58 protein-coding genes (1 of these 58 only partly in view) are annotated in these 55,029 nt (G+C 63.8%); 26 read left to right on the top strand and 32 right to left on the bottom strand.

Annotated elements, in window-relative coordinates; translation table 11 throughout:
* The 3 genes from FJ930_RS25820 to FJ930_RS25810 all read left to right on the top strand — a co-directional run.
* On the top strand, positions 1 to 85 hold the 3' portion of the coding sequence (locus FJ930_RS25820) for an RES family NAD+ phosphorylase (protein ID WP_141840637.1). The gene continues 614 nt to the left of window position 1, outside the view; only the last 85 of its 699 coding nucleotides appear in the window; the start codon falls outside the window, past its left edge; its stop codon occupies positions 83 to 85.
* A gap of 201 nt (positions 86 to 286) precedes the next feature.
* Entirely contained in the window at positions 287 to 2,245 is a 1,959-nt protein-coding gene (locus tag FJ930_RS25815) for a tetratricopeptide repeat protein (protein ID WP_181763467.1), read from the top strand.
* 163 nt (positions 2,246 to 2,408) lie between these two features.
* Positions 2,409 to 2,801 carry a DUF6314 family protein gene (locus FJ930_RS25810; RefSeq protein ID WP_141840635.1) on the top strand — a complete coding sequence of 131 codons (393 nt, stop codon included), beginning with the start codon at positions 2,409 to 2,411 and terminating at the stop codon, positions 2,799 to 2,801.
* A gap of 13 nt (positions 2,802 to 2,814) precedes the next feature.
* On the opposite strand, the gene FJ930_RS25805 is transcribed toward FJ930_RS25810, so the two are convergent.
* Both FJ930_RS25805 and FJ930_RS25800 read right to left on the bottom strand, forming a co-directional pair.
* Complete coding sequence (locus FJ930_RS25805) at positions 2,815 to 3,372, bottom strand: sugar O-acetyltransferase (protein WP_141840634.1); 558 nt, start codon at positions 3,370 to 3,372, stop codon at positions 2,815 to 2,817.
* Between the two features lie 12 nt (positions 3,373 to 3,384).
* Positions 3,385 to 3,834 (bottom strand): universal stress protein, encoded by a 450-nt coding sequence (locus tag FJ930_RS25800; RefSeq protein WP_141840633.1) that lies wholly within the window; start codon positions 3,832 to 3,834, stop codon positions 3,385 to 3,387.
* 274 nt (positions 3,835 to 4,108) lie between these two features.
* Between FJ930_RS25800 and FJ930_RS25795 the strand changes: the two genes are divergently transcribed.
* Positions 4,109 to 4,690 carry a histidine phosphatase family protein gene (locus tag FJ930_RS25795; protein ID WP_141840632.1) on the top strand — a complete coding sequence of 194 codons (582 nt, stop codon included), beginning with the start codon at positions 4,109 to 4,111 and terminating at the stop codon, positions 4,688 to 4,690.
* Between the two features lie 115 nt (positions 4,691 to 4,805).
* Here FJ930_RS25795 and FJ930_RS25790 read toward each other — a convergent pair whose 3' ends face one another.
* Positions 4,806 to 5,207 carry a VOC family protein gene (locus FJ930_RS25790; protein ID WP_141840631.1) on the bottom strand — a complete coding sequence of 134 codons (402 nt, stop codon included), beginning with the start codon at positions 5,205 to 5,207 and terminating at the stop codon, positions 4,806 to 4,808.
* Between the two features lie 203 nt (positions 5,208 to 5,410).
* Here FJ930_RS25790 and FJ930_RS25785 point away from each other — a divergent pair, with 203 nt between their 5' ends.
* A complete protein-coding gene (locus tag FJ930_RS25785; RefSeq protein WP_141840649.1) occupies positions 5,411 to 5,680 on the top strand; it encodes a cyclase in 270 nt (89 codons plus the stop codon).
* Between the two features lie 91 nt (positions 5,681 to 5,771).
* Here the strand turns inward: FJ930_RS25785 and FJ930_RS25780 are convergent, their stop codons facing one another.
* Together FJ930_RS25780 and FJ930_RS25775 are read right to left on the bottom strand one after the other, a co-directional pair.
* On the bottom strand, positions 5,772 to 6,527 hold the full coding sequence (locus FJ930_RS25780) for a pseudouridine synthase (RefSeq protein ID WP_141840630.1): 756 nt from the start codon (positions 6,525 to 6,527) through the stop codon (positions 5,772 to 5,774).
* Between the two features lie 105 nt (positions 6,528 to 6,632).
* On the bottom strand, positions 6,633 to 7,514 hold the full coding sequence (locus tag FJ930_RS25775; RefSeq protein ID WP_141840629.1) for an aldo/keto reductase family oxidoreductase: 882 nt from the start codon (positions 7,512 to 7,514) through the stop codon (positions 6,633 to 6,635).
* A 94-nt stretch (positions 7,515 to 7,608) separates the two neighbouring features.
* Between FJ930_RS25775 and FJ930_RS25770 the strand changes: the two genes are divergently transcribed.
* The 6 genes from FJ930_RS25770 (at position 7,609) to FJ930_RS25745 (ending at position 12,787) form a co-directional block, all read left to right on the top strand.
* A complete protein-coding gene (locus FJ930_RS25770; RefSeq protein WP_141840628.1) occupies positions 7,609 to 8,514 on the top strand; it encodes a LysR family transcriptional regulator in 906 nt (301 codons plus the stop codon).
* A gap of 132 nt (positions 8,515 to 8,646) precedes the next feature.
* Positions 8,647 to 10,560, top strand: coding sequence for a diguanylate cyclase (locus FJ930_RS25765; RefSeq protein WP_141840627.1), 1,914 nt, complete (start codon positions 8,647 to 8,649; stop codon positions 10,558 to 10,560).
* Positions 10,561 to 10,621: 61 nt separating this feature from the next.
* Positions 10,622 to 10,954 (top strand): helix-turn-helix transcriptional regulator, encoded by a 333-nt coding sequence (locus tag FJ930_RS25760; RefSeq protein WP_140748739.1) that lies wholly within the window; start codon positions 10,622 to 10,624, stop codon positions 10,952 to 10,954.
* A 10-nt stretch (positions 10,955 to 10,964) separates the two neighbouring features.
* Entirely contained in the window at positions 10,965 to 11,651 is a 687-nt protein-coding gene (locus tag FJ930_RS25755; RefSeq protein WP_141840626.1) for an MIP/aquaporin family protein, read from the top strand.
* A complete protein-coding gene (arsC, locus tag FJ930_RS25750) occupies positions 11,648 to 12,070 on the top strand; it encodes an arsenate reductase (glutaredoxin) (protein WP_141840625.1) in 423 nt (140 codons plus the stop codon). Before FJ930_RS25755 ends, arsC begins: the two co-directional genes overlap by 4 nt.
* A gap of 120 nt (positions 12,071 to 12,190) precedes the next feature.
* Positions 12,191 to 12,787: a class I SAM-dependent methyltransferase gene (locus FJ930_RS25745; RefSeq protein ID WP_141840624.1), complete on the top strand. Its 597-nt coding sequence runs from the start codon at positions 12,191 to 12,193 to the stop codon at positions 12,785 to 12,787.
* Between the two features lie 70 nt (positions 12,788 to 12,857).
* Here the strand turns inward: FJ930_RS25745 and FJ930_RS25740 are convergent, their stop codons facing one another.
* The 3 genes from FJ930_RS25740 to FJ930_RS25730 all read right to left on the bottom strand — a co-directional run bounded on the left by FJ930_RS25740 (position 12,858) and on the right by FJ930_RS25730 (position 15,321).
* On the bottom strand, positions 12,858 to 13,184 hold the full coding sequence (locus tag FJ930_RS25740) for a hypothetical protein (protein ID WP_141840623.1): 327 nt from the start codon (positions 13,182 to 13,184) through the stop codon (positions 12,858 to 12,860).
* 231 nt (positions 13,185 to 13,415) lie between these two features.
* A complete protein-coding gene (locus FJ930_RS25735) occupies positions 13,416 to 13,859 on the bottom strand; it encodes a cytidine deaminase (RefSeq protein ID WP_140748754.1) in 444 nt (147 codons plus the stop codon).
* 82 nt (positions 13,860 to 13,941) lie between these two features.
* On the bottom strand, positions 13,942 to 15,321 hold the full coding sequence (locus tag FJ930_RS25730) for a sodium:solute symporter family protein (RefSeq protein WP_181763466.1): 1,380 nt from the start codon (positions 15,319 to 15,321) through the stop codon (positions 13,942 to 13,944).
* 166 nt (positions 15,322 to 15,487) lie between these two features.
* Here FJ930_RS25730 and FJ930_RS25725 point away from each other — a divergent pair, with 166 nt between their 5' ends.
* Positions 15,488 to 16,690 carry an adenosylhomocysteinase gene (locus FJ930_RS25725; protein ID WP_141840621.1) on the top strand — a complete coding sequence of 401 codons (1,203 nt, stop codon included), beginning with the start codon at positions 15,488 to 15,490 and terminating at the stop codon, positions 16,688 to 16,690.
* 99 nt (positions 16,691 to 16,789) lie between these two features.
* The gene (locus FJ930_RS25720; RefSeq protein ID WP_141840620.1) at positions 16,790 to 17,560 is read left to right on the top strand and encodes an IclR family transcriptional regulator; all 771 of its coding nucleotides are present in this window, start codon (positions 16,790 to 16,792) and stop codon (positions 17,558 to 17,560) included.
* A gap of 25 nt (positions 17,561 to 17,585) precedes the next feature.
* Here the strand turns inward: FJ930_RS25720 and FJ930_RS25715 are convergent, their stop codons facing one another.
* From FJ930_RS25715 to FJ930_RS25705, 3 genes are all read right to left on the bottom strand, one after another.
* Entirely contained in the window at positions 17,586 to 17,969 is a 384-nt protein-coding gene (locus FJ930_RS25715) for a YkvA family protein (protein WP_141840648.1), read from the bottom strand.
* Between the two features lie 153 nt (positions 17,970 to 18,122).
* Positions 18,123 to 18,602, bottom strand: a complete 480-nt coding sequence (locus FJ930_RS25710) for a DUF2127 domain-containing protein (RefSeq protein ID WP_140748766.1) — start codon at positions 18,600 to 18,602, stop codon at positions 18,123 to 18,125.
* Between the two features lie 50 nt (positions 18,603 to 18,652).
* Entirely contained in the window at positions 18,653 to 19,507 is an 855-nt protein-coding gene (locus FJ930_RS25705) for a helix-turn-helix transcriptional regulator (protein ID WP_141840619.1), read from the bottom strand.
* Positions 19,508 to 19,604: 97 nt separating this feature from the next.
* Between FJ930_RS25705 and FJ930_RS25700 the strand changes: the two genes are divergently transcribed.
* On the top strand, positions 19,605 to 20,489 hold the full coding sequence (locus FJ930_RS25700; protein ID WP_141840618.1) for an SDR family oxidoreductase: 885 nt from the start codon (positions 19,605 to 19,607) through the stop codon (positions 20,487 to 20,489).
* Between the two features lie 19 nt (positions 20,490 to 20,508).
* On the opposite strand, the gene FJ930_RS25695 is transcribed toward FJ930_RS25700, so the two are convergent.
* The 3 genes from FJ930_RS25695 to FJ930_RS25685 all read right to left on the bottom strand — a co-directional run bounded on the left by FJ930_RS25695 (position 20,509) and on the right by FJ930_RS25685 (position 22,082).
* The gene (locus tag FJ930_RS25695; RefSeq protein WP_140748775.1) at positions 20,509 to 21,207 is read right to left on the bottom strand and encodes a RibD family protein; all 699 of its coding nucleotides are present in this window, start codon (positions 21,205 to 21,207) and stop codon (positions 20,509 to 20,511) included.
* A 295-nt stretch (positions 21,208 to 21,502) separates the two neighbouring features.
* Positions 21,503 to 21,904 carry a type II toxin-antitoxin system HicB family antitoxin gene (locus tag FJ930_RS25690; protein ID WP_140749855.1) on the bottom strand — a complete coding sequence of 134 codons (402 nt, stop codon included), beginning with the start codon at positions 21,902 to 21,904 and terminating at the stop codon, positions 21,503 to 21,505.
* Positions 21,905 to 21,908: 4 nt separating this feature from the next.
* Positions 21,909 to 22,082: a type II toxin-antitoxin system HicA family toxin gene (locus FJ930_RS25685; RefSeq protein ID WP_141840647.1), complete on the bottom strand. Its 174-nt coding sequence runs from the start codon at positions 22,080 to 22,082 to the stop codon at positions 21,909 to 21,911.
* Positions 22,083 to 22,461: 379 nt separating this feature from the next.
* On the opposite strand from FJ930_RS25685, the gene FJ930_RS25680 reads away from it, so the two are divergent.
* The 3 genes from FJ930_RS25680 (at position 22,462) to FJ930_RS25665 (ending at position 26,276) form a co-directional block, all read left to right on the top strand.
* The gene (locus FJ930_RS25680) at positions 22,462 to 23,409 is read left to right on the top strand and encodes a substrate-binding domain-containing protein (RefSeq protein ID WP_141840617.1); all 948 of its coding nucleotides are present in this window, start codon (positions 22,462 to 22,464) and stop codon (positions 23,407 to 23,409) included.
* Positions 23,410 to 23,646: 237 nt separating this feature from the next.
* Positions 23,647 to 25,263 carry a sugar ABC transporter ATP-binding protein gene (locus FJ930_RS25670; RefSeq protein ID WP_141840646.1) on the top strand — a complete coding sequence of 539 codons (1,617 nt, stop codon included), beginning with the start codon at positions 23,647 to 23,649 and terminating at the stop codon, positions 25,261 to 25,263.
* Positions 25,260 to 26,276, top strand: coding sequence for an ABC transporter permease (locus tag FJ930_RS25665; RefSeq protein WP_141840616.1), 1,017 nt, complete (start codon positions 25,260 to 25,262; stop codon positions 26,274 to 26,276). Before FJ930_RS25670 ends, FJ930_RS25665 begins: the two co-directional genes overlap by 4 nt.
* A gap of 36 nt (positions 26,277 to 26,312) precedes the next feature.
* Here the strand turns inward: FJ930_RS25665 and FJ930_RS25660 are convergent, their stop codons facing one another.
* A complete protein-coding gene (locus FJ930_RS25660) occupies positions 26,313 to 26,891 on the bottom strand; it encodes a flagellar basal body-associated protein FliL (RefSeq protein WP_246677028.1) in 579 nt (192 codons plus the stop codon).
* 215 nt (positions 26,892 to 27,106) lie between these two features.
* Positions 27,107 to 27,472 (bottom strand): hypothetical protein, encoded by a 366-nt coding sequence (locus tag FJ930_RS25655; RefSeq protein WP_246677027.1) that lies wholly within the window; start codon positions 27,470 to 27,472, stop codon positions 27,107 to 27,109.
* A 181-nt stretch (positions 27,473 to 27,653) separates the two neighbouring features.
* Between FJ930_RS25655 and FJ930_RS25650 the strand changes: the two genes are divergently transcribed.
* On the top strand, positions 27,654 to 27,956 hold the full coding sequence (locus tag FJ930_RS25650; protein WP_141840615.1) for a hypothetical protein: 303 nt from the start codon (positions 27,654 to 27,656) through the stop codon (positions 27,954 to 27,956).
* Positions 27,957 to 28,156: 200 nt separating this feature from the next.
* Here FJ930_RS25650 and FJ930_RS25645 read toward each other — a convergent pair whose 3' ends face one another.
* Positions 28,157 to 28,861: a helix-turn-helix transcriptional regulator gene (locus tag FJ930_RS25645; protein WP_140698842.1), complete on the bottom strand. Its 705-nt coding sequence runs from the start codon at positions 28,859 to 28,861 to the stop codon at positions 28,157 to 28,159.
* A 74-nt stretch (positions 28,862 to 28,935) separates the two neighbouring features.
* On the opposite strand from FJ930_RS25645, the gene FJ930_RS25640 reads away from it, so the two are divergent.
* Both FJ930_RS25640 and FJ930_RS25635 read left to right on the top strand, forming a co-directional pair.
* Positions 28,936 to 29,385, top strand: a complete 450-nt coding sequence (locus tag FJ930_RS25640) for a hypothetical protein (RefSeq protein ID WP_246677026.1) — start codon at positions 28,936 to 28,938, stop codon at positions 29,383 to 29,385.
* A gap of 63 nt (positions 29,386 to 29,448) precedes the next feature.
* Positions 29,449 to 30,156, top strand: coding sequence for a GcrA family cell cycle regulator (locus FJ930_RS25635; protein ID WP_141840614.1), 708 nt, complete (start codon positions 29,449 to 29,451; stop codon positions 30,154 to 30,156).
* 244 nt (positions 30,157 to 30,400) lie between these two features.
* Here FJ930_RS25635 and FJ930_RS25630 read toward each other — a convergent pair whose 3' ends face one another.
* A complete protein-coding gene (locus FJ930_RS25630) occupies positions 30,401 to 30,763 on the bottom strand; it encodes a DUF982 domain-containing protein (protein ID WP_141840613.1) in 363 nt (120 codons plus the stop codon).
* 45 nt (positions 30,764 to 30,808) lie between these two features.
* Positions 30,809 to 31,090: a DUF982 domain-containing protein gene (locus FJ930_RS25625; protein ID WP_140749825.1), complete on the bottom strand. Its 282-nt coding sequence runs from the start codon at positions 31,088 to 31,090 to the stop codon at positions 30,809 to 30,811.
* Positions 31,091 to 31,182: 92 nt separating this feature from the next.
* On the opposite strand from FJ930_RS25625, the gene FJ930_RS25620 reads away from it, so the two are divergent.
* The 3 genes from FJ930_RS25620 to FJ930_RS25610 all read left to right on the top strand — a co-directional run bounded on the left by FJ930_RS25620 (position 31,183) and on the right by FJ930_RS25610 (position 32,854).
* Positions 31,183 to 31,800 (top strand): DUF1376 domain-containing protein, encoded by a 618-nt coding sequence (locus tag FJ930_RS25620; protein ID WP_141840612.1) that lies wholly within the window; start codon positions 31,183 to 31,185, stop codon positions 31,798 to 31,800.
* A complete protein-coding gene (locus FJ930_RS25615) occupies positions 31,721 to 32,098 on the top strand; it encodes a hypothetical protein (RefSeq protein WP_141840611.1) in 378 nt (125 codons plus the stop codon). Before FJ930_RS25620 ends, FJ930_RS25615 begins: the two co-directional genes overlap by 80 nt.
* A 156-nt stretch (positions 32,099 to 32,254) precedes the next feature.
* Positions 32,255 to 32,854: a DUF6456 domain-containing protein gene (locus tag FJ930_RS25610; protein WP_141840610.1), complete on the top strand. Its 600-nt coding sequence runs from the start codon at positions 32,255 to 32,257 to the stop codon at positions 32,852 to 32,854.
* A 66-nt stretch (positions 32,855 to 32,920) separates the two neighbouring features.
* Here the strand turns inward: FJ930_RS25610 and FJ930_RS25605 are convergent, their stop codons facing one another.
* The 6 genes from FJ930_RS25605 to vsr form a co-directional block, all read right to left on the bottom strand.
* Entirely contained in the window at positions 32,921 to 33,229 is a 309-nt protein-coding gene (locus FJ930_RS25605) for a hypothetical protein (RefSeq protein ID WP_141840609.1), read from the bottom strand.
* Positions 33,230 to 33,551: 322 nt separating this feature from the next.
* Entirely contained in the window at positions 33,552 to 34,553 is a 1,002-nt protein-coding gene (locus tag FJ930_RS25600; protein ID WP_281408917.1) for a DUF262 domain-containing protein, read from the bottom strand.
* 71 nt (positions 34,554 to 34,624) lie between these two features.
* A complete protein-coding gene (locus FJ930_RS25595; protein ID WP_141840607.1) occupies positions 34,625 to 35,374 on the bottom strand; it encodes an FRG domain-containing protein in 750 nt (249 codons plus the stop codon).
* 2 nt (positions 35,375 to 35,376) lie between these two features.
* Positions 35,377 to 36,105 carry an Eco29kI family restriction endonuclease gene (locus FJ930_RS25590; RefSeq protein WP_181763464.1) on the bottom strand — a complete coding sequence of 243 codons (729 nt, stop codon included), beginning with the start codon at positions 36,103 to 36,105 and terminating at the stop codon, positions 35,377 to 35,379.
* Positions 36,102 to 37,283 (bottom strand): DNA cytosine methyltransferase, encoded by a 1,182-nt coding sequence (locus FJ930_RS25585; protein WP_141840605.1) that lies wholly within the window; start codon positions 37,281 to 37,283, stop codon positions 36,102 to 36,104. Before FJ930_RS25585 ends, FJ930_RS25590 begins: the two co-directional genes overlap by 4 nt.
* Before the next feature lies 1 nt (position 37,284).
* Positions 37,285 to 37,698 (bottom strand): DNA mismatch endonuclease Vsr, encoded by a 414-nt coding sequence (gene vsr / locus FJ930_RS25580; protein WP_141840604.1) that lies wholly within the window; start codon positions 37,696 to 37,698, stop codon positions 37,285 to 37,287.
* A gap of 140 nt (positions 37,699 to 37,838) precedes the next feature.
* On the opposite strand from vsr, the gene FJ930_RS25575 reads away from it, so the two are divergent.
* Positions 37,839 to 38,765 (top strand): HNH endonuclease, encoded by a 927-nt coding sequence (locus tag FJ930_RS25575; protein ID WP_141840603.1) that lies wholly within the window; start codon positions 37,839 to 37,841, stop codon positions 38,763 to 38,765.
* 80 nt (positions 38,766 to 38,845) lie between these two features.
* Here the strand turns inward: FJ930_RS25575 and FJ930_RS25570 are convergent, their stop codons facing one another.
* The 7 genes from FJ930_RS25570 to FJ930_RS25540 form a co-directional block, all read right to left on the bottom strand.
* Complete coding sequence (locus FJ930_RS25570; RefSeq protein ID WP_141840602.1) at positions 38,846 to 40,981, bottom strand: acyltransferase family protein; 2,136 nt, start codon at positions 40,979 to 40,981, stop codon at positions 38,846 to 38,848.
* Between the two features lie 189 nt (positions 40,982 to 41,170).
* Positions 41,171 to 41,842, bottom strand: coding sequence for a GntR family transcriptional regulator (locus FJ930_RS25565; RefSeq protein ID WP_141840601.1), 672 nt, complete (start codon positions 41,840 to 41,842; stop codon positions 41,171 to 41,173).
* Positions 41,843 to 41,912: 70 nt separating this feature from the next.
* Positions 41,913 to 42,656, bottom strand: coding sequence for a helix-turn-helix transcriptional regulator (locus tag FJ930_RS25560; RefSeq protein WP_141840600.1), 744 nt, complete (start codon positions 42,654 to 42,656; stop codon positions 41,913 to 41,915).
* Between the two features lie 641 nt (positions 42,657 to 43,297).
* Positions 43,298 to 45,826 (bottom strand): patatin-like phospholipase family protein, encoded by a 2,529-nt coding sequence (locus FJ930_RS25555; protein WP_181763463.1) that lies wholly within the window; start codon positions 45,824 to 45,826, stop codon positions 43,298 to 43,300.
* A 676-nt stretch (positions 45,827 to 46,502) separates the two neighbouring features.
* Positions 46,503 to 47,534 (bottom strand): hydroxyacid dehydrogenase, encoded by a 1,032-nt coding sequence (locus tag FJ930_RS25550; RefSeq protein ID WP_140741312.1) that lies wholly within the window; start codon positions 47,532 to 47,534, stop codon positions 46,503 to 46,505.
* A gap of 866 nt (positions 47,535 to 48,400) precedes the next feature.
* Positions 48,401 to 49,606 (bottom strand): NAD(P)/FAD-dependent oxidoreductase, encoded by a 1,206-nt coding sequence (locus FJ930_RS25545; RefSeq protein WP_141840598.1) that lies wholly within the window; start codon positions 49,604 to 49,606, stop codon positions 48,401 to 48,403.
* Positions 49,607 to 49,696: 90 nt separating this feature from the next.
* Entirely contained in the window at positions 49,697 to 51,208 is a 1,512-nt protein-coding gene (locus FJ930_RS25540) for a formyl transferase (RefSeq protein WP_141840597.1), read from the bottom strand.
* Between the two features lie 330 nt (positions 51,209 to 51,538).
* Between FJ930_RS25540 and FJ930_RS25535 the strand changes: the two genes are divergently transcribed.
* Both FJ930_RS25535 and FJ930_RS25530 read left to right on the top strand, forming a co-directional pair.
* Positions 51,539 to 53,605, top strand: coding sequence for a Wzz/FepE/Etk N-terminal domain-containing protein (locus tag FJ930_RS25535; protein WP_246677023.1), 2,067 nt, complete (start codon positions 51,539 to 51,541; stop codon positions 53,603 to 53,605).
* A gap of 1 nt (position 53,606) precedes the next feature.
* Positions 53,607 to 54,983, top strand: a complete 1,377-nt coding sequence (locus FJ930_RS25530) for a VpsF family polysaccharide biosynthesis protein (protein WP_210245380.1) — start codon at positions 53,607 to 53,609, stop codon at positions 54,981 to 54,983.
* The last annotated feature ends 46 nt before the right edge of the window (positions 54,984 to 55,029 follow it).

The raw sequence follows: 55,029 nt of genomic DNA, 5'->3' as shown, positions 1-55,029 counted from the left end.
CCGGCACTACAGCTACCATTGGGACGGCGGGCGCGTGGATTTCGTGCGCCAGCACGATACGGGCAAGGTGCTGGCGGTGATCTGAGGGCAGCTCCCCAGCGGGCGCGATCAACGCCGGTCGCGAAAGGCTGCCAGGCATCGCGCAACCGAAGCCCGACTTGTCCTGATTTCTTTGCGGTGCCGACTTGCGCAGATCAAGAATTTGCTTGATCAAGTTGCGGAACGGCCAGCAACCCGCAAATGTGATCCAAGTTCTGCCCACATGGTTATTCATCGAAGTCGACGGTTGGTTGAAAAGATGCGGCGGCCGGGCGTTTGTGCCGGCATCGTGCTGGTGCTCGCTGCTCCCGCCATGGCCGCGAACAGCCACATGGCGGATTGCGGCAGCGACAAGGTCACAGCTCCGAACCGGATCGTGGCATGCACAAATGTGCTGGAAGACCAGGCCGCGTCGGCAGGCGACAGGGCGCTTGCCTACTTCAATCGAGCCTATTTGCTGGACAGCACCGGCCACTATGACCGCGCCATTGCGGACTATGACAAAGCGATCGCGTTGGACCCGAAGGACGCTGCCGTCTACAACAACCGTGGCCTCAGCCGGAGCCACAAGCAGGACTACGACCGCGCCCTGGACGATTACGGCAAGGCGATCGACATCGAGCCGAAATTCGCCCTCGCCTATGGCAACCGGGGCCTTATCTGGAACGACATCAAGCACGACTATGCCAAGGCCATCGCCGATTTCGACAAGGCGATCAGCCTCGAGCCCAACAATGGCGGCCTCTACAATGTGCGAGGCAACGCGTATCTGCGCGCGGGCGATTACGACAGCGCCATCACCAGCTACAGCCAGGCGATCTTTCTCGCCCCGGAGGATCCGGACCAGTATTTCAACCTTGGGCTGGCCTGGACCTCCAAGGGAAATCTGGAACGCGCCATCGCCGACTTCAGCCAGGCGATCAGCCTCGATCCGAAACATGTCCAGGCCTATCGCGGGCGCGCCGACGCCTGGGTCAAGCGCGGCGACAGTGACCGCGCCCTGTCGGACTACGACCAGGCAATCAGGCTCGATCCCGGCGACGCCGAGACCTTCCGCAACCGCGCCGGGATTTGGGAGCGTAAACGGGACTACGACCGCGCCATCGCGGATTACGATAAGGCGATCGCCATCGCTCCGCACGATGCGGCGGCTTACAATGGCCGCGGCTGGATGTGGGCGCTGAAACATGAGACCGACCGAGCCATCGTCGACTACGTCAAGGCAACCGCCTTCGATCCGAACTATGCGCTGGCTTACGACAATCTGGGCCTGGCGTGGTGGGACAAGGGCGACCTCGATCTCGCCATATCGGCCTTCGACCACGCGCTGACCATCGACCCCAAATATGCGGGGGCCTATAATGGCAGGGGGCTGGTGCGGATGGAGAAGAACCAGTACGAGCTTGCCATCGCCGACTACAATGTGGCGATCCTGACCGACGCCGGATTTGTCAGCGCCTACCGGAACCGGGGCAATGCGTGGAACCGGAAAGGCCAGTTCGACTACGCCATAGCCGACTTCGACCAGGCGATCAGCCGCGATCCAAAGGATGCCCGCGCCCATATCGGCCGGGGCTACAGCTGGATCTACAAGGCGGACTTTGCCAAGGCCGTCGCCGACCTTGACGAGGCGATCCGCATCGAACCCGACCGCGCCAGCGCCCATGACGCGCGCGGCTTGGCCAAGGTCTACAAGAGCGACTATGCCGACGCCTTGGCCGACTATGATGAAGCAATCCGCCTCAGCCCGAAATATGCCGGTGCCTACCAGAGCCGGGCCATCGTCAGCTTCTATTTCGGCCCGCCCGCCAAGGCACAGGCCGATTTCGAGCAGGCGGCCGCGATGAAGGCCGGGGATTCCTACTACGCGATCTGGCTCGACCTTGCGCGGCGGCGCAACGGGCAGCCCAGCATTCTTGCCGACGCCAGGCTCGACATGACGAAATGGCCGGCGCCGGTGGTTCGGCTGCTGCTCGGCCAGCAGACCCCGGAGGCGGCGCTCGCCGCCGCCGACGATCCGGACGCGACGAAGAAAAGCGAAGAGGTCTGCGAGGCGAATTTCTACATCGCGGAGTTCCAGCGGCTGCAGCACCACGATGAAGAGGCCCTGCGGCTCTACCGGCTCGCTCTGGCTGGTTGTCCCCGGGACTTCATCGAAGTCACCGCCGCGACCGCCGCGTTGCGCGCCATGGGCAAGGCGCCGTGAGGTGCGTTGGCTCGACCGGCCAAGCGAACCAGGCGCTGATGCAAGGCAAAACGGGCCTCTAGTCTTATGCCAGTCTTACGCGCACGTTGTATTGTTGCAGATATAATGAGGACCACATCTGTTTAACCAAAGGAAGTGCGGGGCTCCCGACGTCGGGGCAGCAATGGAAAACAGCCTTGCCGGCGACTGGAAAGTTCGCCGCACCATGATCGATTTCCTGACCGGCGCGACCTACCGCTTCGCCGGCGACGCAGTGGTCACGGCCGATGCTTTTACCGAGCATGGCCTGATGCGGATCGGCTCGCGCGAAATGCCGGCGAGCAGAAGCTACCGGCTCAAGCCCTGCGGGAGCTCGATGCGGGTGCTGCACGCCGATGGCCGTGACTTCATCGAACTCGAGCCGAAGGCGGCGCAGTTCGTCCACCATCAGTGCGGCGCCGATCTCTATGCCGGGCGCTTCTTCTTTCGCGGGCCGGGCGAATGGGCCGAGGCGTGGCGCGTCAAAGGTCCGCGCAAGAACTATGCGAGCCTTGGGCGGTTTTGGCGCGTCCCGTGAAAGAGTCATGGACTCATTCGGCGATCGAACGGATGACCCGCGCCGGGTTTCCGCCGACAAGCATGTTGGGGGGTACATCCCTTGTCACCACCGAGCCCGCCGCGACGACGGAGTTTTCGCCAATGGTCACGCCGCCGACGACCGTTGCGCCGGCTGCGATCCAGACGTTTCGTTCAATGACGATCGGCCTGGCCGTGGTGAAGCCGCGTCGCCGGGATGGTTCGAGCGGATGACCCGATGTGATGAGGCTCACATTCGGGCCGATCATCACATCGTCGGCGATGTCGAGCCCGCCGAGATCATAGAAGGTGCAGTTCTGATTGATGAAGACATTGCGTCCGATGCGCATGCCGGCTCCGCCGGTCGCATAGAAGGGCGGCACCAACAGAACGCTGTCGTCCACCTTCTTGCCGATCAGTTCGCTGAACAGCGCACGGACCTCGCCGGCGTCGTTGAACGTCAAACGGTTGAGACGGGCGGTGATCGCCATCGCCCGTTTGACGTCCGCCAGCATGGCTGCCGATTCCGGCGTCCTCCCGGGGATGATCCTGGTGCGCCCGTCATCGGCCATTCCCGGCTATTCCTAGCGAACGACCAGCACCGGGATCTCGGTGTAGGACAGCACTTCCGCCGTCTGGCTGCCGAGGAGCAGCCTGCCCAGTCCGCGGCGGCCATGCGAGGCCATGACGATCAGGTCGCAGCCCAGGGCCTGCGACAGTTCCAGGATCGCCTCGGCGGGCCTTTTATCCTCGACATGGACCACCTCGGCGGAGACGCCGGCCGCATCGGCTGAAGCCTTGCACTTGTCGAGAACCTCCTTGCCGTATTTGCGCGATTCTTCCTGGAACACGGCCAATTCATCGCCCGCCGCATAGCCGGCCATGGCGCCGCCCCAGGCGAAGATCGGGAATTGTTCCGAGACGGTGACGAAGGTGACGGTGGCGCCGACGCCTTTGGCCAGCGTAAGACCGTGGGCGACGCCCTTGCCGGCCAGTTCCGATCCGTCGGTGGCGATGAGCAGATGTTTGTACATGATGATCTGACCTGTTGTGCAAGGGCCGATGCCCTTGGGGTGGCGGGAGCCCGAAAAAGGCTGATCCTGATATAGTCGCGGCGTCGAGACCCTTACAGGCCGACTTTGGTGTGGATCAACACCAATGGCTGCCTGGCTGCACCGGAGCGGCGGCGTGATTTTTCGCTTGGCGGCTTGTGCCAACGCATCGAAAAGAGCCACGGCGCGGACTCGCCGGCCGGATTTGCCTTTGCCGGATCGTCCTCTAGAGTGCCGGCAACCTTGAGGGCATCCCATGAGCAGCGCGCTACCGCAAATCCATCTGGTCCGGCATGGCGAGACGGCGTGGAGCCTTTCGGGGCAGCACACCGGCCGCACCGACATGCCGCTGACGCCGGCCGGCGAGGCCGCCGCGCGCGCTCTGGCGGATCGCCTGAACGGCCTGTCGTTCTCGGCCGTATGGTCGAGCCCCTCGCAGCGCGCCTTCAACACCAGCGGGCTTGCAGGATTTGGGGCGCGGAGCGTCAAGATGGACGATCTGCAGGAGTGGGATTACGGCGCCTATGAGGGGCGCACCACGAAGGAGATACTGGCTGAACGGCCGGGCTGGAACGTCTTTCGCGACGGTTGCCCGCAGGGTGAGACGGCGGCCGATGTCGGCGTCCGCGCCGACAGGATCGTCGATCGCCTGCGCCAGGCCAGCGCCGACATACTGATCTTTTCCAGCGCGCATTTCCTGCGCGTGCTTGCCGCCCGCTGGCTCGGCCTGCAGCCTGAAGGCGGCGCTCTGTTCGTGCTCGACACGGCCAGCATCAGCGTGCTCGGCTACGAGCACGACCTCGGCGAACCGGTCGTGCGCAAGTGGAACCTGAAGTAGGGCACCGGATCGACACGGACACATGCTTTGTCATCGGCGGGCGGAGCAAGGAGCGTAGCTCCTGCTTCGCCCTGGGCTGACGACGCTGGAAGGCTACGGCCAATTCCAAATGCCTCTATCTGTCGAACTTCCGGATCGCCTCGGCGGTCACGGGCGTGAAGAAATTCACCAGATTGCCGTCGGGATCGCGAAACAGCAGCGAGCGGTTGCCCCAGGGCATGGTGGTCGGCTCCTGCACGGTCGTGGCCTTGATGACGTCCGACAGGCGGGCGAACTCGGCATCGACGTCGCCGACGCGGAATTCGATGATGGCGGTGTGGTTGTCGGCGGGGCGGGCGATGTCGCCGCCGAACAGCATCAAGGTGCGCGTGCTGCCGATCGCCAGCGTGCAGGCCGGCGTCGCCAGTTCGGCGAAGTCTTCGGTATACACCGTCACGGGCATGCCGGTGATCTCGCCGTAAAAGCGCACGAGGCGCTGAACATCCGAGGTGATGATGCGGACAGAGACGAAATTCATCGCATTGGCTCCTTGATCGCTGAAGCCGCGACGGGCTTCCCGGCCGATCTATAGGCCAGTCCTCCTGACACCTTTCCGTCAGGAGCCGGTGCGGCTGTCATTCATTCGCCTGTTTGCCAAAGCCAGGATTGAGGCAATAGACTGGAGGGCCCATCACCGATCGCTTGGGCGCAACTTCAACAACAGCCTGGAAGGAATGGATGATGACGACACTGTTCGTGAGACATGCCGTGTCCGATTACAAGGCATGGCGCAAGGTCTATGACGCGTTCGCCCCGGTTCAGAAGGCCAGCGGCGTGAAGGCGGAGAGCGTCTACCAGGCGGCGGACGATCCCAACGACGTCACCGTGACCCATGATTTCGCCAATGCCGCCGACGCGCGCGCCTTCATCGAAAATCCAAAATTGAAAGAAGCGATGGCGAGCGCCGGCGTGGTTGGCGCGCCCACCATGTGGATCACCAACAAGGCCTGATTTGACCAGGAGCGGTTCATCGTTTCATGGAACGCCGAATCGCTCCATCCCCTTGTTTTAACGCAATTCCGGCCTGGCGGAGGAGGCTTGTTCACCCACTTACCAGCGCCAGTTCCTCCGGCGTCAGATGCCGCGCCGTGCCCTTGGCGAGGTCGCCCAACTGCAGCCGGCCGATGGCGATGCGGATGAGGCGCTTGACCTCGATGGCGTGCGCTGACAGCAGGCGGCGGATGTGTCGGTTTTTGCCTTCGTCGAGCACGATCTCCAGCCAGGCGGTGCGGCCGCCGCTGCGCAAAAACGCGATCGAGCTTGCCGTCAGGGTCTCGCCGTCGACGGTCACCCCCGCGCGCAGCGCCTCCAGCATCGCTTTATCCGGCACCATGCCGACCTGCACGTGATAGGTCTTTGGCAGATGCGAGGCCGGGTCCATGAGCCGGTTGGCGAAGCGGGTGTCGTTGGTCATCAGGAGCAGGCCTTCGCTCGCCTTGTCGAGACGGCCGACGGGAGAGACGAAGGGCAGGTCGAGCCCTTCCAGGCAGGCATAGACGGTCTCGCGCTGCTGCGGGTCGTCACGGGTAGTGACCAGCCCGCGCGGCTTGTTCAGCATCAGATAGACCTTGCGCTCGGCGACGACCTCTTCGCCATCGACGCTGATCTTGTCGCGGTTCATGTCCACGCGCTGCTCGGCATCGCGCACCACCTTGCCGCCGATGCGCACACGGCCTTCGGCGATCAGCACCTGCGCCTGCGTGCGTGAGCACAGACCAAGCTTTGAGAGCGCGCGGTTCAGGCTGACGCCCGGCGGGGCGGGTCGCCCGCCGCTGTTTGGTGTTCCTCGTCGTGCCATGCCGATCGCCGGTGTTGGTTGGCCGACTGATGGCATGAGCGGCGAGGCGTGTGCAAGACATGGCCTCGCCTTCTCCCGGCAAGGGAGAAGGCGGGTCGCATTGCTTCAGGCGGCTGCCTTCTCGTTCGCGATGCCGTTCAGCACGGCGAGCGCGTCGGCCGGCAGGTCGAGGTCCGCGGCCGCCAGGTTTTCGCGGAGATGGCCGACCGAGGAGGTGCCGGGGATGAGCAGGATGTTGGGCGCGCGGCGTAGCAGCCAGGCGAGCGCCACCTGCATCGGCGTCGCGCCGAGTTTGCGGGCGACATTGGCCAGCGTGTCCGACTGCAGCGGCGTGAAGCCGCCGAGCGGGAAGAACGGAACGTAGGCGATGCCGTCGGCAGCAAGAGCATCGATCAGCGCGTCGTCATTGCGGTGCGCGATGTTGTAAAGGTTCTGCACGCACACGATCGGGACTATGCGGCGCGCCTCCTCGACCTGGGCAAGGGTGACGTTGCTCAGACCTATGTGCTTGACCAGGCCCTGCCGCTGCAACTCGGCAAGAACCGTCACTTCCTTCGCGATCGAGCCTTCGGATGGTTCATGGAGGCCGTCATGACGGCGGAAGTTGACGATATCGAGCGCATCGAGGCCGAGATTGCGCATGTTATCGTGCACCGCCTGCCTGAGCTCTTCCGGCGCGAAGGCCGGAACCCACGCGCCCTTGTCGTCGCGCCGGGCGCCGACCTTGGTGACGATGGTGAGGTTGGCGGGGTAGGGGTGCAGCGCCTCGCGGATGATCTGGTTGGTGACGTGCGGGCCGTAGAAATCCGATGTGTCGATATGATCGACGCCGCTTTCGATCGCCTCGCGCAGCACGGCGAGTGCCGCATCGCGGTCCTTCGGCGGGCCGAACACGCCGGGTCCAGCCAGTTGCATGGCGCCGTAGCCCAGGCGCTTCACGATGCGGTCGCCGAGTTGGAAGGTTCCGGCCTTGCTGATGTCGGTCATGGTCTCATCTCCTTCTGGATCGGCCCAATATAGACTTCGAGCATCTGCACGATAATATGGTGCAATCGGTACACCCTGTGCGGAAGAGCGAACAATGGCGGCGAATCTCGGTGACCTCCAGGCGTTCATGGCGGTGGCCCGCGCCGGCGGCTTTCGCGAAGCGGCCCGGGTGAGCGGCGTCAGCGCTTCCAGCCTCAGCGAGACGGTGCGGCGGCTGGAGAGCGGGCTCGGCGTGCGGCTCCTCAACCGCACCACGCGCAGCGTCGCGCCCACCGAGGCCGGCGCGCGGCTGCTCGAGCGGCTCGGCCCGGCACTCGGCGAGGTCGAGGCGGCGCTCGACGTGGTCAACGGCTTTCGCGGCCGAGCGGCCGGCACGCTGCGGCTCAACGTGCCGATCGTTGCCGCGAAACTGGTATTGCCGCGCCTGTTGCCGCCCTTCCTCGCCGTCTATCCCGACATTCGGCTGGAAGTGACCGCCGAGGACAGTTTCGTCGACATACTGGCGAGTGGCTGCGATGCCGGCATCCGCTATGACGAGCGGCTGGAGCAGGACATGATCGCCGTGCCGATCGGCCCGCGCCGGCAGCGGTTCGCCACCGCCGCCGCGCCAGCCTATCTCGACCGGCACGGCCGGCCCGGCCATCCGCGCGACCTGCTCGATCACGCCTGCCTGCGCGGCCGCTTCGCCAGCGGCGTCATGCCGCCCTGGGAGTTCGAGCGCGACGGCGAGGTGGTGAGCGTCGATCCGACCGGCCCGCTGCTGGTCAGCACCGGCACCGCGATGACGCTCGCGCTCGAGGTGGCGGTCGCCGGCGGCGGCATCGTCTCGCTGTTCGAGGACTGGCTGCGCCCCTATTTCGACGACGGCAGGCTGGAACCGGTGCTGGAGCCCTGGTGGCAGGAGTTTTCAGGCCCGTTCCTCTACTATCCCGGCCGCCGCCTGATCCCGGCGCCGCTGCGCGCCTTCATCGATTTCGTCGGCACGATGCGATGGGGGTGAAGCCCACGGGCATGCCGCCGCATGCTTGTCTCTTCCGCCGGAGGTCAAATACCCCGATGTAACACTTTGTTGTCATTGAGGGTCTATCGAGGAGGCGATACGGCGAAAGCCCGGTGAGAGGAAAGGCGCGCGATGGGTTCGCCCTGGTCCGAATTGCTGGCCAATCTCGCGGTCGTCGCGATGTTCGTTTCGGTCTGGATCCACACGCATGTGTGGCTGGACCGCAGGCCGGCCATGGCGAAGGCGGTGGCCTTCGGCCTGCTGATGGGCGCCGGCGCCATCATCCTGATGCTGACCCCCATGCAGTTGCAGCCGGGCGTCCTGGTCGATCTCAGGGCGACGATGATCGGCCTTGCCGGCTTCTTCGGCGGCCCTGTCGCGGGCATCGTCGCCGGGATCATGGCCGGAGCGTTCCGGACTTTCGAAGGCGGCATCGGCGCCTTTGCCGGCGCGGTCGGAATCGCGGCCACCATGCTGATCGGCATTGCCGGCAACCTTGCCCTCAGAGGCCGCCCGCCCGCCATGGCCGATATCATAATCCTTGGCGCGGCGGCCGCGGCCGGATCGCTGCTTGGCCTTTCCGTCCTGCCGCGAGCCGTCCTGCAGACCGTTCTGCCGGAGGTGGCGCTGCCTTCCACCCTGCTCATCTTCGTCTCCGTGGCGATGTCGGGGCTTGCGCTCCACCAGGAGCGGCGTCGTCTCGAAGCGTTGCAGTCCAGGCGCATCTTCAAGGCCGTGGTGGAGACCTTGCCCGACTGCCTCAACGTCAAGGACCTCGACGGGCGGTTCATCATCGCCAACCCGGCAACGGCCGAGCTGATGCATGCGCCTGACGCCAAGGCGCTGATCGGCAAGACGGATTTCGATTTCTATCCGCGCGAAACGGCGCAGGAATTCCGCGAGGACGAGCTTGCCGTGCTGGCGTCCGGCGTCTCCTCCACCATCGAACAGCGCCTGCACCACGCGGACGGCACCGAGGGCTGGCTGGCGACCCTGAAGGCGCCGTTTCGCGACAAGACCGGGGCGGTCGTCGGGCTGATCACGCACAACCGCGACATCACCATGCGCAAGCAACTGGAGAGCGAACTGGCGGAAAGCCAGGCGAGGCTCGGAGACGCGTTGACGCACATGGCCGATGGCCTGGTGATGTTCGACCCCGACGGCAGGCTGGTGCTGTGCAACGCCCGGTACCGCGCCATGTTTCCGAAGACGGCCGACATCAGGGTGCCCGGTGCCGACTACCGCGATATTCTGCGTGCCTCGGCGGCGCGCGGCGAAGGGATCACGCCGCCGGAGGCGGTCGAGGACTGGATCGCCGACGTGATGGCCTCGCAGCCGCTTGCCAGCCACCGCCAGGTGCGGCTCGCCGACGGGCGCTGGCTGGATGTGCGGACCCGGCCGACCGGGGATGGCGGAAGCCTCAGCGTGTTTTCCGACATCACCGAGGCCAAGCAGGTCGAGGCTGAATTGCTGATGGCCAACGAGAAGCTGAACCTTTTGGCGCATCGCGACGGGCTGACCGAGCTCATGACGCGGCGGGCCTTCGACGAAGCGCTGGCGCGCGAATTCGCCCGCGGCCGACGCAAAGCGACGCCGCTCAGCCTGCTCCTTATCGACGTCGACTGGTTCAAGCCGTTCAACGACCATTACGGCCATCCGGCGGGTGACGAATGCCTGCGCGCCGTCAGCCGCTGCATCGAGGCGACGGCCCGCCGTCCGGCCGACGCGGCAGCCCGCTATGGCGGCGAGGAGTTCGCGCTCATCCTGCCTGAAACCGGCGCGAGAGGCGCCTTCGTCATTGCCGAAACCCTGAGGAGCAAGGTGCGCGACCTCGGGCTCGCCCATGCCGGCAGCGAAAAGGGCATCGTCACCGTCAGCATCGGGGTCGGCACCCTCGACGGCGGCGCGGCGATCGAGATCGCCGATCTCGTCAGGCGCGCCGACGAGGCGCTGTACGGCGCCAAGGCCGCTGGGCGGGACCGCGTGCATGGCTGGCGCCCGCATCTCAGCGAGCCGCGCTCGACCGGTTCCACGCGCAAGCCGTGAGGCTGTCACAGGCTTGTCATGATCCGCTGCGATTAATCCATAAATCTGGATAAATGGATTGATGGACAAGACAGCGGCATTGCTGGCGCTCGCCGCGCTCGGCCAGGAAACAAGGCTGGAGGCATTCCGGCTGTTGGTCCGCGCCGGGCCCGAGGGTGCGCCGGCAGGGGAGATCGCCACGCGGCTGGGCGCGGTGCAGAACACCATGTCGGCGCATTTGAAGGTCCTGGGTCAGGCCGGGCTGGTGCATGCCGAGCGCGAGGGGCGCAGCATCCGCTATACGGCTGACATGACCGGGTTTCGCGACCTTCTGGCCTATCTGATGGAGGATTGCTGCAACGGCAAGCCGGAGCTTTGCCAGCCGATCATCCAGGCCGTGACCTGCGAATGTTGAGGTGGGAGCCATGACCGACCTTCGACGCCGTCTCGCGGCCGAGGCGCTGGGCACCGCCATGCTGGTTGCCACGGTGGTCGGCTCGGGCATCATGGCCAGTAGGCTGACTGGTGACGCCGCACTTTCGCTGCTTGGCAACACGATGCCGACCGGCGCCATGCTGGTGGTGCTTATCGCAATGCTGGGACCGGTCTCCGGCGCCCATTTCAACCCGGCGGTCACGCTGGTTTTTGCGCTGCGGCGCGAAATCGACTGGGTCGCGGCGCTGGCTTACGTCGCCGTGCAGGTCCTCGGCGGCCTCGTCGGTACACTGGTGGCGCATGCCATGTTCGAACTGCCATTGCTGGAGATTTCGACAACGGTGCGAAGCGGGCAGGGGCAGTGGCTGGCCGAACTGGTCGCGACCTTCGGCCTGGTCTTCACCGTCCTTGCCGGCCTGCGCTTCCGCAACGACGCCATCCCCTGGCTGGTCGGGCTCTACATCACCGCCGCCTACTGGTTCACGGCCTCGACCTCGTTCGCCAATCCGGCGGTGGCCATCGCCCGCGCCTTCTCGAATACGTTTGCCGGAATCCGACCATCCGATGTCCCGGCCTTCATAGCCGCGGAATTGGCAGGTGCGCTGCTTGCGCTGCCGCTGGCAGGCTGGCTGCTGGCCGACCCCAGGACCCTTACCCGAATGAAAGCCGCGCCATGACCATCACCATCTATCACAACCCTGCTTGCGGCACGTCGCGCAACACGCTGGCGATCATCCGCCAGTCCGGCGAGGAGCCGCAGGTGATCGAGTATCTGAAGACGCCGCCGTCGCGCGGCAGGCTCGTTGAACTGATCGAGGCGATGGCGATGACGCCACGCGAGCTGTTGCGCGAGAAGGGCACGCCTTATGCCGAACTCGGCCTTGGCGATCCCAAGTGGAGCGACGACGAGATCCTCGATTTCATGCTGGCGCACCCGATCCTGATCAACCGGCCGATCGTGGTCAGCCCGCTCGGCGTCGTCCTGGCCCGGCCGTCCGAGGCGGTGCTCGATTTCCTGCCCAACCCCGACATCGGCCCGTTCACCAAGGAGGACGGCGAGATCGTCGTCGACGCCGGCGGCAAGCGGGTTGTCTGAGTCCCTATTTCGGCCGGTCTCGGAACTTGCGCCAGTCGATGCCATCGCCAACGGCGGCATTGCCTTTGGCGGCTCGCCGGTCGACACTGCCCCACAGCACAATTCAAAAGCTTCCGCCCGATGACTGGAATGTTTCCCGCCACCTCCATGCCTGACCGAGATTGGTGGGAGGTGCTTTGGCCAGAGCCGTCGGGTCTTTTGCTGTCGTTGGGTATCGAGCCCGGCATGACGGCACTCGATCTGTGCTGCGGCGACGGCTATTTCACCGCTCCGCTTGCGAAAATCGTCGGTGGCCGCGTTTACGCGCTCGACCTCGACCCGGACATGATCGTGGCGGCCAAGGCCGAAGTGAAGCGGCGCGGCGTTTCGGTCCTGGAATGGATTGTTGCGGATGCCAGCGATGTTGCGGAACTTGTGCCTGAAAAAATCGATTTTGTGCTGATGGCCAACACCTTCCACGGCGTGCCCGATCAGCCGGCCCTTATCAAAGTCGTGGCCCGTGTGCTCAAGCCGCGCGGTCTGTTTGCGCTCGTCAATTGGCATCAGCGGCCGCGAGAGCAGACGACCGTGCTCGGCAAGCCGCGCGGCCCCAGGACAGAGATGCGCATGTCACCCGAAGCGGTGGTGGCGGTTTTGGAGGCTGATGGTTTCCGGCTTTTGCGAATGGTTGATCTACCGCCGTATCACTACGGGGCAGTGTTCGAACACAAGGGATGATACTAAATCTCCCGCCCGGTGCGGAGGCGGGTGCCTGTTCCAGGACTCCGGATCGCGTGCTCGATCACGCCTATAGTATGCCTATCCACCAAAGAAACAGGGCGAACGTCGCGGCGAATACAGCGAGGGTATAAATAGCAAGGAGGAGCAGGATGGGGAAAAAATCACTGTCGAAGATTGCCACGATTGGGTGGATCTTTTTGTGATCCCCCTTAGAGTCCCCGATGTCGTTGCGCGTTAAGTCGTTTTCGACTGGCGGGACCGTGGTGTTTGGAGTTGTAACTTTCTCCGCCGCGCTCGAAATTCCTTTGGCGATGTCTTCGCTCTTCGCGGGACCATCGGATAGGTGATCCCGCGTGGTCGCTTTGGTGAACAATTGAACGCCACGCATGCTCATGGCTACTAAGCTTCTTGCCTGATTTATGTTCCTTCAAATGTCAGCTTCGCATGCATTTTGTGCGGTGGCGCCTGACCCGTCGGTGATCCTGCCTGATGCCGCATTTCGGGCATTGGCATCCACGGATGCGAATTGGGTTGGAGGTGCTTTTCCTTCCAATCCCGACATCGGCCCGTTCACCAAAGAGGATGGTGACGCCGGCAAGCGGATCGTCCGGGATCTATTTTCGCCTCAGAACTTGCGCGGGTCGATGCCCTTTGTGCCCGGACCGTAGGGGCTCGGATAGATTTCGCCGATGGTCATCAGTTCGATCTCGCCATCGAGCGTCGAGCCGATGATCTTGACGTCGGGGTCGTCGCAGCAGAACTCCCAGATCACCTGCCGGCATTCGGCGCATGGCACGCCCGAATAGGGGCCGTGGCAGACGATGGCCTCGATCTGCCGCTCGCCGGCCGCCGCCATCTGCATCACCGCGTTGCGCTCGGCATGCACCGATTGCTGCAAGGTGACGATTTCGACATTGCAGGCGGAGAACAGCCGGCCCGACGCGGTGCGCACGGCCGAGCCGACCTTGTGGTTGGAGTAGGGCGTGTAGGCCTTGTCGCGCGCCTCGGCGGCGGCGGTGACGAGGGCCTGGTCGGCGCTTGAAAGTTTGTCGAAGCTGGTCTTCTGCATGGGTCTCTCCGCATCCGGGCTCCATCCCGCATTGATTCAGGATGGAGCCTTATCTCGTTGCTTTTTCGGCGTCTTCCGTGGCTCAGGCCGGCTGGCGTTGCGATCGCGTCGCAAGTCCGGCGACGAAGGGGACGACCGAGAGGATAAAACCGACCAGCGAGGCCGGAATGCCGCCGGGTTCGCCCATCAGCACCAGGATCGCGGTAGACCCGGCGCCGATGACGATGGTCGCCAGCATCGACCAGGACGGAATGCGCCAGCCGAAGGTGGCCGACAGCACCGGCAAAAGCAGGCCCGGCACATAGACCGAGAAGCCGAGCATCAGGATGGTGACGATGCCGGGCACGCTGAGCGCCACGACCAGCGCCACAAGACCGAGCACGAGCAGCAGGATGCGGCTGGTCCACAGCCTTTCCTTGTCGCTGGCGTCGGGGCGCAGCCGCGAGATCACGTCGCGCTGCAGCGTGGTGGCGGTGATGAGCAGCGTGGTGCTGGCCGTCGACATCGCCACCGCCAGGAAGGCGGCAACCAGCACGCCGATGATGCCGTGCGGCAGAAGCTGCACCATCAGGTCGGGCATGGCGTTGACCGGGTTGGCGCCGGCCGGCAGCAGCGCCCTGGCGGCGACGCCGAGGAAGGTGAGGATGATGCCGAACACCGCCATGATGACGAAGCCGTAGACCAGGCCCTTGCGCGCCGTCTCCGGCGAATTGGCCGAAAAGACGCGCTGGAAGCCGATCGTGTCGATGAAGCCGGCGGGCAGCAGCAGGAACCAGACGAACAGCGTGGCCGGCGGCACGTTGGCGAACAGATGATAGAAGCCCGGAATGTCCTTCGTCGCTTCATAGATGTGTGGCACACCCGGCCCGAAGATGACGAACAAGGGCGCCACCACGCCGATGACGATGAGGAAGATGACGGCCTGCAGCACGTCGGTCGCCACCACCGCCAGGAAGCCGCCCAGCATGGTGTAGACGATGACGACCAGGAAGGCGACGATGGCGCCGGTCTTCGGGTCCATGCCCGAGAACAGGGTGAACACCATGGAGATGCCGAACACCTGCGCCGCCGCCCAGGCGAGATAGTTCCAGCTGGTCACCAGCGAGGCGGCGACGCGGACGGAACCGGGATAATCCTGTGCGACGATGTCGGGCGTCGTCACATGCATGCGCTGGCGCACGATCCTGGCCAGGAAGATGCCCATCAGCAACAGGCCGATCGGGAAGGTGAACCACCACCAGGTGCCCGCTATGCCGTAGCGCACGACCATTTCGGGCGTGCCGAAAAGGCCGGCAAGGCCGGTCCATGAGGCGAAGGCCGAGATGGTCAGCCACAGCGGGCCCATGCGGCGCCCGGCGACGATGTAATCTTCCTCGGTCCTGATCGAGCGGGCGAAGAACAGCCCGATGCCGGTGACCGCCACGAGATAGATGGCGACGACCGCTATATCCAGATTTCCCATTTCGTACCCCTTCACATGAAAAGCGATGGCGTGCCGCGCCCGGTGGCGCCGCGCAGTCCTGTTCGTTGCCCTCTTCGCGGGGGCTTGACGACCCTCTGCAATATTTGTCACATGCAAAAATCTTTTTTGCAAGTGCTGAATTTGGACCCATGATTGGAGACTTCGAATGACCCAAGCCCAGGCTAATCCGGCGACCACCACCGAGTTGGTCGAGCGCGGCCGCGCCCGCATCGCCTGGATCCGTTCGCGCATGGCGTTGCTGGCCGGGCTGCGCGAGGAGTTCCGCCGCACGCAACCCTTCGCCGGCCGGCGCATCGGGGTGTCCCTGCATGTCGAACCGAAGACGGCCGTGTTGCTCGAAGTGCTGGCCGAGGGCGGCGCCGAGATCGTCGGCACCGGCAATCACGGCTCGACGCAGGACGATGTCGTCGCCTTCCTGCAAAGCCAGGGCATCGGGATTTTCGGCCGCCGGGCCGATACGCTGGCCGATCATCACGCCAATCTGGCGCGGGTGCTGGATGCAAAGCCCGACATGCTGCTCGACAACGGCGCCGACCTTGCCGCGGGCGTTGTCGAACGCGGCATCGCGGCGTCCATCCTCGGCGGCACCGAGGAGACGACCTCGGGCGGCGACCGGCTGCGCGGCGATCTGGCCGGCAAGGTGCCGTTCCCTTCGATAGTCATCAATGACAGTCCGCTGAAGGCGATCGGCGAGAACAAGCACGCGGTCGGCCAGTCTGTGGTCGAGAGCTTCATGCGCATCACCAATCTGATGATTCCCGGCCGGCGCTTCTGCGTCATCGGCCATGGCTGGTGCGGACGCGGCATCGCGCAGTATCTGCGGGCGCTCGGCGGACGCGTGGCTGTCGTCGAGGTCGACGAGATCAAGGCCCTGGAGGCGGCACTCGACGGCTATCGCGTGGCTCCGCTCGCCGACCTCGCGCCGTGGGCGGAAGTGTTCATCACCGCCACCGGCCGCGCCGGCGTGCTGCCGGCCAGCGCGATCGCCGCCATGCGGGATGGCGCGGTGCTGGCCAATTCCGGGCACTTCCCGTGGGAGATCGACACGGACGGCCTTGGCACCATGACCACCGCGGCCACCGATCTGGACGGCACGTTGCGGCGGCTCGACCTCGCCACTGGGCGGCATATCATCCTCGTTGCCGAGGGGCGCATGTTCAACCTTGCCGGCAGCGAGCCGAAGGGCAATTCGATCGAATCCATGGACATCGGCTTCATGTTGCAGGCGCTGTCGCTGGAGAGGGTGGTGAAGGGCAACGGGCTTACGGCGGGCGCGCAGCCGGTGCCAGACGACATCAACCGGCGCATCGCCCGGCTGATGACGGCTTCGATGGGCGCCGCCTTGTAGCTATGGTAAGCCCCTGATTCTCTTATTTGACGCAATTCCTGTGGGAAAACCGTTCACGCTTTTCCTGGAATTGCCTTGGTCCGGGAAGGATTGTGGGGCATGGCTGGCAAGACCGCGGAAGCGCCGGATTACTCGGTGCCGGCCCTGGAAAAGGCGTTCGACATCATCGAACTCCTGGCCGACCAGAAGGACGGCCTGAACCAGGGCCAGATTTCCGAGGCGGTCGGCCGCTCGATCCACCAGATATACCGCGTGCTGCAGGCGCTGGAGCGGCGCGGCTACATCTTCCGCGACCGCCCGGCCGGGCCCTATTTCCTGTCGCCGCGCATGTTCGAGCTGGCGCACCGGCACGAGCCGCTGCGCGGCCTCGTCCAGGCGGCGCTGCCTTCGATGCGGCGGCTGTCCGACGCCATCCAGCAATCCTGCAATCTCGGCGTCCACAATGCCGGAAGGGTGCTGATCCTGGCGCAGGTGGAAAGCCCGGCGGCGTTCGGTTTTCGCGTCCGCGTCGGCGCCGAGTTTCCGCTGTTCACCACCGCGACCGGACGCACGCTGATGGCGTTCCAGGCGCGGGACAGAGTCAATCAATGGCTGCAAGCCACTGGTATCGCTGACGAAAAGGCCGATGTGGTGGAGGCGCTCGCCCGCATCCGCGCCGACGGCCATGAAGAGGTGGCGGACGGGCTGCAGCCGGGCGTCATCGACCTCGCCTTTCCGGTCATCGGACCGTTCGGCCATTCGGTCGCGGCACTCACCGTACCTTATGTGGCGACCACCTACAGCGTGCTCGACCTTGCCACCGTGCGCCGCCACGCCGCGCAGGCGGCCGAGGAGATCAGGCTGGTCCTGGCGCCGGAGCCATCGCAATGACCGGAGGCAACGGATCAGTTTGAATCTAGGCCGGGTGAGTCGGCCAGAATAGCCAGAGCAACGCCGCTGCCGCGACTATCCAGACCGCGATCATGAATATCAGGCCGGCCTTGCTTACCGGCTTGGCGCGTCCGGTCGCTTCGTCCCGGAATTCCCGCATCAGATCGACCGGCACCAGCTTGACCGCCAGCATGATTCCCAGCGGCACGATGATGAGGTCGTCCAGATAGCCGATGACCGGAATGAAGTCGGGGATCAGGTCAATGGGGCTCAGCGCGTAGGCGGCGACCGCACCGGCAACCGCCTTGGCATACCAGGGTACGCGCGGGTCGCGGGCGGCAAGCCAGAGGGCGACGACATCACGCCTGATGGCTCGGGCCCATTGTCTGGTCGCATTCAAAATCCTCAAACCAGCGCTCGCTTCTTGCAAGGGCCGCGCACGGCCGGTGGTGTAGTGGCTATCGCCGGGTAATACGCAGGGAAGCACGAATTCGCACAGGATTGTATTGCTCCACTGTCGATGCGGACGGCCGATCATAGTCGGATGATCCGGCGGGCGCCTCTAACGGCTTGCCACCTTGTGGCGCCGAACGAGGCGGTATTCATGCCAGATCAGCCAGATGACGATGAGATCGAACAGGGTGAGCACGATCAGCCCCGCCGAATGGGTATAGCTGAAGCGGTAGAGCTGATAGACGATGAACAGCAGCAAGGCGACCAGCGAGGCCGGATAAGCCCATAGCTTGCCCCTCAGCAGGCCCACCACCAGGGCAATCTTGATGAGGCCGTGGCTGAGCAGGTAGAACGCGTAGAAATGCTGCGTGCCGACGGAGAAATGGCTCGCCGCGTGCATCAGATGGCTGGCGATGAAATCGTTCGGGTCCTCGGTCAGCTCTTCCTGTGTCAGCCTGTTCACCAGCGCCACGATCGTGCTGGTGCTGACAAGGGCAAGCAGCAGGCCGCCGATGCATTCGACCAGCGCATGTGCGCCCTTAAGCAGCAGGCTGACCTCGAAAATCTGATGGACACGCTGCTCGTTCATGCGGTCTCCTGTACCCTGGCGTGGCGCTTCGACGTTCAACCGGCCGGGCGTCATGGCGCCGGGTGATCGTCCGGCTTCTGCGGCTTCGGCCGCCGGGCGAGATCGCGGATGCGGCCGGCGACCTTATCGTCCAGCGGGTTGTAGACGATCATGCTCAGGTCCGGTCGGCCGTCGACCGCGAAGGCCGAGTATTCCAGCTCGATGTCGCCGAGTTCCGGGTGCTTCAGGCGCTTGGTCCCGTCGCCGTGGCTGAGCACGTCGTTTTCCCCCCACAGGGCGGCGAATTCGGGGCTGACGCTGCAGAGTTCGTCGACCAGCTGGGTGACTTCCGACACCGCGCCGGCGCGCGCCGCATCGGCCCGGAACGCGCCCACCACGAAACGGGCGAGGTTTTCCCAATCGTGTTGCTTGGCGCGGGTAGTGGGACTGCGGAACATGAAGCGCAGGATGTTGCGCTGGCCGGCGGGCAGGGCGCCGTAGTCGGTCAGCACCACTTCGGCGGCGCGGTTCCAGGCAACGACATCCCAGGTGGCCGTCTTGATCAGAGCGGGGCTGGCATCGAGCGTATCGAGCAGGCGCTGGAGGCGAGGGCTGACGCCGTCGGCCCCGATGTAGCGGACTTCGGGCGGGCGCCCCAGCCCGAGCATGAAAAGATGTTCGCGTTCCGCCTCGGTCAGAAGCAGTCCCTTGGCGATCCGGTTCAGCACATCGGCCGAGGGCGCGCCGCCACGGCCCTGCTCCAGCCATGTGTACCAGGTCGGGCTTATGTTGGCGCGCTGGGCGACCTCTTCGCGGCGCAGCCCCGGCGTGCGCCTGCGCCCGGAGAAGCCGAACGATGCCGGATCGAGCCGGGTGCGGCGGTCTTTCAGGAAGGCTGCGAGCGAACCTGCGGAATGGATGGTCATGGCCGATCCTGTTAGCAATTATACCATGATAAGGTCACTACTTTAATGGAATAATAGATCGGGGATACTGCGCCTGCAACTGTGCAGGAGATTTTGCATGCGTATCTTTCTCACCGGCGCGACCGGCTTCATCGGTTCGGCGCTTGTTCCCGAACTTATCAAGGCGGGCCATCAGGTGATTGGCGTGACCCGCTCCGACGCTGGCGCGGAGGCGCTCGCCGCGGCAGGGGCCGAGGTCCATCGCGGAACGCTCGAGGATCCCGACGGCTTGCGCGACGGCGCGGCGAAGGCGGAAGCCGTCATCCACACCGCGTTCGACCATGATTTTTCGCGGTTTGTCGAGAATTGCGAAAAGGACAGGCGCGTCATCGCCGCGCTCGGCTCGGCCCTTGCTGGATCCGATCGCCCGCTGGTGATCACATCCGGCGTCGGCATGGGCAGTCCCGGACATGGCGAACTGGCGGTCGAGGACGTCTTCAATCCCAGCCACGGAAATCCTCGCATCGCCTCCGAACAGGCAGGCAATGCCTTGCTCGAGGCCGGCGTCAACGTATCCGTGGTGCGCCTGCCGCAGGTCCACGATACGGTCAAGCAGGGGCTGATCACGCCGCTGATCGAGATCGCACGCCAGAAAGGCGTCGCGGCCTATGTCGGCGAAGGCCGCAACCGCTTCTCCGCTGGCCATGTTCTCGACGCGGCGCGCCTTTTCCGGCTCGCCGTGGAAAAGCGGCAGCCCGGCGCGCGCTATCACGCCGTCGGCGAGGAAGGGGTGGAAGTACGCGCGATCGCCGAGGCGATCGGGCGGGGCCTGAACGTGCCGGTCGTTTCGATCGCGCCTGAACAGGCGGGGGAGCATTTCGGCTGGATGGCGATGTTCGCCCCCATGGATCTGCCGGCTTCCAGCGCGCTGACCCAGGCGAGGCTTGGCTGGCATCCGACCGGGCCGACGCTGATCGCCGATCTCGACGCGATGCGATACTGATGCGCTTCGCAAAACGGCTTCAGCCGGGGGTGACGGCGTAGCGCAAGTGGATGAGCCCATGTGCAAGGGCTTCGCAGCTTGTCAGTGACAACAGCACCTTGCCGGCGAGGCCGCTTTCGCCGAACTCGACAAAGCCCTGGTTTGCCGCCCGCGCATCGAGCGCCGGGGCAACCAGAAGGCTGAGTTCATCGACGAGGCCTGCCGCGAAGAAGGAGCCGTTGATGCCGGCGCCGCCCTCGAGCAGCAGCCGGCGGATGCCGAGCTCGCGCCCGAGCACGTCGAGTAACCGGCCGAGATCCATCTCCGCCGTCTCCGACACGATGTAGGAGACGCCGTCGGCGGCGAGCTCGGCCAGATGGCTGTCGGCAACGCGGTGGCCGAGCAGCACCACGACATGGTCGCCGCCGATGTCTGACTTGGAAAAATGGAGCTTGCCCGAGGCATCGAGCGCGACGGCGAAGCTGCCCGCGTCGCGTTGGGCGAAATGATGCGGCCGCTCGACCTTGCCGGCATGCGCCGGCGGGTGCGCGCCGACCTTGCTCATCTCGGCCATGGTGACACGGCCAACGATCCAGGCGTCACCTTCGAGATCCCCATGGACCTGTTCATAGATGCCTGACCATTCGGCCCGGGTTCCGTCCGGGCTTGTGGTGTAGCGGCTCGGATGAAGACTGCCGTCAAGCGATGCGAGCATATGGCAGACGACGTGCGGTTTCATGCAGTTCTCCAACCCTTGGGCTTTGAAAATTCAGGTCCTGTTGTCGTGCGTCCCATCCGCCGGCGCCGCAGGGCTATCGCATAAGGAGTCTTGCGAAGAGAGACCCCCACCCTAACCCTCCCCACAAGGGGGAGGGAATGCTGCCGCGCGCACCGTCGCTTTCGCCCCACATCGGAAAACATGCTAAAGTCTCCCTCCCCCTTGTGGGGAGGGGATAGGGGTGGGGGTACTCGTAGGGCGAAAGCCTCGGCCTCGATAGCGCTGGCGAAGCCGAGGTTGCTTTGAGCGACCCGCCTCAAGCCGCTTCAAGCTTCATCACTTTCTCAGCCGCCTTCGCGAGAAAACCGGACCGGGTATAGCCATGGGCTTCGGCGAAGGCATCGATCCGTTGGAGAACGTCGTCCGGCAGCGTCACATTGATCCGTACGGTCTTCCTGGCCTCGGTCTTGGCCGCGACCAGGATTGCAACACCGTCACGGTTATCGGCGTCCGCCATCACAGCCTCCAGACTGGACGGCTCCGGAACAGCATCGCCGTCCTCGACCAACCCTTCGATATGGAGGGCGAGGGCCTCTTCGGCCATGATCCGGGCCTCATCCAGATCCTTACCAGCGGTAATCACGCCCGGGAAATCAGGGAAGGACACACCGAAGTCGCTGCCGGCATCCTTATGGATAAGTCCGATATACTGCTTCATGTCGTCACCTCAGTTTCAGTCCAGATTGCTTTTCAATGCTGCGTAAAGTGCCTATCGGGATATCGCGCTTGGGATGAGGAACGGTGACCCGCCCTTGCTTGTCGCGGTGTTTGAATTGCGCATGGCTACCCTTTCGGGCAACCTCGTGCCAACCATCAGCTTCCAGCAGGCGGATAATTTCGCCATTTCAACAAAAATGGGAGAGTGGGTCAAAACCGATAAGCCCGCCAGGTGAGATAGCCGCGACTTATGAACCAGTCGCGGACGATGTCTTCGATAGCCATCAGGCAAAGGCCGAATGCTCGCAATCCAAAAATTCCGATAATTCTGATAATTCGCTGACCAGCGCTGTTATATCGATGTTGCACAGATGGTTGACCCTGGGTTAGCATCCTCTTGTTGACGCCGATCGGAGGAATTTTAGGCGGCCGTCAGCTGGAGCGGCATGCGCCATCAGGCGCAAGGAGGATGCTCCAACACTTTGAACCGACGCATGATCCTTCCTGAAACCGGTCCCGGTTTCCGGGGCCGTGCGTTCTTGTGGAGGAGGATCACCCATGAACAGACGTGAATTCCTGATGACGTCCGTGGCCGCGGGCGCCTTGGTGCTGGCCGCACGTTCGGCGTTCGCCGAGGACAAGCTGACCATACTGGGCTCGGTGCCCAATCTCGGCTTTCCGTTCTTCGTGCACATGCTGAACGAGATCAAGGCCGAGGCGCAGGCGCAAGGGGTCAACCTGACCGAGAGCGACGGCCAGAATTCGGCCACCAAGCAGACCGCCGACATCGAGGCGGCGCTGGTGCAGAAGGTCAACGCGGTCGTGATTTCGCCGCTCGACGTCAACGCGCTGGCGCCGGCCATCGAGGAAGCGGTCAAGGCCGGCGTTCCCGTGGTGACGATCGACCGCCGCGTCGACGGTGTCCAGGGCATCCTCGCCCATGTCGGCGCCGACAACGTCAAGGGCGGCGAGGCGGAAGCCAAGGCCGTGGTGGCGGCATTCCCCAACGGCGCCAAGCTGTTCCACCTGCAGGGCCAGCCGGGCGCGGGTCCGGCGATCGACCGCAACAAGGGCGTGCACAATGTGCTCGATCCACTGAAGGACAAGTACCAGATCATCTTCGAGCAGACCGCCAACTTCGCCCGTGCCGAGGCGCTGTCGGTGACGGAAGCCGGCCTTGCCGCCAATGGCAAGCCGGACGCCATCATCTGCGCCAATGACGACATGGCGCTCGGCGCCCTCGAAGCCTGTGCCGCGCGCAATTTCACCGACGTCAAGATCTATGGTTTCGACGCGCTGCCGGAAGCGCTGGTCGCCGTGCGCGACGGCAAGCTTGCCGGCACGGTCGAACAGTTCCCCGGCCAGCAGTCCCGCACCGCCGTGCAGATCGCGGTCGCCTACGCCAAGAGCAAGACCGAGCCGAAGGAGAAGCTGGTGCTGCTGACGCCGATCGTCATCGGCAAGGACAATCTCGACAAGGCCGAGAGGCTGAACGAGACGAAGTAGGGCGGGTGGACATCGGCCGATTGGTGGCGAGGCGGGCGGGACAGCACCCCCCTCTGTCCTGCCGGACATCTCCCCCGCAAGGGGGGAGATTGACCGTTCGTCTCCTTTCGCCAACCTCAAACGTTGCAGGAAAAGCGCCGTCAGAGACACTGGTGATCTCCCCCCTTGCGGGGGAGATGGCCGGCAGGCCAGAGGGGGGTGTTCAAGCGCAGCCTGAACCGCATCAAGGAGCACTCCTTGCAGCCAGCTGAATCCGCATCGCCCGTCCTGCTTGCCGTCGAGGGCGTCACCAAGCATTTCGCCGGCGTCACCGCGCTGAGCGACGTTTCGCTCGAGGTCAGGGCGGGCGAAATCCTCGGCCTGCTCGGCGAAAACGGCGCGGGGAAATCGACGCTGCTCAAGATCCTGTCGGGCGTCATGCCGCCATCGAGCGGGCGCATCATTTTCGACGGCGCCGACTACCAGCCGGCGCGTCCGCAGGATGCCAAGCAGCACGGCATCGTCACCATTTACCAGGAGCTCAGCCTGATCCCGACGCTGACGGTAGCGGAGAACATTTTTATCGGCCGCGCGCCGACCGGTCCGCTCGGGCTGGTGAGCTGGCGCAAGATGGAGCAGGACTCCCGCGCCATCATCGCCCGCGTCGGCCTTTCCATCGACCCGATGACGCCGGTGTCGGCGCTGTCGGTGGCCGAGCAGCAGCTGGTCGAGATCGCCCGCGCGCTGTCGCTGAAAAGCCGGCTGATCATCATGGACGAGCCGACTTCGGCGCTGACCGAGACCGAGGTGCAGCGGCTGCTGTCGATCATGGACCGGCTGCGCAAGGACAAGGTCGCCATCATGTTCGTCACCCACCGGCTCGAGGAGGCATCGGCCATCTGCGATCGCATGACGGTGCTGCGCGACGGCAGGCTGGCCGGGCATCTCGACCGCGAGCGGGGGCCGATCCAGTTGCCACGGATCATCGAAAAAATGGTCGGGCGTGCCGCGTCAGAACTCTATGCGCGGCCTGTGCAGCGCGCGGTGGCCGGCAATGTCGTGCTGTCGGTGCGCGGCTTACGCACCGTGCGCGATCCCGAGGCGCCGCACGCCATCGTGCTCGACGGCGTCGACATCGACCTCAAGGCCGGCGAGATCCTCGGCGTCGCCGGCCTTGTCGGCTCGGGCCGCACGGAACTGGCGCGCGCCATCTTCGGCGCCGACCGCATCGCGGCGGGCACGATCACGCTTCTAGGCAAACCGATCGCGCCGGCTTCGCCCGCCGACGCCATCGCGCTCGGCATCGGCCTTGTGCCGGAGGACCGCAAGCACCAGGCGATCTTTGCGGCACTCGGCATATTGCCGAATTTCTCCGTCGCTTCGCTCGGGCGGTTCAGCAACGGTTTCGGCTTCATGGCCGAGCGGCGCGAGCGCGACGCGCTGTCGGGTTTCCGCAAAATGCTGTCGATCCGCATGGCGTCGGCCGAGCAGGCGATCGAGGGCCTGTCGGGCGGCAACCAGCAGAAAGTGATCCTGGCGCGCTGGCTGGCGCGCGATCCCAAGGTGCTGATCGTCGACGAGCCGACGCGCGGCGTCGATGTCGGCGCCAAGGCGGAAGTCCACCAGATCCTGGTGCAGCTCGCGGCGCGCGGCATCGCGGTGATGATGATCTCGTCCGAACTGCCCGAGGTGCTGGCGGTGTCGGACCGCATCGTCACCATGCGCCGGGGCCGCATCACCGGTGAGATGCCGGGCGTCGAGGCAAACGAGGAAAAACTGATGGAGCTGATGGCGCTCGACAAGCAGGATGCGAGGGGACAGGACGCGCGCGGGCAGGAAGCACTCGGGCGGGATGGGGAGGGGCTGGCACGATGAGCATCGCCGAGGAACAGGGCCAGCGCGGCGGCGCCACACTCGCAAGGCTTTTGATGAGCTTCGGGCCGCTGCTGTTCCTGGCAGCCCTCGTCGTCGTCTTCACCGTGCTGAAGCCGAGCTTCATCGACCCCATCAACCTGTTCAATATCACGCGGCAGATCTCGATCACCGGGCTGATCGCGCTCGGCATGACCTTCGTCATCCTCACCGCCGGCATCGATCTTTCGGTCGGCTCGCTGCTCGCCTTCTGCGGCATGGTCGCGGCCGTGGTCGCCAAGGGCGGCGCGGCCAACACGCTTTCGCTGTCGACATCTGGAACGCAGGGCTATGGCTGGTTCGCGGCACTTCTCGCCGCCGTGGTGGTGGGAGCCGCCGCCGGCGGCGTGCAGGGGCTTGCCATCACAAGGCTGAAAGTGCCGCCCTTTGTCGTGACATTGGGCGGGCTGACGGTGTTTCGCGGGCTGACGCTGACCATCTCCAATGGCGGCCCGATCTCGGGCTTCGATGCCTCGATGCGCTGGTTCGGCACGGGGCTGATCGGCCCGGTGCCGGTGCCGGCGATCATCTTCGCCATTGCCGCCATATTGTGCCACATCGTGCTGCGCTACACGCGCTATGGCCGGGCCGTCTATGCCGTCGGCGGCAATGCCGAGGCGGCACGGCTGTCGGGCCTGCGCGTCGACCGCATCCTGGTCTCGGTCTATGTCACCGTCGGATTCTTCGCCGGGCTCGCCGCTTTCGTGCTGTCGGCCAGGCTGAATTCCTCGGAAGCGGTCGCCGGCATCGGTTATGAGCTGACGGTGATCTCCGCCGTCGTCATCGGCGGCACCTCACTGTTCGGCGGCATCGGCTCGGTCGGCGGCACGGTGGTTGGGGCGGCCTTGATCGGCGTGCTGCAGAACGGGCTGCAGTTCAACAATGTCTCGTCCTACACGCAAAGCATCGTCATCGGCCTGATCCTGATCCTGGCGGTGGCCTTTGATCGCTGGCTGAAGTCACGGGTGCGGAGGTGAGCAGAGGTTTGCGCCTGGGCGTCAGCGCTGGCCATTTCAACCCGGCAGCTTCTCCTCGATCACGCGCGCCGAATCCGGCACCACATGCCCCGCATGGTCGAAGCGCAGCACCACCACCCAGTTGAACTCGTCGTCTGGCCATTTGCCGTTCGGCAGCAGTGCCTTGGGGTCGGCGCCGAACGCCTTGATGAGCTTGGTCAGCTGGCCGTGGTGCCAGGCGATCAGGATCGACTTGCCATGGGTTTCGCTGGCGAGCGCGGCGACGAGGCCTTGAGCTTCCCTATCGGCGAAGCGCTGGTCGATCGGCAGTTTCAGCGCTTCGGAAAGTGGCATCAGCGTTAGCCGTTCGCGCGCGCTGTTTTTTGAATCGGCGCTGGCCACCAGCACATTGGGCCGGAACGGCACGCCATCGAGCATGAAGGTCTGGAAATAGGCGACATAGGCTTGCGCGCGGGCCTCGCCCTGCGGCGACAGGCCAGGACCGCTGTCAGGCTTTTCGCCATGCCGCACGATCAGCACCGTGGTGTCGGCAAGCCCGGTCGTGGTGTCGCCGGCGGCATGAGCGGACAAAGCGAGCGTCATTATCCACAGGACGGCAAGAACGAGGCGTTTCATGGCGGGTCCTTCCGGCGGTTTGGTGGTCACCAGTCACGCATCAATTCGACGGAATCAGGGCCGGGGGCGCTTTGCCTTCCTCCTTGGGGGAGAAAGTGGATCGGCGCGAATGGACGAGGGGTGCTGGAAGAAACGAGGCGCTGGTGATTCCTGATATCGTGAGGGACCCTGATGTTTTTCGACATCATCAGACCCATCTCGCTGGCTGCCGCATTTCAGGCCGCTGCGAGCGTCCATGGACGATGGCCGTAGCGGCGGAAGAAGCGCGCCACCAGACGCTGCTGCCTGGCCCTGGCGAGATCGGGCAGGCGCCGCTCCTGGCGCCAGCGCGGCATGTTGCGCCAGCAGGCGATGAAACGGGCGGCGTCCTCGATGGCTTCGTCCGCCGACAGGGCCGGGCCGATCGCGGCCAGGAACAGCGGCTCGGACCGTTTCAGTTCGTCGATGACGGCCTTGCGCCTGAAATGGTCCTGGCGGGCATGGGCAATGCCGTTGCAGCGGATCGCCTCGAAGGCTTTGAGCAAAGCAGGGCTGTCGCCGGTGTAACCGCAGGCGCGGGCGAAATCGGCTGCATCCATCATTGCTCCCGGATCCGATGCCGGGACTTGGTTCACGCCCCGACTCACATTTGCAAGCGTATATAAGCATAACTCAAGAACTGCAGAAGGAAAACTTTTGGGAATGTCTTGAGGCTATGACTCGACTCCGGGTTCAAAACACACGAATATAAGAACAAATCAGGAACAAAAGGCAGGAGGGGCGATGGCATTGCCAGGCAGGGAACCAGTGATCGCGCAGGTTGCCTCGATCTCTGTGGAGTGCGCCGATTGCGGCCGCAACAGGTGGTGGCGGCCCGATCAGCTGAAGCGGTTCGGGGTGACGGGAAACACGCCGCTGGCCGTATTGTCCCGGCGCATCGTCTGCTCCGCCTGCCGCGCCGAAGGGCTGCCCGGCACGGCGGTGTCAATCCAGGCCGCGTTCATCGACGAGCGCCAGCGCGTGCGCAGCGAAGCGCTGATGCTGAGCGATCGCGAAGTGCCGCTGGAGCGGTCCAGGCGGGCTTGAGTGGGTGTGCGGGCGAATATCGCCCGCTGGCCGGATCTGTTCTTCGTCGCGGTGGCCCTTCCTCTCGGCCGCGGCATGGATCCTAGGGTCTACGCAACGCCGCTGCGCGACTGCTTCGCCCTAGGATCCATGCCGTGACTCCCGAGAGAATCCAACGGCGCAAAAGCATGCGCGGTTCGCCGTGCCGAAAAGCGGGGGCGCTAATACCCCAGCAATTCCTTCAGTGGGATGACGCGCCAGACGTGCTTGATGGCGTAGCGGTTGAAGGTCAGCGTTTTCGGCGGGTTGTACTGCTCGACCACCAGCTCGCCTGCCGTGCGCTTGACCAGTTTCTTGATGAAGGCCTTGCCGTTGCGCTCGTTTTCTTCCGGGAAGGTCTCGATCACGACGTGGTCGCCGGGCACGGCGTCGCGGCCGCCGCAATAGAGCATTTCGCCAGGCTCGTAACGCGGCACCATGGAATCGGAGAGCACGTGCAGCGCAAACACCTTGCGCAGATGCGCGATGCCTGGCGGACGCTGGACATAGCCGGCGACCTCGCCGTTGAAGGTGAAGTCGCCATCGTCGCCGCCGACCGCGGCGCCAAGCAGTTCGATGTCCATCGGTCCGGCCGGCAATGGCCCGGCATCGGTGACGATTTCGGCGTCCGCCACCGGGCCGGCTTCGTCGAGGAAAACGACCTCGCCCTTGCCGAGCGCGACCGGGTCGACGCGCAGGAAGGCGGCGGTCTTCAAGAGGTTCTCGGTCTTGGGCAGGTTGCGGCCGGTTTCCCAATTGCCGACGGCGGCGACATCGGTGTCGTTGTGCTCGGCAATGTGACGCATGACCAGCCCGCGCTGCTTGCGCGCCTGGCGGATCGCCGCCCCGACCTTGATCGACAGTTCCGTTTTCGCCATGGCGCCCATGTGAGCGATGAAAGCTGCTCTCGTCTATGAAAGAATGGCTTGCATCTATTTTTGAGTTATGCTTATATCTGGCCATGCAGAACCTGTCCAGTTTTCATGGCGCCGTGGCGCCGGCCTCCCGTGAGGCGCATCCGGCGACTGAAGTCGCCGCCCATTCCCTTCCGCTCCGGCCGTCCTCCTCCCCGGCCGGGGCGAAGCCCGAGAGCCTTGATGCCTCGGGTCCGGTCCGCCCGTCACCGGCGGCCGGAACGGCCGGAGCCGCCGCTCCCCTCGGCTCCGGCCTCCAATTCGACCGGTCTCCTGCCGGTCCGTTCGCCCGCTCCTGCATCCGCACGCAGGACGGCACCGTCATCCTGTTCGAGCCGATGACGGGCAGGGCGGTTTCCGCCCCCGACAGAAAGACCGCGGAGGCGCGGCTGGCGCGCCTCGCAGCCGGCAATCGATCCGCTCCGGCTGACACCGGCGGAAGCCGGCTTTCGAACGCAACACCCCTGACCGTGGCCCGGACCGGGCCCGAACCCTGACGCCTGGCCGACGGTGCGCTCTTCAAGCGCGGCCGAAGGCGGACCGCTGGATGGAGCCTGGATATGGCAAGCTATAGCGACGCCGAATTGCAAGAGATCGCCCGCTGGCTGAAGGAAGGGCTTTCGGCCTCGAAGATCGCGGCGGCGTTCAGCACACTGCGCGGCAGCCCGGTATCGCGCAACGCCATCATAGGCATCGTCCACCGCAACGCCATGCTGGGCGCGATCGGCTTCGCCAACGGCAAGGGCATGCCGCCGGCGGCCAGGCAGGTTGCCGGCGAACGGGCGAAGGACAAGCGGACCGGCGGAACGCAGGCCAGCGGAAGGACAAAGGGCAAGGCCACCGGCAAGGCGGCCGCAGCCGTAAAAAAGGGTGTCAATGTGCCCGTCGGCAAAGGCGTCGACACGCGCAAGGCCATGGCCCGGGTCAGGCACGACGCTTCGCCGGTCTGGCTGCCGCCGCGCCTGTTCGTGCGCGAGGTGGGCGTGCTGATCGCCGACGGCGAAGCCTATCGCTTCAGGGTGCCGGCGCCGCGGCGCGGCCCCATCGGCCGCCAGCCGCATGGGGTGGCGATGCGCTTCATCGATTGCCTGTTCGGCCGCTGCCGCGCGCCGCTGGACCTGACGCTCGAAGAAGATCCTGAAAACGATGCGCCGGGCGGGCGGCCGGGCGCCGACATGCTGTGCTGCGGCATGCGCACCAAGGCGATGAAAAGCTACTGCGGCTATCACCAGGCGCGCTTTCGCCGCCGTGTTTGCGAGGCGGGTTGAGCTTCCCTTCTCCCCGTCACTATCCGGGGAGGTAAGACGTGGTCCGCGCAGCGGACGAAAAGCCGATTGCCTGGCTCGCGAACGGCGAACGCCGGCAGGCGGATGACGGGCCGCGCTGACGAGGCGGGTTGAGGATGATATGAACTTCAAGCATCCGATTCAGATGCCACTTACCGAACTGGCGCCGCCCGTCATTGCGCTGCCGGGCATTTCTAACCGTAAACGGGGAGAAAGAGGCGGAACCCTATTTCGGCGCCTGCCGGCCTTGCTTGGGCATGCGGCTCTGCACCGGCCGGGGTTCCAGTCTCATGGCCGGCCCGCTGTCGGCAACCAGGATGCCCGTGACGCGGGCGAAGCCGGTGAACGCCTTTATCGCATCGGATTCCGATATCTGTGCCGCGATCGCCGCGCTGCAGGCGTTGAGCGCGCTGCGATAGACATGACCGCGCCGCTCGATCGGCCAGCGCTGCAGGAAATCGGCGGCATCGCTGACATTGTCAATTTCCTCGACATGCCCGTCCAGGCTCACTTTGAGCGGCACTCCGGTTTTCATCGTACCCACGACATTCACCTTCGGTCTGCGCGGGGCTTTCAAGCCGACGCTCATAAACGCGCGAGGCCGGCAGGCGGTTGCATCGCTCCTGCGCCCGCTTCACGGGCTGGCGGCCGCGTCGAGCCAATCGTGGGCGCGGCTTCTCGGCCTTGCCACCAAAATGCCCTGTTGCCTGGCGGCCCTGGTGAAGGCCTCGAAGGCCGTACGCGGGCAGCAACTGCCCTCAACGGCGAGCCTGACCAGCCGTGCCGCGTCGAGATAGGCCGGCGCGGTTTTGTCGGGCCATGGGTGCCGCAGCGCGGTCGCGGCGTCGGCCACCGAGCCGACCAGCATGGTCTTGTTGTCGCAAAAGCGCAGGGTAACCGGCATGAAAGCCGTCATCGGCAAACCTCCCCTTGGCGTGGTGGCGTCATAACGTACGGGCCGACGGCTGGTTCCATCGCGTGGGCCGTGCGCGCGGCGCGGAGGGTGGCATGAGCGAACGGCCTTTCATGCAGCTCTACGTCTCCGATTTCGTCGGCGACACGCTTCAACTCACCACCGAGCAGATCGGCGCCTACATGCTCATCCTGATGGCGATGTGGAACGCCGGCGGCCGGTTGCCCGACGACGACGCCAAGCTGGCGCGGGTGGCGCGCCTGTCCCTGAAAGGATGGCGCGCCATCAGCGCCGATCTCCTGACCTTCTTCGAGCGCGAAGCGGGCGAGATCGGTCACAAGCGGCTGACGAAAGAGCTGCACAAGGCGCAGGCCAAAAGCGAGGCGAGGGCCGCCGCCGGCGCGCGCGGCGGCGCCGCCACCGCTTTGAAAACAAAGGCGCATGAGGCGGCGAATGCCGGTTCTTTGCCACGGCATCTTCCAGACTCCAGAAACCAGAGTGAAAAAGCTTCCGGTCTTTCACGGGAAAAGACGGAGCAGCCTCCGCCGCGCGGACCGAAAAAGCCGGCCGGCTGGATCAGGCCGAAAACCCACGCCGACGCCGCCAACGCCATCATCGAGGAGATCCGCACCCATGACCGCAGCCGAACTGCAGCAGGCGACGAAGGCGCTGGCCGCGATGTTCTCATGCTTCCCGCAATCCGCCCTGACTGATGTCGAGATGCAGATGCGCGGCTATCTCGGTGCGGTACGCGACGCCGATCTGTGCGACCTGCAGGCCGCCATCCAGCGCTTCGTGCGCGGCGAGGTGAGGAGCGGCAACGCCCAGTTCTGCCCGTCGAGCGCCCAGCTCTGCATCGAGGTGCGGGAGAGGCGCACCATGCGCGAGCTGATGGCGCGGCGGCAGACCTCGCAAGTCTTGGATTCCTCGCCCCGGCGAAGTGGGGGAGAGGTGGCCCGGCGAAGCCGGGACGGAGAGGGGGACGCCCTCGGCGAAGTCAAAGCCGGTTGAGAATTGATCGCTGGACGCCCAACCCTGAAACAACGCCTGCTGTCGGCGCCGCCCCCTCTCCGTCCGCTTCACGGCCACCTCTCCCCCGCTTCGCGGGGGCGAGGAACCCAGGTTCTGCAAAGCCCCACTCGAACACCCAACAGCAAGGAGCCAGCCATGCCCAAAAAGACCAAACCCGCCAAACCGCAAGCGCCGAAACTGCCGAAGGGCGAGGCCGAGCAGGTGCGCATCCGCCGCGAGATCGGCCATGATTTCGCGCTGAGGGACGACGAATTCGGCCGCAAGCGGCTGACCATCGGGACGTCGGAGGCACGGCGCGTCTACGAGGTGTCGAATGACGGCCACACCTCCACCGGCGGCATCGTGCGGGTGCGCAATGTCGATCCGCTTTTGGGCATCACCTCGCTGTCGCGCCAGCAGCGCGAAGCCGGCCAGCGCTACCGCGAGGATTTTCAGTGCAGCCAGCAGGCCGATGTGAAGCCGATGCGCTGGACCGAGCGCGTCGACGGTGGCCGCCAGGGCGGCGGCATCGCCGACAGCGTGCTCGACGCCGGCCGCGCGCACACCGCCGCCACCAGGGCGCTCGGGCATTGGGAGGTGGCCGTGGTGGTGCGGAAAGTCTGCTGCGCCGGCGGGTCCATCAAGAGCCTGGCCGAGCAGACCGGCGAGGGGCGCGACGTGGTGACGAAGCTGTTGAAGGTCGGGCTGGATTTGCTGGCGGTGCACTATGGCATGATGATGAGGCGCGTGGGGTAGAAATCGCCCGCCGCAATGATCCGGCCGACGATGCCGGCCGGATCGGTTTCACTCGATCAGATCAAATCATCCGCAGACGCGGACTTCCTCGACGACCCTGTGGTGGTGGCGCCAGTGGTTGACCAGCTCGACGTGGCAACGGTGGTACCGGTGATAATAACGGGGCCTGTAGCCGTCATCATAGGCGTCATAGGCATGATAGGGACCATAGTAGCGGCCGCCGTAATCTCCATAACCGTTGTAATAGTCGTTGCCGTAATAGTCGTTATAGCCGCCGCCGATGCCGATGAAGACGTGACTTCGAGCGCTAGCGGGGGCGATCATCGCCGCCGCCGAAGCAATGGCGATAACCGAGACAAGCAGGAGCTTCTTCATTGCTGCCTCCTTTCAAGGTTGACCTAATATAACTCCTGAGATGCGGCCTCGTTCCATGGTTTCGCGAAACAAGCCATGCGTAGACTGGGCGCGTGATGCCCGGACGGGGTTCCTGGCGGTCGGCCACGCAGAAAGTCCGCCAAGCCGACGGTCCGATCAACACGCACAGACAGGGGGAGGGCTGGGACGTGGTGACGAAGCTCTTGCAGGCCGGGCTGGATTTGCTGGCGCACATTATGGGATGATGATTGGAAGAAGCGGGTAGGGAGCTAGCGAGACCGTCCTGCTAAAAGGTTTACACCGCCTCTATTCTTGGGGGTCGCTATTCCGGATATTCAAAGCCGAATCGATTGCCAAAGGCCTTTTCGTCTATAACTGCGAGTCGAAACCGCATGGCGATCGCGTCATTTGGTGACTGAGTGTAGCGGTCAAATTCGAGAAGATCATATTCCGCATCCGGTAAATCTTCTTGCGCCTTAACACGATTTTCGCGACGAAAATCTTCGAATCCCTGAAGGATTGGGCGGGTGATTTGGGAGACCATTTCTAGCTCAAGCGCACGTTCGAAAAGAATGAAGTAGAGCGTAACCATACCAACGGATCGCAGGAGGCCATCTTTGTCGACGAATAACTCCGCCATATGGTCTAGCGCAGTCGACGCTTTGTCGACGTATGGGTCTATCTGAGCCTGTTCGGATTTCGCATGGAGTTCGAAAAACCGATCGATATAAGCCTTCTTCGTATCCACTACGTTTTCTCGACTTGCTAACAGAAGCATCTTTGCTGCCAAATCGAGATGTCGATAGCGCCGATTGGTAAATGGTAGTTTCTCGGTGAAGAAGCTATGTTCTACAAGCTCGCGCACAGCTTTGGGAAGAGGGCCTGGGCGTGCGTTCCGTTTTTCTGCAGCGTTCAAGGGCATAGCCTCGTTCAGCCGTGAAAACATATCTTCAATTAGTTCAATATCCTTAGTCTCTATGGTGACTACGGCTATATGATAGGCGTCAAAGTCGGCCTTTATGTCTGGATAGTTTCTGCCTAGATCACTGTAGGTAAAGTTTTTCGCCTTTACCACTTCATCTTTTACGTAGGTAAAATCCTCGTCAAGTCCGAATTTTCCTTGAATAAAATCCCATATGGCGCTTAATCGCTGCTTGCCATCGATAACGGCGTATTCATAAGATTTGCCATTTTTTTCAATTGGCTCGGCGAATTTATGCATGTAGATCTTTGGCACATCAAAGCCATTGATGATGGTATCAATCAACAACTTTCTCTTTCCCGACGTCCAAACATCACCCTCGCGCTGGTATTCAGGCTCCATGTCGATCCTGTCGCGTATGCGAAAAAGATTCCACGCTGACGAATTTAGCAGATACCCCAGGCTGAAACTTGTCATGCAACTAGGCCCTTCGCTAACAACGCGACCCTGTCCAAGTCAGGGAAAAGTGAGTGCTCAGAAATACCTAGCAACTTAAGTTCTTCCCGCATGTTCGATCTCTCGGCAGCGGGGATCACTAGACGCCATATATGGCTTTGATCGCCAACTGCTTCTATAGAGGTGGCCTCTGCATGAATAACAGTAAAGGTCCCAGCCTGTGCCACCATGCGAGGTGAATTGCGCGGCCCAATCGCGGCGATAGGTGCCAATCGATCGACGCGCTCATTAATCCGATCAGGAAGATAATTGTCGAGGACCCTGTCGATCCCGAAGGCCAAAATATCGAGTTCAAAGGCCCGGTTGTGGCCAGACTTCTTATTCAAGTCGATCGGATCGAGACACCAAACTGCAGCGGGGTGATCGTCATGCACAGGGTTTTGGACAGCAAAAAATAAACCGACTAAGGAGCTTTCGCTCCAGTCTAGTAGGCGAGTAGGGGCGCGATGGTGCTGCATTAAAAATATCCATTCCCAATCGTCAGTGGGGCGATTGGGAAGATATTGAGAAGCGCTCTGCTTAAACCTTTTGATCGTGGCCAGCTCCGCCGCGATGTTGTTACCGGGTCGGCCGATGCCGGGGATCAAAGACCATGCGGCGCGGTCCTGACCTCGATACCAAATAGGATGATTCGCCCCGTCTCGACTCTCTTTGAGTGCTGTTATAAATTGGCCAATATTCAAAATATCTCGATCTGGATGGCGCATAACTACGTTTCGTCCACGCTAAGTTGCGCCTCTGCATCTGCTTCAGCCTGCTGCTCAATAATAAATTTTGGAAGTTTTGCCAATGGTCGACCGGCAATATAATCTTCTACTCTCGTCGTAAGAAATATGGGCGTCAAAGTGCTGTCCGCTAATTTATTAGCAAACCCTCTTCCAGGGTGAAGGACATCCCATGGTGATTTGTACTGTGTGGCCCGCCGGCGCCCCGGATCCTTATTTCCAAATCCATCAATTGCGCGATTCCAAACCGGCTTGAATGTCTCAATCAGCATGTTCTCACCTAATGGAATCCAGATATCATCGACCACTAGATGCCGGACGAAAAAGTCAGCAAGGTCGAGATTCGTAGATTCATCAATCGATGCCGCATGCTGACGAAGACGACTTGCAAGCGCATTGCCTACGGTTGCGGAGTCTTTCCGAAGGCCGCCCTTTCGACCACCCTTCGGAATGGCCTTGCCCACATAAATTGGGCGCTGAAAGACACCATCTTTGTTGCCTGCAGCAATCGGGGCGTAGATGGGCAAGTTGCCAGAGTAATAGATAACATAGACGCCCGCACCGGGAATATGATCGACCGACGAAAGCGGTCCAGGTTGACGCGTCAACAATTCAAATTCGATGCTACGAGCAAGGTTCAGCTTGTCGAGCGGATTGTAGACATCTCCAGTCACGCAGCCCCCCAGCGCGTCGAATTCCGACGTACCCTTCATTTCAGAAAGTCCGATCCCCCAAATGTGAGATGGCGTTTCACGCTGCGCGCGACGATGTTCGCTAGTTCCACCGGCACGGCGTTGCCAAGTTGGCGCATGGTTTCGGACCATGCGCCGTGGAAGCGAAAATTGTCCGGGAACGTTTGCAAGCGGGCACTTTCGCGCACGGTGAAGTAGCGCACGCTTCCATCTGGCCGCAGCAACATGTTCTCGCCACCAGGAACGCCATGGACACCCGCCTTCAGGGTCTTGGCTGGTTCATCGAGTGGGCTTCCCGTATGGCCGGGATAGGATCGCGCCCCAGGTTGAAACCGGTGGTCGTTGTGGTTCGCGGCTTTGCCCCACTCATGTTCGGGATCGGGCAGATCGCCAATCGCGTCTCGAGTTGTCCGCCATGGCGCGGTTTTTGGTTTGCTATCGAGACGCGCCGCGCGTTCAAGATGTCGGTCGCTGATCTTGCGTTCGACCTTACGGGCCTTGTGCCGGTCCCAATAGTCACCCTTCTCTTGATCCCAGAGCAGGGCATCTAGGGAATGCGTTTCCAGTGGAAAAGCCCATTTGATGTCGAGGTCGGCGCGGAAACCTACAAAAACCACCCTCTCACGACGCTGCGGAATGCCGTAGTTGGCCGCGTTCAGCACCCGCCAAACAACTCTATATTCAAGACCCGCGGGGCCGCGGCGGCCGGTGTGGTGTTTTTCAAGTCGGCGCAGATGGCTTTCCCAGCCCTCGTCCCTTTCGGCGGCCAATTCGGGGTAGGTCATTTGCAGGACTATGTGCGAAAAGTACGTTGCGAAGGTTTCGCGGGTTAAGCCTTTGACGTTTTCGAAGATAAAGGCGCGAGGCTTGGTTTCTCGCAGGGCTCGAACGGCTTCCGGCCACATATCCCGGGAATCCGCGTGCGCGCGGTGCTTCCCACCCAGCGAGAATGGCTGGCAGGGCGGGCCACCGGTCACCAGATCGATCTTGCCCTCGTGCCCACGAAAATCCACGCGACGGACGTCGCCCTCGGTCGGCTCGGGCCAATCACCAACCAGGCCAAGTCCATCCGCCCGGTTTTCGCGGATGGTGTCGCAGCACCATCGGTCCCACTCGATTACCGCTTGCGGTGTGAAACCCGCACGGCTAACGCCCATGCCAAGCCCGCCAGCGCCCGCGAAGAGCTCGATCGACTTCATGCTATTCCCCCACGAATTGGCGCAGCTTGTTCTCTAATTGTTCACTCTGCCGCAATTCGCATTCCCAGACAACCAGTACGTTCCAGCCGAGCCGCTTCAATGCATCCTGTTTGAGCGCATCGCGCTCCGCGTTCGCCGATAGTTTCGGCCCCCAGAATTCCAGTCGGGACTTTGGAAGGCGAGCGAGCCGACACGTTGGATCGTCGTGACGATGCCAAAAGCACCCATGAATGAAAATCGCCTTTTTGCGTTTTCCAAAAACAATGTCCGGCTTTCCGGGCAAGTCGCCGCGGTGGAGCCGGTAGCGATAGCCCATGCGGTGTAGGAGTCGGCGCACGACCATTTCTGGTTTCGTATCCCTGCCATGGATACGTGCCATCCGTTCACTTCGCTCGCTGGTCGAGAGGGTATCCAATTTTCATCGTCTCTTTGATTCGGCGAATGGTGTTGCGTTTTGTCCAGAAAGGGAAGGCCCAAGAACGCGCCGCTTAGTGGCATCTCGCACGGCGTCTGAAACCCGACTAAGTTTTACTTCATGTGATGTCTGGGGGAATCGTGAAGGCCATTTTCGATTTGAAGCCTGGTTCCGGCTATAAGGACAGCCAAGGCCGATATCACTTTCCTGTTCGCTATCTGGAAGCGGCTCGGAATTCGATTGGTGATTGGGTGCTGTACCGCGAACCGCGACGCAATGGTGGCAGCCAAGCCTACATTGCCGTCGCATGCGTGGCCAATATTGAGCCGGATCCAGAACTGGCTGGTCACTACTATGCCACTGTGACGGACTATCTCGAATTTCCGACGCCCGTGCCTTTCAAGACGGACGGCCGTTACGCCGAGACAGGGCTGCGCGATGTTGGTGATCCGCGCCGCGTCGGCCGAGAGATACATGGTCGATCGATACGGTTGATCCCACAGGAGGATTTCGACGAGATCGTTCTGGCTGGCTTGCGCGAACCGCTTGACCCCGCCAACGCCAGAAGGCTTAGCCCCGATATGCTGCCGCTCGATATTCCATGGCCGATGGACCCTGGTTTTGCTGGCGAGCCGGGTTTCGCCGAGACGGCCGATCGTCGGGTCGAGCAGATTCTGCTGAACCGCAAAGTTCGGGACGCAACCTTTCGGCTGGAGGTCTGTCGAGCCTATGAAGATAGGTGTGCCGTCACGGGGCTGCGTATCATCAACGGCGGCGGTCGAGCCGAGGTTCAAGCCGCTCACATCAAGCCGGTCGCCGCCGGCGGGCCGGATGTTGTGCAAAACGGCATTGCGTTGTCGGCCACGGTGCATTGGCTGTTTGACCGGCATCTGATTTCGATAGACGAGAACCATCGGCTGCTGGTCGCCCACAACCGGGTGCCCAGCGAATTGAGAAATCTCTTCCGCCCGGACTCTCAGGGTTTGCATTGGCCTAGGGATTCGCGGTTGATGCCGACCCCAGTGTTCCTAGCGTATCATCGAGAGCAGTTTGCTGGTGTGCATTGATCTACAGATGCCGCGCTGCTCCTCATCCGCCTGCCGGCACCTTCTTCCCGTGAACGGGGAGAAGGGAGAGCCAAGCCACTCTAAAATAGCGCCTTTTCCAGCGGGCCTTCCAGCGTCTCCGCGAACGCCGTGGCCAGATGGTGCCGGTCGCGGAACGCCAGCTTGCCGCCGATGAAGACGTGGCACTGGGTAGGGCCGCAGAAGCGGTCGGTCAGGTCGACATAGAGCGTGTCAGGCACGCTTTTCACCACGGCGCGCTCGGCGGCGGCGGCCTTGTCATTGGCGGCCTCGGTTCTTGGCGTGTCGCAGCGCGAGGGCGCCTTGCGCCACCAGAGCGCGCGGGCCACGCAGGAATCGGCGAAGCTGTCGCCGATCGGTGTGTCGCGGATGACGGCCGTCTCGACGCCGGCTTTGCTGAAGGCCTGCAGTGTGGAGCGCAGGCCTGCCTGCCAGCGCGCGGTCTCGGCCTTGCGGCCGGCGGCTGGCATGTCGCGGGTCAGGTTGCCGATCGAGAATTCCGAGATCACCACAAGGCGCGGTTTGCGGCGGATTATGTCTGCTATCGCCTGTTCGCGCCAGGCGTCGCATTCGGTGTAGTCGCGCTTCAGCACCGCGTTGAAGGTCGACAGCCGCGAGGCGCGGCACGAGGATTTGAGATAGGTGACCACTTTGGTGTCGTTGCGCCGGGCCGCCGCGACCAGCGGTGTCGACCAGTGGTCGGCATGCGAATCGCCGAACAGCACGATGGTGTGGGCGGCATCCGCCGGGCCGAACACGCAAGGCTTTGGTTTCACCGTATGGAAGTCGAGCAGGCAGTTCGCGTCGCGTGCGCGTGCGATGGAGGGCTGTTCGGCGGCCTGTTCGATGCCGCGCTGGGCAGGGTCGATATTGCGTGTGGCCAGGTGCGCGTTGGCATAGGCCACCGCCACGCCTGCACCGGTCAGCGCCAATGCGGGAGCCAAAGCAATTCCAGGAAAAGTATGAAATGGTTTTCTCACGGGAATCGCGGCAAAACGAAAGGCCCGGGCGCCCGCTATCGGCCAGCCGCCGCGCCGCGCCGGGTTCTCGATCACATGATAGGTGAGGAACGACAGCGCCAGCGCCAGAGCGCCGCAGCCGAGGCGCTGCGCGACGGTGAGATCCGGCACCAGCATCCCGGCGTAGACGATGACCGGCCAGTGCCAGAGATAGAGCGAATAGGAGAGCGCGCCGATCCATTGCAAAGGCGGCAGCGAAAGCAGGGAAGCAGGCGCCAGCGCCTGCCAGCGGGCAGGGCTGACTGTCTCGCTGTCGTCCTCCTCGCCGGCGCCGCTCAGCAGCACCAGGACCGTGCCGGCGACCGGCAACAGCGCGTACCAGCCGGGGAAGGGCAGGTCTTCGCTCAAGGCAAGATAGGCCGCCGCGATCAGCGCCAGGCCGAGCCAGCCCTGCACCGCGCGCAGCCATCGAGCAATTCCAGGGAACGCGTGAAACGGTTTTCCGTCCGCGATCGCGTCAGGACAAAGAGCCGGAGCGGTTCGGCGTTTCCGCGAAACGATGAACCGCTCCAGCCGGTGCCGCCATAGGGTCGCCGGCGCCAGCGTCGCCAGGCCGCCGGCGGCGAACTCCCAGGCGCGCAGCGGCGAGAAATAGAAGGCCCAGGCCGGCGCGGCGCTGGTCAGCCACAGGCAGGCGGCGAAGGAGGCGAGGCCGGCCGCGCCGATCACCGCTATCGCCATGCGCTTTCCCGGACGCAGCCAGGCTGCGAGCAGAAGCAGCGCGGGCCAGACGAGATAGAACTGCTCCTCCACCGACAGCGACCAGAAGTGGATGAACGGATTGCTCAAGGCATCGGCGGCGAAATAGTCGAACGACCAGCGCAGCAGCCACAGATTGATGGTGTAGGCCGAGGCGAACATGGCGCCGCGCGAATAGAGCGCCTGCTCCCGCGGCGACAGGATGAAATAGCCGGCGGCGAGCGTGACCAGGATGACGAACAGGGCGGCCGGCAAAAGGCGCCTTGCGCGGCGCGCATAGAAGCGCCAGAAGTCGAGCCTGCCGGTCTCAGTGATCTCCCGCATCAGGTGCGTTGATATCAGCCAGCCGGAAATGACGAAGAAGATGTCGACGCCGGCAAAGCCACCGGGCAGCGCGGTGAGCCCGAAATGATAGGCGACCACGCCGCCGACCGCCAGCGCGCGCAATCCCTGTATATCTGGCCGAAACGATGCCGACACGATAGCTCCTTTCGTGCAAGCCCAGCCCGCCCCGCGTGCCGGCCAGACGGCCGGTATCGCAATGCAGCAGACTTTTCGCAGTGCAACATGGCCGGAAAAAGGAAAGCGGGAGGAAAGATGGGGACATGCAGCGGCCGGTCATGTGCAGGCAGGGATCGCAGTCGCGAGCCGGCCGGGACGATCACTTTCCTAACCGCCGTCGGCGGGTCTCGTCTCGATCTCCTGGAGATAAAACGCCTTGCTCGGCTGCAGATGGTCGACGCAGAGCTGCGCCAGCACCCAATTGTCCCGGCGCTTCAGCGCCTCGATCATCATCGCGTGATGCTGGCGCGAGATTTCGAGCTTTTCCCTGTCGGCCAGCGAATTGGCCCGCACCGGCAGGCTGAGGCGCATGTAGTGTTCGATCGAGGACACCAGATAGGCGTTGCCGCAGGCCGAGAGCATTGTGAGGTGGAAACGGTCATTGGCCTCGTGGATACCTCTGAGATAACCACTGTCGACATGGCTGCTGTAGACGCGGTGGATCCGCATCAGTTCTTCGATCAGCGCATCGCCGGCGGGCAGGGGGATCATCAGCGCCGCCTGGCGCTGCAGCAGTTCGCGCACCTCGTAGATCTGGCGCACCTCCTCGGGCGAGAGCCGGCGCACCATGGCGCCCTTGTTGCGCTCGCGCGTGACGATGCCGAGCCGCTCCAGCTGGTAGAGCGCCTGGCGGATCGTGTGCCGTGAGACCGGGAAGCGGGCCAGAAGCACGTCCTCGACCAGGCGCGTGCCGGGCGCCAGCCGGCCGAAGATGATGTCTTCCTCCAGCGCGTGCACGGTGTCGGCTTCCTTGCCGCCATAGTCGAAGCTGTTGAGCATCCCGAATTCCTGTTGGTCAAGTCCGGCTCTGGCTGTCCCCGGGCCACGCCTGTGGCCTTGGGGGCGTATACTAGCCTTCGCGCGCGAGGCTTGCCACAAGCTGATCGAGGCGCGGGTCGTCGAGGCTGACGATCCCGGACATCCGCATCCCCTGCTTCAGACTGATCCTGCCGAGTTCCTGGCGCATGATGACCCGCACGCAGACCGGTCCGGCTCCGGTCAATACGAAGGCCTTGCCGACCAGGACCGGCTCCGAGAAAGGGGCCCATTGCACGGCCACAATCGACGGCTCCGCGGTCTGGCGGCGGTTGATGCCGGCGAAATAGATCCAGTTCAGGCGCGAGATCACGACGCCATAATGCCAGCCCGGCGCCCGCGCGCCGCCGTGATGATGGCCTTCGGTCCACCGCGTCACGCGCCGGAAGGTCACCAGCTCGGCCTCGCGCCGCACGAAAGTGACCGAGCGCATCAGAAGGTCGGCATGGTCCGGAACCGCGAAATAGGTGAAATAGGTGCCGCCGGCGATGGCCGGAGAGGGGCCGCGCACCATGTTCTCGTAGAGCGTCTGGTGCATCGGCGGCAGATCCGGGTATCCGGGGACCACGGCTTGCGGCGCCCCGTACAGCTCGTCCTCATCGATCCCGAAATAGGCGCGGATCAGCCCGGCCGTGGCCTGGTTGGGCACGCTCTTGCCTTGCAGATAGCGCTCGAACTGCGAGCGGTTCATGCCCAGCCCGCGGCATACGGCGCTCACCGACGCATGGCCGCTGACCAGCCGTCTGAGATTCGCGGCAACGTTCTCCCGGATTGGCACGACTCCGCCCCTCGACAGACGTCCGAACCATTAGTCAAGCGCGCGCTTATATCTCGCCAATCTCGCACAACACCGCGTCGGCGCGAATGGGACCTTCGGCCCATAGGCGGGGCGGCGGGTCTCATGAAAAAGGCCCGCCACCGACGCGAATCGTGGCAGGCCTTCTGGAGTAGGCCGGGCTTCCCACCGCTCGGCCTTTTTGCAAAGCCTATCGGCGGGACGATCGTTCCATCACGACCGGAAGCCCGCCCCTTAAGGGCGAAGCGGGCTTTCCCAAGCTCGTCAATACTGGATTGGCATGAGTGCCAAGATCAGCCGCAAGGATGCGAAATGGGGCAGGCGACGGCGGCAATCGCCGACAGCCTGTCGCGCTTCACCAGCACTGGCTTCCGATAGGTCTTTTTCATGTGAATCCCCCATGTCCCAATACGCCTGAGGTAAAGCGCCCGAGACCGGATTTTGTCAAGCGTGGCCGGAATAAAGAAACCCCGCCGGCCGAAGCCTGGCGGGGTGTTGATTGGAGGAGTGAATCGAATGGGAGACGATCCGCTTGCACAACGCGGTCGCCGCGCAAAGGTTCCAGCGCCTTTCGGGCGGCGCAATGGACGCGACCGTCCTTGCCCAGTTGCGACGGGTCCAAGCTAAAGGTGGGCCGCCGTCGCCGCCGCCATTGCTTTCGGCACGTTGAGCAGAGCCAGGGCCGCGGCGACCTGAGCCTTCCAGCCTTTGGGCATTTCCACCGGATTTCCGTAGCGGTCGGCGCCGGTCAGAAGCCCGCGTGCCGCGTGGAACCCCAAGGCACGGTACGCTTCGAACTGCTCCTCGGTGAAGAACTGGTCGACGGTCGTTTCGTGGGGAAAGGTGGGATGGCGCCTGAAATGGTCGAGGATGTAGTCGTTCTCATCGCCGCTCAATGACGACTTGATGTAGATCAGGACGCCTGTTTCGTCGTCGTCATATTTGATGACGCCGATCGCGGCATGCGGGCCATGCCGGCCAGGCGGTCCGTCGGGCCCATAGGGCGCGGTTGGCGTTATGCGCAGTGCGTTGGCCTCAATCGCCTGCCACCCCAGATCGATTCTCACGCCGAGGTCGATGCGGGCCATGACCTCCAGATTGACCAGCGATGGGAATGTCAGGGCCTGGTCGGCCTCGGCATCCACCGCGAGGATCACCTTGCAGCGGCGGCGCAGCAATTCGTAGATGCCGAGGTTCTCTATGTGGCCGCCATCGGTCAGGTAGACGTTGAGCCGGTTCTCGTTCAGGAGCCCGGCCGTCTCCGCCGCGAAATACCAGGTGCCGACATTCGCGATCCATTGGTTGAAGCGGTTCTTGAAGGATTCGATCCGGGAAGGGTTGGCCAGCCAGTAGCCGAGCCGGATGTTCAGCAGGGACAGGCTGAACGTGAGGATTTTTGTTGTCTGCCGTCCCATATTCGCCGATGCCGCCGCACCCGATGTCGCCATTGCCGTGGCGAGGCTGAGGTCGGGCACCACCTTCTCCATGTCCGTCGAAGCGACATAGCCGGTCGACTGGCTGCCGACATGCAGCGGGCTGAAGATGAAATTGTCGGCGTTGCGGCCGCGCTTGTTGAGGTCCTTCGAGCCCTCGAGGTTTATGGCGGCATTGGACAGGAGATAGGGCGAGAAGGCCGCCCCTTCCTTCCAGTTTCCGGTCTCATCGACCGGCTTCAGGGACGAAAATTTCCAGGTGTCGACAGCGTCCGACGGCTGCTTGCCTATGCTGCTCCTCTGCATGAGGAAGGCGCGGCTGAGACGGTCGCGATAGAGCCTGTGGAGCGAGTTCGAATTCGGTCCGATCAACAGGCAGATGGCCGAGAGGAGCAAAGCGACGCCCAGGTAAGTCGCGCCGATGGGGCCAAGCCGGGAAAGCGGGCCGATATACCAGTCCGCCTCGCATTGCGTGACTGTCTTCAGCCAGCCCGGTGTTTCCACGCCGCACCACTCGTCTCCTTTGCGGATCGCCCAATAGCTCAGATAGATGTACGTCACCCACAGCATGAACGGCACGATCACCGCGGCGAGGTAGAGGACGAGCCGGCTGCCGTTCTTCTTGATTGTCGCGCTCCAGCTTACATCGCCAAGTGCCGCCTCGGCGAGCTTGGCGAGTTTTTGCGAAACCGAAATCAGCACCGCCACCGTCGGCACGAGCACGCTGGCAAGCGAGGGCAGAATGCTCGCGAAGGCCGACAGAAAATCCTGGAACGGCTCTGCCAGGACGAATGTCTGGTCGGTGGAACTGATGACCTTGTCGTTGGCGTTTGCAAGCATGCCCGAAAGCACCAGGGGCTGGATGTCGATGATCGCCGAGGCGAGCACCACGGCGATCAGCGCGCCAAGGGCACGGCCGAGAATCTCGCGGCTCCTCAGCGAGCCGGTGCGGAAGGTGAGGGACGTGTAGAGCGCGCTGCCGAACATCAGAAACGCCGCCAGCGCGGCAAGCACCACGGTATGCGCGAAGTACTTCATGGTCGCGCCGAGCATTGGCAGTTTCGAGGCCGAAATGCCGAAAATGCCGGGCCTCACCAGATCCGCTACGGTCGGGTTGATCGCGATGGTGAGCACGGCAAGCAGCAGCAGGGCCGGCAGCACGATCAAGGCATTGACCAGCAGGCCCCGCATGACCAGCGCGATACTGACCAGATAGTCCGCGGCACCGCTGGGCGCGAGGAAATTGGAGAAGTCACGCAAATGCTGTGTTTCGGGCGTCTCCGCTTCGTCGAGCCGGCTTTCGAAGGGGAATGTGCGGCTGTCCTGCATCATTCCGGCCACGACCGAAGTGCCGATATAGCCGCCGCCCGAGACGGTGGAGAGATAGTCGATGGCATCGAGCGGGCGTGGACTGCCCGCCGGCGCCAGGGATTCCAGCGCCTGCAGGACGCCGAGGCAGTAGGAGGCCGAGCGCACGCCGCCGCCCGAGAGCGCCATGCCCGTAAGATTGCTGGCTTTCTTCGTCCTGATCGCACCGCGTTCCGTGTCGGACCTTGCCTCGTCGATCGCCGCATCGCCGCGATCGACGAGGAAGTGGCTGGTGGCTTGGCTGGTGCCGTTTGCCCTGTGTTCGGCCACGGCGCCGCCGCGGATGCGCATGCGGCGAAAATTGACGGCGCTCAGTTCGCGGCGGAAGACCTTGATAAAATCCAGGGGCACGCCGATCGCCATTGTTTAGGAACCGCACGCTGTCCGTATTGTAGGGAAAGATCCTTGCGCCACTAAAGCGCGTGCTGCGCGCGTTGTCCACAGCGGGCCGGCGCGCGATATCATTACTGGCACACCGGCTCTTTTTGTTGCGCCTGGTCTCGTCAATTCTGGCAGCGCCGGGGCGATGACCATGCGGCACTCCAGTCAGGCTCGGATTGGAGTGCCGCTGCCCCCCGCATACGCCGTTTTTGAGCGGCCCTGAAGAACTCAGCGCCGAAGCGGTCCGCATCCTTGTCGATGAGGCTGCGCGGCTTGTGGCGGGATATCTGCGCTCATTCGGTTTCGAGGACAGCCTCGCTGCCCTCGAATAGCCGACTTGAGGGCGCCAGCAAAAGCTTCCGATGTTCTCAAGAGCTTCGGCGATTTCTTGTGTTCAGTCCCCGCACTGGGAGATCGGACAGGCAATTGCGGTAACCGACGACAGTTTCTGACGCTTCAGAAGCGTCGGCTTCACATAGTATTTCTTCATTTTATTCCCCTTGCCCAAGTTCACCAGCGGACCTGACCCGAAGAACAGGCTTATGTCAAAGCGTTTCAATCTCTGGCGTTCGCAGTCTTTGCTGTTTTAGCTTCCGCAGATGCCAAAATCACCACAACCGGCGCAGCGGCTGCGTGAGGCTGCCCCTCAATTCCTGTCCGACGGCTTGGAGCGCATCCTCGACACCGTCTCACGCTCCGCCCGCTTGGAGCGCAGGGGCGGCAGGCCGCGGTCGATCAGGTCCATATCCTCCAGCACCATGTCGCCCATGCGCTTGAAGGCGATGTCGAGCGCGCCGGCGCGGTGGGCGGAGCGCAGGAAGCCCGCAATCGTGCGCACCGGATGGTCGCCCGCCAGCGGCTCTTCCGGGAAGACGTCGCTGGCGGCAACGATGTGGCCGCTCTTCACCGCCGCCATCAGGGCGGGGAAGTCAACGACGCCGGCGCGGCTGAGCAGGATGAAGGCGGCGCCCTTGCGCATGCTGGCAAAGGCATCGGCGCCGAGAAAGCCCTGGTTCTCGGAGGTCACCGAGGCGACGACGAAGACGAAGTCACTTGATGAGAGCACGTCCATCAGCGATGCCGGCTCGACACCGTTGTCGATCAGGATCGATGGCGGCAGCCAGGGATCAAAGACCTTTGTGCGGGTGCGGAAACCCGACAGCAGCCGGTTCAGGGCGCGGCCGAGATCGCCGAAGCCGATAATGCCGACATCGGCGCCCGAGAGCAGCCGCGCGGTCCGGTTGCCGTCGCCGCCCCACAATTCCTTGCCCTGGCGAAAGGCGAGATCGGCGTCGACGATGTCGCGGGCGAGGTTGAGCGCCATGGCCAGGCCAAGCTCGGCCACCGGCTCGGCGAAGACCAGGCCTGTCGTGACGACATGGATGCCGCGCGCGAAGAGCGTCTCGTAGGGCATGTTGTTGATGAGATTGGTCTCGACATTGAAGACACAGCGCAGCGCCTGCATCTCCCCCAGCGTCTCCAGCGAGATCGGCGGCTGGCCGATGATGTAACGGGCCTGCGCCAGCACGTCGGCCGGCAGTCTGGCGACGCCGTCGGCCGTGGTCTCGATGACGCGGTAGTGCGCCTTGAGCCGCGCCAGCTGCGGCGGCGTGAAGATCAGCTCGAGCGTGCGTGGTTCGGGCGCGCTGATCACCAGCGGCAAGGCGTTGTTTGGCATGGCAGGTTCCTCCCGGCGCTATTCAGGCACGCCTTCACGGAAGAGAGAATACCGCCGATGAGCCGATTTACCGCCAAAAATCGATTTGAGGCCGGGCGCATAATCTGGCAACCGCGCATGAAAAAACCCGCTGGCCGAAGCCAGCGGGCGATGGAGGTTCTTGACCTTGTGGCCTGTTTCAAACAGGGCAGGTCGATGGTGTGCAAGCGGCGGTAACGGCCGAAAGCCTCTCGCGCTTCAGCAACACCGGCTTCTGATAGGCCTTCTTCACGTGCAGTCCCCAGTCTTCCCTCTAGACGCAAGCCTGCTCGCGCCACCGGGGATTGTCAACGCAAGACGCTGAAACGGCTCGACCGAAAAGCCGGCAGTGTGGCCGATTCGCAATAGTGCGATGGCGGCGCGCGCCTGGCCCGGGGCGCGGCCGGAAGTCGGAGCCACATCGCCGTTGATATTGCGCCGCGACGGGTGATCTCCCGGCTGTCACCACCATGTTGTGACAGCGTGTCCTGGCACAATTGACACCGCACGGTGAAGCGGTTCTTTTGGCGATGTATCCAACGCGGAGGGCACTATCCGATGAAGAAATACGAGAAGCCAAGCTGGCGGAAGCGTGAGCGGTTGTCGGCCGTCACGGCTGCACCCAGTTCTTCGAATTCGCCGGCCTGAGCGGATCAGGCATAACGCTTTCGCCTGGCGAAGCGAAACTCCAAGGCGCGGTCGGTTGATCGCGCCTTTTGCTTTCGCAGGCAGGTAATTGCGTGGGTGAGGGAACTGGCCCTCAAAAGGCTGGCGCTTCCCTTCTCCGCGGGGAAAGGAGAAAGGAAAGACGCCTCTGCTTTCGATTGCGGGAAAAGGTGGGAGACCCCTCACGCCATGCCGGGCTCCCGCCGCAGTCCCAAATGACGCATCTTGCGGCCGATGATCATCAGTTGGCGCGCCGTGTTGTTGCGCAGTCGGCGGAAACGCCATTCCAGTCCGGTGCCCGCGGTGATCGCCCTGGCATAGTGGCTGACACGCATACCGTCCTCATCGGCGGCTATTTTGACTGGATCGTCATAGAAGGCGCAGATCTTGTCAGCCGCCATGCCTGGCGTTTCGAGCCAGCGCGGAATGTGAACAGAGTGGAGCTGATCGACATCGGTCATTACCCGCACGATGCCGACGCCCGGCGTTGGATCCGTCGTGCAGAAGGCGTCGCCGACAAACACAACCCCGTCACGCCGATGCCCTTCCGTCCTCGTCAGATCGATCGGCCTGATCTCGACAGGCCCGCTGATCTTGAAGTTTCCGCACTGAGCCGCGATCTCCGGCATCATTTCGCAAAGCATTTTCTGCGGATCCTTGCGGAACGCCTTGGTCCACGGCTCGCCCGCCTCCCGGTACCCAAACATGTTCCCACGCATGACGCCATTGATGGGAAACACGCTGAGATAAGCGATGCGGTCCTCCGGTCGCCTGGCGAAACAGGTGACTGCCTGATAGGCGCATTCGTCCGGCGGGGTGGCAAGATCGAATCCGATCGAAAGCGAATGGCCCTTTGACTCCTCGATGCGGCGGACGCCAATGGCGCGCCGCACGGCTTCGCTGTGGCCGGTGGCCACCACCACGAGCCGCGCCTCGATGACGGCGCCGGTGTTGAGGACAAGCCGCTGCTTGTCCGGTCCGGTCATGATCTCGGCGACCTTGCCCACGGTGACCGGTACCTGGGGCGGCAAGGCGGCGCGCAGGCCGTTGATCAGCGCGCCATAGGAAAAACCATATTCCACGCGCCGCTCGCGTGCGAACAGCTGGCCAAGGCGAAAGACATGGATGTCGTCCATTGACGTCATCAGAGGCAGCACGATCGAGTCGAGGCCCAGCTTCTCGAACAGGTGCGTCTGGTCCGTGCCAAGCTTCTCGGCCCGGAACTCGTCGGGATGGGTCCGATGCGGATCGACCAGCGCGACCTTGCGGCCGGCGTTTCCCAACACCGTTGCCAAGGTCGTGCCGGCCAATCCGGCACCGACAATCGCCACGTCGACTTCGGTCGGGACAGCCTCGGCGGTCATGTCGCCGCCCTTTATGCTGGTCATCTTCCCCTCTCCACAATCCGTAGTGGAAAATATCTTCCGGACCCTTATCAACCTCAAGCAACCGGCGCGGGTGGCTGGTTTAACCAATGTTCAGGTTGATGACGGTCGCCTCTTCTGTTTCCAGCGCGGCGCGATCGCCGAGCCATCGATGAATTCCAGCCCGCCCGCCGCGTTGAGCGTGTGCAGCTTGCGCCCATTCCATAGCGCACCAGGAGTTAAGATCGTCTCGACCACCTGCTCCATGCCGTTCACATCAAGGTGAGCAATGCGTGCGATGCCGAGGGCCGCGCCATAGCTCCTGCGACAGTCCTGCACGGGGCGCAGCAACTGGCCGTTGCGTTCCACCATGCGGCCAGCCGGGCGCGCCGAGGCGATGTCGACCAGAACGGGATTCTTGGGGTGCGGCGTCCAGGGGCCGCGAAAGTCCGGCGCCGACCACAGGTGCAGCGCGTCGGAGAAGGCGCCGCCACCGTCGCGTACGGTGGCGAACAGCCACCAGCGCCCGCCATGCTCGACCAGGGTGGCGTCGCTGGCGACGATGTCGGACAAGAGCGTCGCTTCCTTGACCCAGCCGCCGGGGAAGGCTGTCGCCCGGTAGAGATCGACCGTGCGGTTGGCGCAGCTTTCCGGCACCATCCAGACTTCGCCGTCGCGCTCGAAGACGAAGGGGTAGGAGAGATGGTAGGGCAGGTCGAGCACCGGCTCGGGACGTCCGATCGGGCCTGTCGGACCGAACGCCACGGCGGAGATGATGGCCTTGCCCAGCCGATGGATATAGTCCTCGACGAACAGGGTTACCTGTCCCTGGTAGAGGATCGGGAACGGATCGGCGTAGAAGCGGCTGCCGTCGTCGGGCAGCACCCGCCAGCCCGACGCAGGATGCGTGCGCAGGTCGAACAGGTCGCGACCATCGGTCTGGCGCCAGCCCACCTTCCAGTGGGGGGCGTTGTAGCAGAGGTGGTAGATCTTCTGGACGATCCGCCGCGCCAGCGCCTTGCCTGCCCTGACGCCGAGCTTGGCGGTGGAGGGAAGCTGCGGAAGAGCATCCGCCTGCGCCGGCTCGGGCAGGACGGGCAGGGCGGCCCGCGCCGCGCCCGTCATTGCCGCCAGGATCAGGCTTGCCGTGCGCGCCAGCATGTCCTGGAAGGAGGCAAGCGCAACGCCGCCATATTCGGTGCCAAGGCGTCCTTCGGCCACCACTATGCCGTTCTCCTCGATGCGTGCGACCGGCGTGCGGCCGTCGAGGATCGACGCCAGCAAAGCCGCTTCGCCGGCGGCGCCGTCATAGGTCACGCGCCAGACGCGCGTTCCATCCACATGCGCGTCGCCGCAGAGGTCGAGCACGAGATCCGCTGGAGCGGGCGCCTGTGTGCGGTGGGGCGCCAGCGCCGACAGCGGCAAGCGCTTGGCCGGCCCGTCCGCGGGCAGGCCATGGATGGCCGTTTCAAGTTGGAACAGCGCCGCGGCGCTGCCTGGAATGCCGCCCCCGGCCGGCCTGGCGTCGACGCGAACCTCGACATCCGCCAGCGCGGCGAGGCGCTGCAGCAGCATAAGGTGAAAGGCACGCACGCACTCGCTGTCCAGGCGCAGGCTCACCCGCATGTCGCACCCCTAGCATTCCAGTGTCCGGTATCCGGCTGGTGTTCGAATTCCGGACATGGGAGGGGGCCGGACGGATGGGCCGGAGTGAAGTGCTGACCCATTTCAATCCGTCTCCTGCTCGCCCGCGCCCGTATCAGCCCGCCCGTGCCTGTATTACGCAAGCTCCGTGCCAAAAATCAGAAGAGCTCCCAACATAATTAACAGTGTTTTAATGGTTGGAGGAATAGCTAGGTGAAGCCGCAATTTAAACTTGCGGGCTATGGAGTGTTGTCGGAGCGACCTTTGCAATCATCCCTGCTCTCGTTGCCGCAACAACACGCTCCGGAGGTGATGCAACCTGCTCCGGAGCCCGTGCCGGCGCCGTCCCATGCGTCCTCGACCGTCGAGCTGGGTGATCTGAAGCGCATATTGGTGCGCCGCCGTTTCCTGATCTTCGCCACCGCCGCGCTGCTGACCCTTGTGGCGCTGTTCTACGGGCTGTTCACGCCGGCGCTCTACAGCTCGGTGGCGGAAATCATCATCGACCCGCAAGACCTGCAGGTGGTCACCAACGACGTCAATCCGAGCCGCGTTCCGCCCGATGGCGGTATTACCATAGTGGAAAGCCAGGTCGCCGTCGTCCAGTCGACCGGCGTGCTGCTGAGGGCCATTCAGGCCACCAACCTGACCGAGGATCCGGAGTTCAACGGGCAGGGCGGGTTGTTGAGCCACTTGCTGGGCTCGGGGTCGGCCGAAACCGACAAGACGGCGAACACGCTCGATGCGCTGCGCCGGCGACTGGCGGTGAAGCGGGCCGACAAGGTGCTGGTTATCGATGTGATCATCACCGCCAAGAGCCCCGACAAGGCCGCGAAGCTCGCCAATGCGATCGCGCAGGCCTATCTGGCGGACCAGGCCAGCGCCCGCGCGCAGGCCGCCACGGAGGCTTCCAAATCAATCACCGCGCGGCTCGACGAGCAGCGCAGGCGCGTCCAGCAGGCCGAGAACGCCGTCGAGGCCTATAAATCCGCCAACAACATGGTGATGGCGGCGGGCAATCTGGTCAGCGACCAGGAGCTGACCGAGATCAACACGCAGCTCTCGGCCGCGCAGAGCCGCACCGCCGCGCTGAAGGCGCAGGTCGACCAGCTGCGCCGGTCCGGCGGCGCGCCGGACGCGACCTCGGAAGCCATGCGCTCCTCGGTGATTTCGAGTCTGCGGGCGCAGGAGGCGACGCTTGTCGACCAGGTCTCGCAGCTTGGCACGGAACTCGGGCCACGCCACCCCTCGATGATCGCGGCCCAGCAGCAGCTGCGCGACACGCGCGCGCTCATCGCGCGTGAACTCGCCCGCATCGCCGCCGCCGCCGAAACCGACTATGAGCGGGCACTGGCCAATCAGCAGGCGCTGGAAGCCAAGGTCGCCGGCATGAAGAGCAAGTCGCTCGACACCGACCAGGCCTCGGTCAGGCTGCGCGAACTGCAGCGCGACCTCGAGGCGGTGCGCTCCGTCTACGCCACCTACCTTCAGCGGGCGCAGGAGACGCGCGAGCAGATCAATGTCGACAGCACCAATGCGCGCATCATCTCCGACGCCATGCCTGCCCTGAAGAAGAGCTGGCCGCCGCTGCCGCTGCTGCTCATCGGCGCGCTCTTCGGCGGGCTGGGGTTGGGCACCGGCATGGCGCTGATCGCGGAATATTCCTCGCCGACCGTGCTTTCCCGCGCGCAGATGGAATCGGCCATCGAGGCGCCGGTGCTGGGCGTGCTGCCGGCGAAAACGGGGCGCCGCCGCTGGTGGCCTTTCGGCAGCGCCATGCCGGCCGGACAGAAGATGGACGCCGTCGCCGGGCTGGCGCTGAGGCGCCTGTTCTCCGCCAGCCGGCGGCCGCCGGATTGGCCTCTGGTGCCGTCCATACTGGTGACATCGCCGCCGCAGGACGCCGCGCAACGGGGCCGGGTGGCGCGCCTGCTCGCCAATGCCGCGGCCGCCAGGGGCAGTCGTGTCCTGTTCATCGACACCAGTGCCGGCAGCGGCAAGAAGGAGCCGCAACCCGGCCTGCTCGACGTGCTGCGCGGCGAATATGCCTTCGAGGCGCTGAGCCAGCATACGCCCGGCAGCAATGTCGCGGTTCTGGGCGGCGGCCGGCCGAAAGCGGGTGTCTCGGAGGCACAGAGTGTCTATTTCACGCAGCATATGCTGGCCCAGGCCGGCCGCAGCTTCGAACTCGTCGTCGTCGACGGCGGCGCGCTGGCCGACAATCTCAACGCCTCGCCGCTGGTCGCCATGGTCGACGAGATCGTGCTCGTCGCCACGCTGAACTCGACGCCAATGCGCGACGTGACGGCCGCCTTGCAAGCCATTTCAGTCATGGGGCGGTTGCCGACCGGCGCCATGCTGGTCGACGAGGCGGCCTGACATGTCCGCCATCCGGCCTGCCGTCCGGGCCGCCGCCCCGGCAGCCGGCTGGGCCGTTCCGGTTCCGGCCGGCGCCGGCAATTCCCTCGACTGGGTGACCGGCTACGGCCTGGTCGCGGCGGTGGCGTTGCTGTTCGGCATTTCGGGCGGCATGCTGTGGCTGGTGGGTTACAATTATGACGGCCTGACCGGCAATCCGGCCACCAAGATCCATCCCTCCACCTATCTGCTCGTGCTGATGTTTGCCTGGCGCGCCTGCACGTTCGGCAACCCGATCGGTTACGTGGTGACCGTCGCCGACAGGCGGCCGGCCAGCGCGCTGCTGGCGGTCATCTCGATCGTGCTGCTTGTCGTCGTCATCGTGCGCCAACGCCCCGGCATGGCCGGCATGATCGACACGTTCGTGGCGCCGGCGCTGCTGGTGCTGGTTCTGGCCGAGAACGACGAAAAGACATTCGCCCGCCTGCAAACGGCGGTGCATGCGATCATGACGGCGAATGCGCTGCTGGCGCTGTTCGAGTTCGCGACCAAGACGCTGGTCTTCCCCTATCGCCTCGACGGCGAGGTGTTCGTCAACGATCTGCGCTCGACGGCCCTGCAGGGACATCCGCTGTCCAATGCCACGATCACCTCGATCTATGTTCTCACTCTGCTCTCCGGTTCGAAATCGCTGTCGATGCCGCTTCGGCTCGGGCTGATCGGCCTGCAATTCGCGGCGCTCGTTGCCTTCGGCGGCCGCTCCGCCATGGTGCTGACGATCGCGCTCGGCGGTTGCTATATTCTCATTCAGGGCCTGCGCACCTTGCGCAAGGGGCGCGTCAACCTGCTTGGCGCAGCGCTCGGCTTCATCCTCGCGGCGCTGATCCCGGGCGTCATCGCGCTCGCGGCGTCGTACGGTTTCTTCGACGCGCTGCTCGAACGCTTCGTTTCGGACTCAGGCAGTGCCAATGCCCGCGTCGAAATGTTCGACCTCTTCCAGCATCTGGAACTGCGCGACCTGATCGTGGGGCCCGATATCGACCTGGTCGAGACCCTGCGCCGCATCAGCGGCCTCGAACAGGGCATCGAGAATCCGATCATCCGCATGGTTCTCTACCAGGGTGCCTTCTTCACTCTGTTGATGGTGTTCGGTTTCGCACTGTTCATGCACGAGGTGGCCCGCCGCTGCCATCCGGGAATATGGCTGCCGATGCTGGGCTGGCTGCTGCTGCTCAACACCTCCGAAAGCCTGGCGTCGAAGACGACGCTCATGACCAAGTTCGTGGTGCTGGCGCTGGTGCTGTACCGGCCGGCGCGGGCGGTGGGGCGAGGGCGCCAGGCGACGCCGCTCCCCGCGCTTCGTCATCCTAGAGCGTTTCATAGCTTGAGAGAATCGTAGGATTCCCACGGGCTCCGTTTTGTGATTCAAGATGCAGGCTGGACGG

It is taken from the genome of Mesorhizobium sp. B2-4-15 (assembly GCF_006658505.1).
In the GTDB taxonomy this organism is placed as follows: domain Bacteria; phylum Pseudomonadota; class Alphaproteobacteria; order Rhizobiales; family Rhizobiaceae; genus Mesorhizobium.
This window is presented reverse-complemented; position numbering and strand designations above follow the sequence as displayed.

Coding starts and splice junctions, on each gene's coding strand:
- FJ930_RS25810 (WP_141840635.1), top strand. CDS start 2,409: ATGGAAAACAGCCTTGCCGGCGACTGGAAAGTTCGCCGCACCATGATC.
- FJ930_RS25805 (WP_141840634.1), bottom strand. CDS start 3,372: ATGGCCGATGACGGGCGCACCAGGATCATCCCCGGGAGGACGCCGGAA.
- FJ930_RS25800 (WP_141840633.1), bottom strand. CDS start 3,834: ATGTACAAACATCTGCTCATCGCCACCGACGGATCGGAACTGGCCGGC.
- FJ930_RS25795 (WP_141840632.1), top strand. CDS start 4,109: ATGAGCAGCGCGCTACCGCAAATCCATCTGGTCCGGCATGGCGAGACG.
- FJ930_RS25790 (WP_141840631.1), bottom strand. CDS start 5,207: ATGAATTTCGTCTCTGTCCGCATCATCACCTCGGATGTTCAGCGCCTC.
- FJ930_RS25785 (WP_141840649.1), top strand. CDS start 5,411: ATGACGACACTGTTCGTGAGACATGCCGTGTCCGATTACAAGGCATGG.
- FJ930_RS25780 (WP_141840630.1), bottom strand. CDS start 6,527: ATGGCACGACGAGGAACACCAAACAGCGGCGGGCGACCCGCCCCGCCG.
- FJ930_RS25775 (WP_141840629.1), bottom strand. CDS start 7,514: ATGACCGACATCAGCAAGGCCGGAACCTTCCAACTCGGCGACCGCATC.
- FJ930_RS25770 (WP_141840628.1), top strand. CDS start 7,609: ATGGCGGCGAATCTCGGTGACCTCCAGGCGTTCATGGCGGTGGCCCGC.
- FJ930_RS25765 (WP_141840627.1), top strand. CDS start 8,647: ATGGGTTCGCCCTGGTCCGAATTGCTGGCCAATCTCGCGGTCGTCGCG.
- FJ930_RS25760 (WP_140748739.1), top strand. CDS start 10,622: ATGGACAAGACAGCGGCATTGCTGGCGCTCGCCGCGCTCGGCCAGGAA.
- FJ930_RS25755 (WP_141840626.1), top strand. CDS start 10,965: ATGACCGACCTTCGACGCCGTCTCGCGGCCGAGGCGCTGGGCACCGCC.
- arsC (WP_141840625.1), top strand. CDS start 11,648: ATGACCATCACCATCTATCACAACCCTGCTTGCGGCACGTCGCGCAAC.
- FJ930_RS25745 (WP_141840624.1), top strand. CDS start 12,191: ATGACTGGAATGTTTCCCGCCACCTCCATGCCTGACCGAGATTGGTGG.
- FJ930_RS25740 (WP_141840623.1), bottom strand. CDS start 13,184: ATGAGCATGCGTGGCGTTCAATTGTTCACCAAAGCGACCACGCGGGAT.
- FJ930_RS25735 (WP_140748754.1), bottom strand. CDS start 13,859: ATGCAGAAGACCAGCTTCGACAAACTTTCAAGCGCCGACCAGGCCCTC.
- FJ930_RS25730 (WP_181763466.1), bottom strand. CDS start 15,321: ATGGGAAATCTGGATATAGCGGTCGTCGCCATCTATCTCGTGGCGGTC.
- FJ930_RS25725 (WP_141840621.1), top strand. CDS start 15,488: ATGACCCAAGCCCAGGCTAATCCGGCGACCACCACCGAGTTGGTCGAG.
- FJ930_RS25720 (WP_141840620.1), top strand. CDS start 16,790: ATGGCTGGCAAGACCGCGGAAGCGCCGGATTACTCGGTGCCGGCCCTG.
- FJ930_RS25710 (WP_140748766.1), bottom strand. CDS start 18,602: ATGAACGAGCAGCGTGTCCATCAGATTTTCGAGGTCAGCCTGCTGCTT.
- FJ930_RS25705 (WP_141840619.1), bottom strand. CDS start 19,507: ATGACCATCCATTCCGCAGGTTCGCTCGCAGCCTTCCTGAAAGACCGC.
- FJ930_RS25700 (WP_141840618.1), top strand. CDS start 19,605: ATGCGTATCTTTCTCACCGGCGCGACCGGCTTCATCGGTTCGGCGCTT.
- FJ930_RS25695 (WP_140748775.1), bottom strand. CDS start 21,207: ATGAAACCGCACGTCGTCTGCCATATGCTCGCATCGCTTGACGGCAGT.
- FJ930_RS25690 (WP_140749855.1), bottom strand. CDS start 21,904: ATGAAGCAGTATATCGGACTTATCCATAAGGATGCCGGCAGCGACTTC.
- FJ930_RS25680 (WP_141840617.1), top strand. CDS start 22,462: ATGAACAGACGTGAATTCCTGATGACGTCCGTGGCCGCGGGCGCCTTG.
- FJ930_RS25665 (WP_141840616.1), top strand. CDS start 25,260: ATGAGCATCGCCGAGGAACAGGGCCAGCGCGGCGGCGCCACACTCGCA.
- FJ930_RS25660 (WP_246677028.1), bottom strand. CDS start 26,891: ATGAAACGCCTCGTTCTTGCCGTCCTGTGGATAATGACGCTCGCTTTG.
- FJ930_RS25655 (WP_246677027.1), bottom strand. CDS start 27,472: ATGATGGATGCAGCCGATTTCGCCCGCGCCTGCGGTTACACCGGCGAC.
- FJ930_RS25650 (WP_141840615.1), top strand. CDS start 27,654: ATGGCATTGCCAGGCAGGGAACCAGTGATCGCGCAGGTTGCCTCGATC.
- FJ930_RS25645 (WP_140698842.1), bottom strand. CDS start 28,861: ATGGGCGCCATGGCGAAAACGGAACTGTCGATCAAGGTCGGGGCGGCG.
- FJ930_RS25640 (WP_246677026.1), top strand. CDS start 28,936: ATGCAGAACCTGTCCAGTTTTCATGGCGCCGTGGCGCCGGCCTCCCGT.
- FJ930_RS25635 (WP_141840614.1), top strand. CDS start 29,449: ATGGCAAGCTATAGCGACGCCGAATTGCAAGAGATCGCCCGCTGGCTG.
- FJ930_RS25630 (WP_141840613.1), bottom strand. CDS start 30,763: ATGAGCGTCGGCTTGAAAGCCCCGCGCAGACCGAAGGTGAATGTCGTG.
- FJ930_RS25625 (WP_140749825.1), bottom strand. CDS start 31,090: ATGACGGCTTTCATGCCGGTTACCCTGCGCTTTTGCGACAACAAGACC.
- FJ930_RS25620 (WP_141840612.1), top strand. CDS start 31,183: ATGAGCGAACGGCCTTTCATGCAGCTCTACGTCTCCGATTTCGTCGGC.
- FJ930_RS25615 (WP_141840611.1), top strand. CDS start 31,721: ATGACCGCAGCCGAACTGCAGCAGGCGACGAAGGCGCTGGCCGCGATG.
- FJ930_RS25610 (WP_141840610.1), top strand. CDS start 32,255: ATGCCCAAAAAGACCAAACCCGCCAAACCGCAAGCGCCGAAACTGCCG.
- FJ930_RS25605 (WP_141840609.1), bottom strand. CDS start 33,229: ATGAAGAAGCTCCTGCTTGTCTCGGTTATCGCCATTGCTTCGGCGGCG.
- FJ930_RS25600 (WP_281408917.1), bottom strand. CDS start 34,553: ATGGAGCCTGAATACCAGCGCGAGGGTGATGTTTGGACGTCGGGAAAG.
- FJ930_RS25595 (WP_141840607.1), bottom strand. CDS start 35,374: ATGCGCCATCCAGATCGAGATATTTTGAATATTGGCCAATTTATAACA.
- FJ930_RS25590 (WP_181763464.1), bottom strand. CDS start 36,105: ATGAAGGGTACGTCGGAATTCGACGCGCTGGGGGGCTGCGTGACTGGA.
- FJ930_RS25585 (WP_141840605.1), bottom strand. CDS start 37,283: ATGAAGTCGATCGAGCTCTTCGCGGGCGCTGGCGGGCTTGGCATGGGC.
- FJ930_RS25565 (WP_141840601.1), bottom strand. CDS start 41,842: ATGCTCAACAGCTTCGACTATGGCGGCAAGGAAGCCGACACCGTGCAC.
- FJ930_RS25550 (WP_140741312.1), bottom strand. CDS start 47,534: ATGCCAAACAACGCCTTGCCGCTGGTGATCAGCGCGCCCGAACCACGC.
- FJ930_RS25545 (WP_141840598.1), bottom strand. CDS start 49,606: ATGACCAGCATAAAGGGCGGCGACATGACCGCCGAGGCTGTCCCGACC.
- FJ930_RS25540 (WP_141840597.1), bottom strand. CDS start 51,208: ATGCGGGTGAGCCTGCGCCTGGACAGCGAGTGCGTGCGTGCCTTTCAC.
- FJ930_RS25535 (WP_246677023.1), top strand. CDS start 51,539: ATGCAACCTGCTCCGGAGCCCGTGCCGGCGCCGTCCCATGCGTCCTCG.
- FJ930_RS25530 (WP_210245380.1), top strand. CDS start 53,607: ATGTCCGCCATCCGGCCTGCCGTCCGGGCCGCCGCCCCGGCAGCCGGC.